Here is a 55,009-nt window from a genome sequence, read left to right on the forward strand (position 1 = left end):
CGCGCCGCACGTTCGATGTTCCAGCGGTCGAATAACCTAAGCGCATGGACGAGTTCTGGCGGTCTCGATGGATCGGGGCATGCATGCTTCCGGCGCGACCGGCATCATCGTTGATTAGTGATTGACTCTCTCCAACGCGGACGTGTATCACACGTTCTGCGGCATCCGTGTTGGAGGAAAGCTATGGCTCAGGGCGGAAACAACCTGAACGTCGAGGGCACGATCGCCAGCCTCGAGCAGACGATGGCCCAGTACGCGGCGCTCAACGACGCGAACGCGCAGTTCAGCGCCTTCATGACGACCGAGGCCACCGAGCTGCAGAGCGTGCTGTCCGCGGACACGATCCGTCGCGACGGCTCGCGCCAGACGACCAGCAGCGCCGGTCAGATGGCCAAGGACGTCAAGAACATGTCGAACGAGCTCACGCGCGGTTGATCGATCCGCGCGTACTGCGGCCGAAAGTCGCAGGCGCGCGATCGGCCTTCCGATCAGGAGAAGGCTGGATGGCAGACGGTCCCGACGGCGTGCGCATGTTCGACCCGGCCGCCCTGGGCGGCGCGGGACAGGCGCGCCCGGGGGAGCGGGCCGTCGCGGAGGCGGTGCTCGCCTTCGAGACGCTGATGGTGCAGTCGCTCGTCGCCTCGGGTTTCGCGCAGCAGAACCTGCTGCGGAACCTCCCCGGCAACGACGTCGGCAACAAGATCCAGAAGATGCGCTCCGAGGAAGAGGAGCGCATGCGCGAGATCGAGCAGGAGCTCGAGGAACAGGAACGCGAGGCCGAGCGCGGCTGAGACCGACAGGACGCCGGGCGTCCCGCGCACGGATCGTAGCGCGCACGGGCACGATCGCTCGCGCGGCCGCCCGCTTGCCCGCACACGGGACGAGAGCGCCATGGATCCGACCCAGCTCCAGCCCGCCGATCTCGGCGGGATCGCCCAGACCGCGGGTCCGCTCGCCGGGGCGATCCCGCAGGCGGGCGCCTTCCAGGCGGTCTACCGCGAGACGCTGGAGGCGCCGCCGGCCCGGCGCGGCGTCGATCTCGCCAACGACGTCCGCGCGACGGCCGAGGGCTTCATGAACCTCGAGCGCACGCTCAATACCGAGCGCGTGCGCATGTTCCAGGCGCTCGTGCCCGACCTCGCGCTCGATTCCCGACCCGGCGTCGCCGTCGACGGGCGCGGGCGCGAGATGCAGGTGGTGCGCGCCGGCGGCGCGGCGGCTTTGCCGGGAGGGGACCGCGTCGGCGGCGGGGGCGACGGCGCGGTCGCCTACGGCGGCGCGCTCGCCCGCGATTCCGATCGCGTCTCGCTGGGCGTGCGCCCGCTCTACAGCGACGCGCCGGCGAGCGTGCCCAAGGGCCTGATGTCGCCGCTCGTGCAGAACGCGCTCGGCCTGCCCGAGGGCACCGGCAACGGCGAGATCGATTTCGCCCGCCAGCTCGAGCGGCTCGACAACGCCTCGATGGGGCTCATGGAGCGCATGGCGCAGAGCCAGCGCTCGCTGCCCGCGGATGCCACGCTCTCGGACAACATGCGCCAGTTCGGCGAGCTCTCCGCGATCTCGCAGGAGTTCAGCCGCGTCACCACCTCGAAGGCCGTCGTCGCGCAGCTCTATGTCGGCGTGTACGAGGAGGTGAAGAACAAGGCGCTCACCGCGGTGAACCTCATCCAGTCCGCCTTCAACAAGCTTAACCAAGTCTTCAACCAGCTCAAGTCAGGGTCGTGATCCATGCCGAGGAACCCGCCGAGAGACCTCCCCGGCCGCACGATCCACCGATGACGCCGCCATGATCGCGATCCGCACCCTCGCCGTCCTCCTCGTCGCGCTGACGCTCGCCGCCTGCAAGACGGAGCTCTACGAGGGGCTCGATCAGCGCGAGGCGAACGCCATGGTCGCGGCGCTGTCGCGGGTGGGGATCCAGGCGTCGCGCGAGGAGATGGACCCGGGATCGTTCCGCGTGATGGTCGCGCAGGACGACCTCGCAGCCGCCGTCGAGGCGCTGGAGCGGGTCGGCCTGCCGCGGGAACGCTACCAATCGCTGGGCGAGATATTCCCCGGCGACGGGCTCATCGTCTCGCCCTACGAGCAGCGCGTCCGCACCATGTTCGCGCTCAACCAGGAAATCTCGCGCACCGTGACGATGATCGACGGCGTCGTGAACGCGCGCGTGCACGTCGTGCTGCCGGATCTCGACCTGCGCGGCCAGCCGCTGAACCGTCCCTCCGCCTCCCTCGTCGTGCAGCACGCGGCGGGGGTCTCGGCGGAGGATCTCGGCGCGCGCATCCGGCTCGTCGTCGCCAACGCCGTGCAGGGCCTGAGCTACCGGGACGTGGCGGTGGCGTTCTTCCCCGTCTCCGGTGCCGCCGACGCGGTCGTCGACACGCAGCCGGCTCCCGCCGCCGCGCCGCTTCGTCCGCTCGACGCCCCGGTCCCGGCGGATGTCTCGGCGCCCGCCGGCGGGCCGGGCGGATCTCTCCTCGTCTGGCTCGCCGCGGCGGGGCTCGTCGCGGCGGGCGTCGGGCTCTGGCTGCGCGATCGCCTGCGCGAGCGCGGCGGCGGCGGCGTGCGTCGCGCCCAGAGCGGGGGCGAGGCGTGAGCGCGGCCCCGGCCCTGCCGCTCGTCGAGGAGACCGCCGCAGAAGCGGCACGCCGCCGGGAGGAGGTGCGGGCGCTCGTGCGGACGCCGCACGCCTGCGGCGCGGCGCTCGTCGCGCGGCTCGGCGTCGAGGCCGCCGCCCGGGCGCTGGGCGCCTCGCCCTCCCTCGTCGCGCGCCTCGCCGAGGAGCCGCCCGCCCGCCGACGGCGCCTCGCCGTCCTGCTGTGCGAGCGGCTCGGCATCGACCTCGCGGGGGCGGACGTGCTCCTGGCGCAGCTGCCGGCGCGGCCCGTCGCGGTCGCCGAGGCCGCCTTCCGCTTCGCGGTGACGCTCGAGGTCGCCGGCGCCCCGCGGGTGCTCGGCCGCGACGCCTACGATCGCCTGAACGCGCGCTTCGGCGCGGACGCGGTCGCGTTCGCCATCGCGCGGCGGGGATGCCTGCGCGCGGCGCCCGACGCCGGCCGCGGCGACGCGGATGCGCAGACCCTGGTCGCCCGTGCACCCAACCTCCTGGTCGCCACCCTCGCGGCGGGCGGCCATCCGCTGGCCGGACCCGTGGCGGCGATCCTGGCGCGCCCGAGGCCGCCCGGCGGGGCGTTCGCGCCGGGCGCCTCGTGCGATTCCCGCCGGCTCGCGGTCGCCCTCGACGCCCTCGCCGCGGCGCGCGCGCACGACCAGGCCGCGCGCGCGCACGACGAGGCGACCTCGCTCCGGACACCCGACGCCGCGCCCCTCGGAGAGGACGAAGCCCTCGCCCGCGAGGCGGACCCGGCGCCCCGCGAGGCGGCGAGCGGATGAGCGCGGGCAGCGACGTCTTCACGCCGCGCCGGCGGGTGCTCGACCCCGAGGAGATGCGCGCGGTCACCGAGGCCACCGCCTATCTCGGGCGCGCCCGCGACCTGCAGGCCAAGCTCGAGGCGAAGACCGGGCAGGCGGTCACGGACGGGCGCGAGCAGGGCTTCCGCGAGGGTTACGCCGCCGGGCGCCGCGCCGCGCTCGAGGACTTCGCCGACGCCGTGAAGCGTGCGCGCGAGCGCCTCACCGCCTCCGACGAGGAGCTGGCCGCGATCGTCCTCGTCGCCGTCGAGCGCATGCTCGGTCCCCGCGACGAGCGCGAACTCGCCCGCGCCTGCGTGCGCCACGCGCTGGCCGAGGCCGCCGACGACATCTGGGCCGTGCTGCGGGTCCCCGCCGAGGACCACCAGGTCTTCGTGGAGGACCTCGCCGCCGTCTCGCTCTCCGACACCTGGCCGGAGATCCGCGGCGTCGAGGCGGACCCCCTGCTCAGGCCCGGCGAGATCGTGCTCGAGACGCCCAAGGGGCGCATCCACGTCGGCCTCAAGCAGCAGCTCTCGCGCCTGAAGGCGGGGCTGCAGAACGTCGAGGGGTGAGCGGGCATGAACGCCATCGCCGCGGATACGCGCCGGCCCGAGGAGATCCAGTGGGAGACGCGCCTCGCGCGGCTGCGCGCCAACGTCGGCGCCGTGCGCACCCGCCGCGCATCCGGCCGCCTCCTGGCGGTGACCGGCCCGCTCGTGCGCGCGGAGCTGCCGGGCGTGGGCGTCGGCGAACTCTGTGAGCTGCGCAATCCCGAGAGCGGCGAGCTGAGCTTCGCCGAGGTCGTCGGCCTCGATCACGCCACCGCCTGGCTCGCGCCCTACGGCGGCGCGGCGGGCCTGTCGATCCGCACCGAGGTGGTGGGGCTCGGGCGCCCGCCCACCGTCGTGTGCGGCGATCATCTGCTGGGGACCGTGATCGACGCGCGCGGCAACTTCCTCGACTGGGGCGCGGGTGCCGAGCCGCCGCGGCCGGGGGCGGAATCCGAGCGCCGGCCCATCGCCGCACGCGCGCCGAGCCCGATGGAGCGACGCCCCATCTCGACGCCGCTCGCCATCGGCGTGCGCGCCATCGACGCGATGCTCACGGTGGGCGAGGGCCAGCGCATGGGCATCTTCGGCACGGCGGGCGGCGGCAAGTCGACCCTGATGTCGGAGATCGTGCAGCGCTCCTCGGCCGACGTGACCGTCGTCGCCCTCGTCGGCGAGCGCGGGCGCGAGGTGAACGACTTCCTCGAGAAGGCGCTCACCCCCGAGAGCCGCGAGCGCACGGTCGTGGTCGTCGCGACCTCGGACCGGCCGAGCGTCGAGCGCATGCAGGCCTCTCTCACCGCCACCGCGGTGGCCGAGCACTTCCGCGATCGCGGGCTCAGGGTGCTGCTCTTCGTCGACACGGTGACGCGCCTCGCCCGCGCGCTGCGCGAGATCGGCCTCTCGGCGGGCGAGCCGCCGGGGCGGCGCGGTTTCCCACCCTCGGTCTACTCGACCCTGCCGCTGCTGCTCGAGCGGGCGGGCCCCGCGGCGCGGGGCTCGATCACGGCGTTCTACACTGTGCTGGTGGAGGGCGACATGGCCTCCGATCCGGTGGCGGAGGAGGTCAAGAGCCTGCTCGACGGGCACATGGTGTTGTCCGACAAGCTCGCCGCACAGAACCACTATCCCGCGATCGACATCCTCGCGAGCCGCTCGCGCCTGTTCAACGAGGTCACGACGGCCGAGCACCGGGAGGCGGCGGGGCGGCTGCGCGAGCTCTACGCGCGCTACCAGGACCTCGAGCTGCTCATCCAGGTGGGCGAGTACAAGGAGGGCGGGGACCCTGTGGCGGACGAGGCCGTCCGGAAGATCGACGCGATCCGCCGCTTCCTGCGCCAGAAGCCCGGCGAGGGCGCGCCCTTCGCCGACACCGTGCGGATCCTGCGCGCGCTCGTCGAGAGGTGAGGCCGTGCGGGACGAGATCGACCGCCTCGCGCGCCTGCGCGACCTCAGGGTGACCGAGCGGCAGAAGGACGCCGTCGCGGCCGAGGGCGCGCGCGATGCCGCCCGCGCCGAGCTGCGGCGCATCCAGGAGACGATCCGCGCCGCGCAGCGCGAGCGCACGGCACTCGCCACGCTCGCGCCCGGCGAGATGGTCGACGCCGCGCGCATCGAGCTGCGCGGGCGGCTCGACCAGGCGCTCGACGGCCAGATCCGCGCCGCGGCGCGCAAGCAGACGATCGCACGCCGCGGGCTCGCCGAGCGCGAGGACGCGCTGGCCGCGGCGAAGCAGGCGCTGCGCGCCGCCGAGCGCGCCCGCGACCAGATGGAGACGCTGGGCGTGCGCATCGCCGCGGAGGAGGCGCGCGCCGCCGAGCTCGCCGAGGAGCTCGAGGCCGACCTGCCGCGCCCGCGCCGGCCGGGACGGGGCGCGGGGCCGGGCGGGGACCGGGGGGAAAGCGGCTGGTGACCGGCGCATCCGCCCATCCGCTGCCGCTCGTCGCGGGCTCGCTGCCGCGGCTCTCGCCGGGCGAGGTGCGCGCGGCGAACCTTCGCGCGCGCCGCCGCGCCCCCGCGCTCCTGCCGAGCGCGCTCGGCGACGTCGCGGTGACGGCGGCGGGGGAGGGGCCGCTCGGCTGGGAGGGCGCCTTCGCCCATTGCGGGCTCGTCGTCGCCGGCCGCGCCGCGGAAGCCTGGCTGCCGTTCGACGTGGTGGACGCGGCGCTGCGCGGTGCGCACCCGGATCTCGACGTCTCCCGGCTCGGCCCGCGCGAGCGCGCGCTCGCGATCGAGGCGCTGGAGAGCGACCTCTTCGCGCGGCTCTCCGGGCGGATGTCCGAGGTGACGCTCGTCTCGATCGGGCGTGTCGACGAGCCGCCGGCGCCGGCGCCCGACCTCCTGCGCTTCGCCGTCGCGCTCCCCGAGGCGACGCCGCTGCCCGTCCTCCTGCGCTGTCATCCGGTCGAGCGCGAGCGCATCCGCCGTGCGCTGGAGCGCCTGCCGATCCTGCGCGAGCCGATCCCCGGCCTCGTCCTGCCGGTGGCGTTCCGCTGCGCCCACACGACGATATCCCTGGGAGATTTCGCCACGATTACGGTAGGTAGCGGATTGCTGCTTGACGATACGACGCTCGGTTTCCAGAAAATCGTAGCGGTCACCGCCGAGCGATTCGTCCAGGCCTGCACCTGGCAGACCATCAAGCCGGTTCTCGACGGCCCGCTCCTGAAGCACGCCGGCGCCAACGCGCGCGGCTACATCGCGAGTGCCGACGTGAGCGACAAGTCCGACCCCTCGGGCGGCGCCACCGCCAGCCTGGACGAGGTCCCGATCCATCTCGTGTTCGAGCTCGGGCGCACGGAGGTCTCCGTCGCCGACATCGAGAGCCTGACCGCGGGCTGGGTCTTCGACCTCAACAAGCCGCTCGGCCAGAGCGTCGACATCCTCGCCAACGGCCGGCGCATCGGCGCTGGAGAGCTGGTGCGCATCGGTGATTCCATCGGTGTGAGGGTGTCGAGGCTGGTGCGATGAGCGAGTTCATCCTCCCGTCGTACTTCTCCATCGTCCTCATCTCGGCGATCTTCGCGGTCATCCCCTTCCTGGTGGTGGCCGCGACGAGCTTCGCCAAGATCGCCATCGTGCTCTTCCTGGTGCGCAACGCGCTCGGCATCCAGCAGACGCCGCCGGCGGTGCTGCTCAACACCGTCGCGCTGGTGCTGACGCTCTACATCATGGCGCCGGTGCTGCGCGACATGTACGCCGTCGTCACCGACCCCCGGCAGGACTTCGAGACCATCGCGGGGCTCGAAGCGATGGGCCGCGAGATGATCGAGCCGCTCGTCGCCTTCCTCTCGACCCACGCGCGCCCCGAGACGATCGACTTCTTCATCGAGACGACGACGCAGCTGTGGGCGGGCGCTGCGAACCCGGTGGCGCCGGCGCAGCGCGACGACATCCTCATCCTGCTCCCCGCCTTCCTGGTCTCGGAGCTGACCCGCGCCTTCGAGATCGGCTTCCTGCTCTACCTGCCCTTCCTGGTCATCGACTTCGTGATCTCGGTGGTGATCGTCGCGATGGGCATGTCCATGCTCTCGCCCACCGTGATCTCGACGCCGCTGAAGCTGCTGCTGTTCGTCTTCGTCGACGGCTGGACGCGGCTGATGCAGGGGCTCGTGCTCTCCTACGCCCCCATGGGAGCGACATGATGGGCGATACGACGGAGCGTGCGCCGTGAGCTCGTCGGGCCTGCTCCAGGAACTCTACACGGCCTTCCTGGCCGGCATGCTGATCGCCGCGCCGCCGATGATCGCGGCGGCCGTGATCGGCGTCCTGCTCGCCATCGTCCAGGCGGCGGTGCAGATCCAGGACCAGTCGCTGCCGCAGCTCGTGAAGATCATCGTCATCCTGGTCGTGCTCGTCGCCTTCGGCGTGCCCTTGTCGACGCCGCTGTTCGAGCACACCCGCCAGCTCTTCGCCGCCTTCCACGTCATGACGCGGTGAGGGGAGGGCGGATGCTCGCCTCCGACGACGCCTTCCTCGCGCTGATCCAGGCGGTGATGCCGACGCTGCTCGCCTTCGCGTTCGGCTACGTGCGCATCGCGGCGGTGCTGGAGATGTTCCCGCTCTTCACCACGATCAACCTGCGCGGCTCGATGCGCGCCACCGTCGCGCTCGTGCTGGCGATTCCGCTCGTGCCGGTGATCGAGCCGCAGATCGCGCAGATGCCCGACGCCACCGTGCTGCGGCTGATGCTCATCGGCGTGAAGGAGCTCGCGGTGGGGGCGACGATCGGCATCCTGCTCGCGGTGCCGTTCTGGGGCGTGCAGGCGGCGGGCGACATCATCGACTTCTCCCGCGGCGCCTCGGCGGCGAACCTCGCCGACCCGGTCAACGCCAACGAGATCTCGATCATGGGCACGGTGCTGCTCTACGCGGCGCTCGCGATCTTCGTGATCTCGGGCGGGGTCACGGCGGTGATCGACCTCGTCTACGACAGCTACGCCGCCTTCCCGGTCACCGCCTTCCTGCCCGAGCCGGGGGACGCGCTCGTGCCGGCGCTCGGGCGGATGTTCGAGAACCTGCTCCTCGTCGCCGTGATCGTGTCGGGTCCGCTGATGCTGGTGATGATCATGATCGACCTGTCGCTCGTCTTCTCCTCGCGCATCGCCCGGCAGATCCAGGCGACCGAGTTCGCGATCATCCTCAAGGGGCTCGCCACGGCCGCCTTCATCCCGCTCTACGCCGTGTTCCTGGAGGAGTATCTCGTCGACGACTGGCGCGAGCTCTTGCAATTCGCGCGCGATTTCCTGACCCTGTACGGCGAAGGCGGACCGTAGCGATGGCCGGCGACAACGACGACGCCGAGGAGGCGACTTTCGACCCCACGCCGCAGCGGCTGAGGCAGCTGCGCGAGCAGGGGCAGGTGCCGCGCAGTCAGGAGGTGGTCGACGCGGTCACCCTGCTCGCCGTGCTCGCCTGGGTCGTCTTCCAGCGCGAGGCCTACATCGAGGGCTTCTCGATCGCGCTGCGGGACCTGCCGATCTTCGCGCCGATTCCCTTCGAGGAGCGCGTCGCCCAATCGATCGGCGTGCTGGCGGAGCTGACGCTGCGCCTCGTCGTGCCGCCGATGCTGATCGCGATCGTCGCGGCGGTGGGCGCGACGATCCTCGACGTCGGCGGCTTCGTCTTCTCGCTCCGGAGCCTGACGCCGAACTTCTCGCGCTTCAACCCGATGGAGGGTCTCAAGACCGTCTTCAGCCTGCGCAGCCTGATCGAACTGATCAAGTCGACGATCAAGGCCGGCATCTTCTTCGCCAGCGTGATCCTGGTGCTGGGCGGCTACGTCAACGACATGGTCTGGGCGCCGACCTGCGGGCTCGGCTGCCTCATCGACGTGTCGGCGACGACGATCCTGTGGATCCTCGTGATCGGCTGCTTCCTGCTGATCCTGTTCGCGGCGATCGACTACGCCGTCCAGCGCTGGCTCTTCACCCGCGACAACCGCATGACCCTCACGGAGGTCAAGCGCGAGATGCGGGAGAACTACGGCGATCCGCACGTGCGCGGCGAGCGCAACGCCGAGCGCAAGCGCATCGCCCAGACGGCGGGACTCACCGGGCCCAACGCCGCCAACCTCTGGATCACGGGTCCCGACGGTGCCATCGGCATCGCCTACAAGCCCGAGCGGTCGGGCGTGCCGATCGTGGCCGCGAAGGCGGCGGGCGAGACCGCCCGCACCGTCCTCGCCCGCGCGCGAGAGGCGGGGATCGCCGTCACCGAGGCCTCCGACGTCTTCGGGACGCTGGTCGCGCAGGGAAGGGTCGGCCAGGCGATCCCGCGCGACACGTTCCAGCGCGTGGCGCAACTCCTGGTGCGGGCCGGCTTTTCGGGCTGAGACCGCGCGCGCCGTTGCGCGAGGTCAATGCGCCCCGCGGCGGGGCGTCGCAGGATCGCCGCATCGCCGCCCGTCCCGCGGGTCCCCTCCGCCGGGCGGCGCATCGGAGGGAGCTTCCATGATCAAGGACATCCTCGTCGTCCCGACCCCGCGCGCCGCCGCCATCGGCCCCTTCGCCACCTCGGTGGCCCACGCCTTCGGCGCGGGGGTACGGATCGCGTGTCCCGCCTTCGACATGGTCGCCCCGACCTTCGTCGTGCCGGAGATGCCCGTCGAGATCCTCGACAACGCCCGCGAGGCCGCCCGCGGGGAGGCCCGTGCGCGGGTCGAGGAGATCGCCGGGTTCCTCCGTGAGAAGGGGATCGATCCCCGCACCGAGGTGATCTCGGGCACGTTCGACGCCTGCACGCACGAACTCCAGCGCCGCGCGCGCTACAGCGACCTCGTCGTCGTCGAGCAGCCTCCGTCGGAGGGTCGCGAGGGCGAGGGGGCGCTGGCCGAGGCGCTGCTCTTCGGCTCCGGCCGGCCGATCCTGTTCGTGCCCTTCGTGCAGAAGGCGGGGCTCGGCGCCGACCACGCCCTCGTCGCCTGGGACGAGAGCCCCACCGCGGCGCGCGCCATCGGCGCGGCGATGCCGTTCCTCGCGCGCACCCGCGCGGTGGAGGTGGTCTCGATCGAGGACCCGCGCCGCCCGCGCAGTGCCGATCCGGAGGCCTTCGCGCGCCACCTCGAAGCGCACGGCGTACGCGCCCGGGGGCGGCGCCTCGTCGACGTGGGGGACGTGGCGGACACGCTCCTCTCGCATGCCGCCGACACCGGGGCGGACTACCTGGTGATGGGCGGCTACGGCCACTCCCGCCTGCGCGAGTTCATCCTCGGCGGGGCGACGCGCCACATCCTGCAGGCGATGACGGTCCCCGTCGTGATGATGCACTGAGCCCGCTGCGCGTGGCTCAGCGCGCGAGCACGGCCGCGAGCGCCATCCCGACCGCGGCCTGGACGGGGTCGATCACCGGCACGCCGAGCTCCGCCTCGAGCGGGGCGCGGTGACGGGCCATGCCGGCGCAGCCGAGCACCAGCGCCTCCGCCCCGTCGACGTCGCGCAGCGTGCGCCCGACCTCGACGAGGCGGGCGAAGGCGCCCGTGTCCGAGGCCGCCTGCGCCACCGTGATCTCGAGCGCGCGGTCGCCGGCGAGGCGCTCGCCGACGCCGATCTCGCGCACGGCGCGCAGATGGCGGCGGATCGAGCGGGTCTGCACCGCGATGATGCCGAACCGGTCCGCCCGCGCCAGCGCGGCGAGGATGCCGGCCTCGCGCATGCCGAAGACCGGCGCGCGCGTCGCCTCGCGGCAGACCTGGACGCCGGGGTCGGAGAAGCAGGCGATCACCGTCGCCGTCGGCTTCTCGCGCGCGACGAGGCGCGCGAGCGGCAGCACGACGCTCTCGATGTCCGCCTGCGTCTCGATGTTGAAGGGCCCCTCCGCGAGCGTCATGCAGTCGATCCGCGGGCCGCCCGCCAGCGCGTAGCCGGCGAGCGCCTCGGCGAGGCCGGCGGTGACGGCCTCGTTGCTGTTGGGGTTGACGACGAGGATGCGGGCGTCGGTGCTCATCGGGCGTGTCCTTTCGCGGCCATCTCAGCGCGCGCCCGCGGCGCTTGTCCACGCCCGCCGATGCCGAGGCGCGGCTCGGCAGATGCGCGCGGCGGACACGGGCGTCACAGCCGCTTGAGGAAGCCCGCGAAGCGCATCAGGCCCTCCGGCCAGGGGCCGTGGCCGGACTCGCAGTTGATGTGGCCGGACTCGCCCGCGTCCGTCAGCTCCGCGCCCCAGGCGGCGGCGATCGCCTCGGCGCGGGGGAAGCTGCAATAGGGGTCCGTGCGGCTCGCGATCAGCACGCTCGCGAAGGGAAGGGGGTGCGCGGGGACGGACATCGCGCGCAGGCCCTCGGGCATGCGGCTCTCGTCGTCCAGGTCCGGCGGCGCGACGAGGTAGGCGCCGGCGACGCGCTCGGCGACGTCGGCCGCGGCGGCGGCGACGACGTGGGTGCCGAAGGAATGCGCGACGAGAACGACCGGGCGCGAGGTCCGCGCGACCGCCTCGGCGAGGCGCGCCGGCCAGCGCGCGAGGTCGGGCGCGGACCAGTCGTCCTGCACGACGATCCGAGCCGTCCTGAGCTTCGCGGCCCAGCGCGCCTGCCAATGGTCCGGCCCGGAGCCGTCGAGGCCGGGGACGATGAGGATGTCGCAATCTTCGGTACGCATGTGCTATCCTGTGGTGCGAGCCGCGGGGACGCGACGACGCGTCCGACCCAGGGCGGGCGCGCGATCGTGACCTCGGCGGATCGTTGGCCTAGATGTAGGACGAACGGGCCGCGCGGCCAATCGGCGTGAAGATCAACCGGAACGAGAGCATGAGCGAGACCATCGAGACGGACGTCGTGATCGTGGGAGCGGGGCCGGTGGGCCTCTTCGCGGTCTTCGAGCTGGGGCTGCTCGACATCCAGGCCCACCTCGTCGACATCCTGCCCAAGATCGGCGGCCAGTGCGCCGAGCTCTATCCCGAGAAGCCGATCTACGACATCCCGGGCTTCCCGACCGTGACCGGCCAGGGCCTCATCGACAACCTGATGAAGCAGATCGAGCCCTTCGGACCGACCTTCCACCTCGGCGAGATGGTGGCCGGCGTGGAGACGCTCGGCACGCCCGAGGCGCCGCGCTTCCGGCTGACCACAGACGCCGACACGGTGTTCGACTGCAAGGCGATCGTGATCGCGGCGGGCGGCGGCTCGTTCCTGCCCAAGAAGCCGCCGGTGGAGAACATCGAGGCCTACGAGGGTACCGGCGTGTTCTACGCCGTGCGCAGGATCGAGGCCTTCCGCGGCAAGCGCATCCTCGTCGTCGGCGGCGGCGATTCGGCGCTCGACTGGACCGTGAACCTCCAGCCGGTGGCCGAGCGGCTCACCCTGATGCACCGCCGCGACGCCTTCCGCGCCGCGCCCGACACCGTCAACAAGATGCGTGCGCTGGTGGCGGCGGGCGAGATGGACATGCATCTGGGCCAGATCGCCGGGCTGAAGGGCACGCCGCCGAGGCTCGAGGCGGTCGTCGCCAGGCGCGACGACGGCTCGACCTTCGACATCCCCTGCGACGTGCTGCTGCCCTTCTTCGGGCTCACGATGAAGCTCGGCCCGATCGCCGAGTGGGGGCTGAACCTCGAGGAGCAGCTCGTCCCCGTCGACACCGAGAAGTTCGAGACCTCGACGCCGGGCATCTTCGCCATCGGCGACATCAACACCTATCCGGGCAAGCTCAAGCTCATCCTCTCGGGCTTCCACGAGGGTGCGCTCGCGGCCCAGCGCATCCACCGCTACGTCCATCCGGACAAGCGGCTGACCTTCCAGTACACGACCTCCTCGTCGAGCCTGCAGAAGAAGCTCGGCGTCGCCGCCTGAGGCGGCGCGCGCGCTCAGCCCGCGCGGCGCAGCGTCGCGCGGTAGGGGCGCTTGGGCTCGGGCGGCGGTGGTGGCGGGTCGTCGCGCCGCGCCTTCGTCCCCGGCGCTCCGCCGCCCTGCGACCCTCCACCCTGGAGACCGCCGCGGGGCTGCGGGCCCGCGGCGGGATCGCCGCCCGGCGGCGCCCGGCGCGGGGCCGGCTCGCCACCGCCGCCGCGGCCCGGAGGCGGGCCGCCGATCAGGTCCGCGCGCACGGCGCGGGGCGCGCCGAAGACCGAGCCTTGCGCGAGCGGCACGTCGAGGTCGATCAGGTCCGGCACGTCCTCCTCGCGCTCGACCGCCTCGGCGACGAGCTCGATGCCGGCCCGTGCCATGACCGCGGAGAGGTCGCTCACCGCGACGTCGAGCCCGAACGTATCGGGTCGCGCGCGCCCGTCGATGCCGCCGTCGGCGTGGGCGAGGAGCCGCGCCGCCGGCAGCTTGACGAAGCGCACGCCCCGGTCGGCGAGGCCGAAGGCGTCGATGCGCAGGTCGCTCGCCCGGTCGAGCACGAACAGCGCGCCCTTCGCCCGCAGCGCCTCGAGCGCGCCGGCGACCTCCGCGTCGAGCATGCGCCAGGAGCGCTGGGCGATCTCGAAGGCGAGGCGTCCCGCCACGTCTGGATAGGCCTCCAGGATGCGCCCGAGCGCGCGCAGGAAGCCGGGCGCAAGGAGCGAGTCGTGGGCGAGATCGAGGGCCACGAAGGCGTCCGAGCCCCGGTTGACGAGGTGGCGCGCGATCGCCGCCGCGCGTGCGGCGACCTTGCCGTCGAGCTCGGCCGTGAGCCCCGCCGCCGCGATCGCCGGCAGGAACTCGCCCGGCAGCACGAGCGCGTCGTCGTCGAGGCGCAGCCGCGCCAGCGCCTCGTAGAACCGCGTCTTGCGCTGGGGCAGCGTGACGATCGGCTGGAGATGGATCTCCATCCGATCCTCGCGCAGCGCCCGCAGGATCGCCTGCGCACGCGGATCCGGGGCGGGCGGCGGCGCGTCGTCCTCGAACAGTGGCTCCGGAGTGGGCGGAGGAGCGCGCTGCGCCGGAGGTTGCGCGAAGGGCTGCGGCACGAACGGCGGGGCCTGGGGCACCGGCGGGGTCGGCTCCCGCCACGCCGCCGGCTCGGGCTCCGGCTCGACGACCGGGGCGAAGCGTGGCCGCGGCGGCGCCGCCTCGTTCCAGGCGGGCGCCGTCGGTCGATCCTCGTGCATCGGGTCCCGCGCCTCGGCCATCTCGGCCATCTCGGCGAGCGTGCGGTCGTGGGCGGCGACGGTACCGGCGAGGTCGCGCAGCAGGCCGCTGATCAGCGCCATCTCCCCGGAGACCTCGGCGACGGCGCCGCGCAGTTCCTCGTCGGCCCCGCTCTCGCCGCTTCTCTCGCTGGCCCGGCGCCGCTCGGCCTCCGCGAGCCGGGACTCGACGCGCAGCAGCCGCCGCGCCAGGAAGTCGAGATCCGAGGAGGCCTTCTCGGCCGCGGCCCGCGCCCGGCGCGCCAGCACGAGCGCCCCGCCGGCGAGCGCGAGGCCGCCGGCGGCGAGCGTCAGCGCGGCGGTCATCGCGAGGTTCGCGCCCAGCGCGATGGCGGCGGCGAGCGCGAGCAGCGCCGCGCCCAGCGCGGCGATGCCGGCCGCGAGCGCCGCACCGGGCGCTCGGCGTCGCTCGTTGGCACGTGCCCGTCGCCGTTCCACTCTCGCCTCGTCCCCCCGCCCGTGCGCGCACGGGCTCGTCCCGCTCGATGTTCCTATCTCGCCTCGCGCGGCGCCGGCCGCAAGCGGGGGGCGTGCACCGTCCACGAGAAAACCGGAGACGCGGGGCGTATTCGAACGCTTTCGCGCGGCGGCAGCCGGGCCGTGTGCGGCGTCGAACGGCCGGCGGGGCCCGGGCGTCGAGGCGGCGGACCCGATTCGACGAGGAACGGCGGTGATGATGGACGAGCGGCACGACCTCCTGATGGCGGTCGACGGCATGACCTGCGACGGCTGCGTGAACGCGGTGCGACGCATCGTCCACCGCCTCGACCCGCAGGCGGAGGTCGCCGTCGACCTCGAGCACGGCCGCGCGCGCATCGTGACCCGCGCGGACACCCTGGAGGTGGCGGACGCGCTGGGCAAGGGCGGCTATCCGGCGCGTGCGATGACGATGTGAGTGGGGCGAGGCCGGCTCGGACCGGATCGCCGAGCGGGCGTCGCATCGATTGCTCCAGCGTCCAGACGCTGTAACCTCCCCCGAGAACGCCCGGCCACAGGGCGCGCGAGGGAGAACGCCGATGCACGGCCTCATGCAGGACTGGCCCCTGCTCATCCACGAGATCATCGACCACGCGGCGATCCAGCACGGCGGGCGGGAGGTCGTCTCGCGCTCCGTCGAGGGGCCGATCGTGCGCACGACCTACGCCGAGATCCGCACGCGGGCGCTGCGCCTCGCCAAGCGGCTGGCGCGCGATGGCGTCCGGGCGGGGGACCGGGTCGGGACGCTCGCCTGGAACACGGCGCGCCATCTCGAGACCTGGTACGGCATCACCGGGATCGGCGCGATCTACCACACGCTCAACCCGCGCCTGTTCGAGGACCAGATCGTCTACATCGCGAGCCACGCCGAGGACCGGCTGCTGTTCCTCGACCTGACCTTCGTGCCGCTGATGGAGCGCCTTCAGGAGCGGCTGCCGGCGATCGCGCGCTTCGTCGTGCTCACCGACGCCGCGCACATGCCGGAAACCCGCCTGCGCAACGCGGTGGCCTACGAGGACTATCTCGCCGAGGCGGACGACGACTTCGCCTGGGCGGCGCTCGACGAGACCGCCGCGGCGGGGCTGTGCTACACGTCGGGCACGACCGGCGAGCCCAAGGGCGTGCTCTACTCGCACCGCTCGAACGTGCTCCACGCCATGACGGCGAACCAGCGTGACGCGCTCGGCCTCTCGGCGCGGGACGTGGCGATGCCCGTCGTGCCGCTCTTCCACGCCAACGGCTGGTCCTTCGGCTTCTCGGCGCCGATGGCGGGCGCGACCCTCGTCATGCCCGGCCCGAAGCTCGACGGCGCCGCGCTCGCCGAGCTGCTCGTGACCGAGAAGGTGACGGTGAGCGCCGCGGTGCCGACCGTCTGGTTCTCCCTCCTCCAGCATCTCGACGCCACCGGCACGGCGCTGCCGCACCTCGATCGCGTCGTGATCGGCGGCTCCGCCTGCCCGCGGGCGGTGACGCAGGCGTTCCGGGACCGCTTCGGCGTCGAGGTGATGCACGCCTGGGGCATGACCGAGATGAGCCCGCTCGGCTCCGTCTGCTCGCTCAAGCCCGACTACGGCGACCTCGACCCGGAGGCCTGGCTCGACGTGAAGGAGCGCGCCGGCCACGCCTTCTTCGGCATCGAGATGAAGATCGAGGACGACGAGGGCCGCGCGCTTCCGTGGGACGGGCGGGCCTTCGGGCGGCTGAAGGTCCGCGGGCCGGCGGTGGCCAAGGCCTATTTCCACCGCGAGGAGCCGATCCTCGACCGCGACGGCTTCTTCGACACCGGCGACGTCGCGACCATCGACCCGTTCGGCAACATGCAGGTCGTCGACCGCTCGAAGGACGTGATCAAGTCCGGCGGCGAGTGGATCTCCTCGATCGAGCTCGAGAACCTGGCGGTGGGCCATCCCCACGTCGCGGAAGCCGCCGCCATCGGCGTGCCCGACGAGAAGTGGGGCGAGCGCCCGCTCCTCGTGGTCGTGCCCAAGGCCGGCGTCGAGCCCGACGCGGCGGGCATCCTCGCCCATCTCGCGACGCGGCTCGCCAAGTGGCAATTGCCGGATCGCGTCGTCTTCGTGGACGAGATCCCGCACACGGCCACGGGCAAGATCCAGAAGACGGCGCTGCGCCGGAGCTTCGCCGGGGGCGGCCGAGGGGGTGATTTACGTGGCGCGGCTGCCATATAGAGGCGGCACATCGTAACGGAACGTCACCGCCACATGCCCGACGCCAACGCCCCCGCCGCCCGCGGCGGGGAGGACGCCAGCCTGATCGGAACCTTCTCGCGCCTGTGGCCGCACCTGTGGCCGCACGGGCGCGTCGATCTCCAGCGGCGCATCTTCGTCGCCTTCTGCCTGCTGCTGCTCGCCAAGGTCGTGACCATGCTCACGCCCTTCACCTTCAAGTGGGCGACGGACGCGCTCGTGGCGGTGACCGGCGCGTCCGAGGCGACCGACGTCCCCGCCGGCGAGGCCTGGGCCTGGCTGTTCGCCTCGCCGGTGCTGCTGACCGTGCTCTACGGCCTCTCGCGCATCCTGATGGCGGGGCTGACCCAGCTGCGCGACGGCATCTTCGCCAAGGTGGCGATGCACGCCGTGCGCAAGCTCGCCTCGCAGCTCTTCTCGCACCTGCACTCGCTGTCGCTGCGCTTCCATCTGGAGCGCAAGACCGGCGGCCTCACGCGGGTGCTCGAGCGCGGTCGCTCGGGGATCGAGGATCTCACGCGGCTGATGATCCTCACGCTGATCCCGACGATCGTCGAGCTCGTTCTCGTGCTCGGCATCCTCGCCTGGCAGTTCGACCTCGCCTATTCCGCCGTCGTGCTCGTGATGGTGATCGCCTACCTGGCGTTCACCTACTACGCCACGCAGTGGCGCATCTCGATCCGCAGGCGGATGAACGAGAGCGACACCGACGCCAACACCAAGGCGATCGACGCGCTGCTCAACTTCGAGACGGTGAAGTACTTCGGCGCCGAGAAACGCGAGATGGAGCGCTACGACCATTCGATGGAGCGCTACGAGCGCGCCTCGGTGCAGACCTACACCTCGCTGGCGATCCTCAACGCCGGGCAGGCGGCGATCTTCACCATCGGCATGGCCACCGTGATGATCTTCGCCGCCCGCGACATCATGGGCGGCAACGCGACGATCGGCGATTTCGTGCTCGTCAACGCGCTGCTGGTGCAGCTGTTCATCCCGCTCAACTTCATGGGCATGGTCTACCGCGAGATCAAGCAGGCGCTGATCGACATCTCGGACATGTTCGGCATCCTCGACCGCAATCCCGAGATCGAAGACCGCCCCGGCGCCACGCCGCTCGGCGTGCGCGAGGGCACGGTCGCCTTCGAGAACGTGCGCTTCGCCTACAACCCGGACCGCCCCATCCTGAAGGGCATCTCCTTCGAGGTCCCGGCGGGCAGGACGATCGCCATCGTCGGGCCTTCCGGGGCGGGCAAGTCGACGATCTCGCGGCTCCTGTTCCGCTTCTACGAGCCCCAGGGCGGGCGCGTCCTGATCGACGGGCAGGACATCGCCGATGTCACGCAGGAAAGCCTGCGGGCGGCGATCGGCATGGTCCCGCAGGACACCGTTCTCTTCAACGACACGATCGGCTACAACATCCGCTACGGGCGCTGGGACGCGCGCGAGGAGGAGGTGTGCGAGGCCGCGCGCCTCGCGCAGATCGACCGCTTCATCGCGAGCCTGCCGGAGGGCTACGACACGCCGGTGGGCGAGCGGGGCCTGAAGCTCTCGGGCGGCGAGAAGCAGCGCGTCGCCATCGCGCGCACGATCCTCAAGAGCCCGCCGATCCTGCTCCTCGACGAGGCCACCTCGGCGCTCGACTCGTTCACCGAGAAGGAGATCCAGGACGCGCTCGACCGCGTCAGCCGCGGGCGCACGACGCTCGTGATCGCCCACCGGCTCTCCACGGTGGTGGGCGCGGACGAGATCATCGTGCTCGACCAGGGCGAGATCGTCGAGCGCGGCCGGCACGCGGCGCTGCTCGAGGCGCAGGGCGTCTACGCCGCCATGTGGAACCGCCAGCGCCAGGCGGACGAGGCGCGTGAGTTCCTGAAGAAGGCGGAGGAGGAGCGCGCCGCGTCCCTCAGGCTCTCGATCGCGGAGTAGCCGGAGCGGGCGGGGCGTCGTCGGCGGGAGGGTTCCGACGGCGGCCGTCGGCGCGGCAGCGGTCCGAGCAGTAGCGCACGTTCTCCCAGTCGCGCTCCCACTTCTTGCGCCAGGCGAAGGGCCGGCCGCAGGCGGCGCAGGTCTTCGTCGGCAGGTCGGCCTTGCGGCGCATGCGGGGCATCGGCGGCTCTCGCGTCTCTCGCAGAGAAGATGTCGCGCCAAGCGCGTGCGTCATCCCCACGCCCGCCCGTCCGACGATACGGCGCGTGAGCTTCCCCGAAGTCGCCCGGTCGACACGAAAAAACCCCGCGCGGGGCGGGGTTTCCCTCGAGGCCTGAGCAGACTTGTTATCGCCCTCGCCCAGGCCTGCCACCCGAAGGTGGTCTCTCAAGCCCGCTTTCGCGGAGACATCAGGTAGATACGTCGTCACCATGCCTGCGTCAAGGCGTGCATGCCCGTAGCGTGGAGCACGCACCAACTTGATGCGCAGATCACGTGCACCGAGATCCCGGCGAGCCCTCCCTACCGTCCGAAGTTCCGCACCGCGTCGAGCGAGACCGGGCTCCAGCGCGTGATCACCAGGAAGCCGTCCGCGGCGGCGACCGTGAGCGTGCGGCGGTATTGGTGGACGAGGCGGCCCGGCTCGTGGGCGTGCGCGGCGGCGATGGCGTGGGCCTGGGCCACGTGGATCGTCCCCTGGCCGATCCGCGCCAGCGTCTCGATCGGCCCGAAGGCGCGCACGCGCCGCATCAGGGTCGCGACCGGGAGCCGGAAGTCGAGCGTGCGGTCGGCGTCGCTCGCACGGGCGAAGTAGCTCCCGCCCGCCTGCGGCTCGGCGCGGGCGACGGCGCCGGGAAGGTCCTCGGCCAGCGCGCGGGCGATGCGCCGGGTGGCGAGCTGGCAGCGCACGAGCAGCGTCTCGTGGGTCTCGCCCGGCGAGAGCGGGAAGGTCTCGCGGGCGAGCACCGGCCCCGTGTCGAAGTCGGGGTCGAGCACGTGCGCGCTCATCCCCCAGGCCTCGCGCGCCTCCAGGATGGCCTGGTAGAGCGGGTAGGGTCCGCGCCCTTCCGGCAGAGGCGAGGGGTGGAAGTTCAGCGCGTAGCGCACCGTGCCCTCCCAGGCCGGGATGCGCCAGGGATAGCCCGCGACGACGAGCGCGTCGCAGCCGATCTCGGCGAGCGTCGCGAGGTCGTGCGGCACGATGCGCGAGAGCGAGATCGGCAGGCGCCGGCGGTGGGCCTCGGCCACCACCCGCACGTTGGTGTCGTGGACGTCGTCGCAGGGGCGCGTGAACAGCGCCACCGGTTCCCAGCCGCCCGCGACGAAGCCGTCGAAGGCGTCCGCCAGGAAGTCGATCCCCGCGAAGGCGAAGCGCATCGTCCTTGTCCCCCGTGTCGTCGCCGTGCGCGGGCCGCCGGGCGCGCTCCCACGCGCGCGATGTCGCATCGGCCCTTTCCCCCGCGGCTCGACGCCATAGCTAGCGCATCGTGGCGCCGTTTGCAGCCGCGGCGTAACCGTAGAGCGAGAGCGGGATTGCGATGAGCGCGAGGGTTCTGATCTGGGGCGGCAGCGGCGGCGTGGGGGCGGCGACGGCGCGGGCGCTCGCCGAAGCGGGCTGGCGGGTCCATCTCGCCGCGCGCGACGAGTCGCGGCTCGCGGACGCCGCGCGCGCCATCGATGCCGCCGGCTACACGGTGGCGGACGCGCTCGACCCGGAATCCGTCGCCCGGGCGACGGAGGAGGCGAGCGCGGGGGAGGGGCTCGGCGGACTCGTCTACGCGGTGGGCTCGATCAATCTCAAGCCGCTGGCCAAGCTCACGGATGAGGACTTCCTCGCCGATTACCGCCTCAACGCGCTCGGCGCGGCGCGGGCGATCCAGGCGGCGCTCAAGCCCTTCCGGCAGGCGAACGGGGCGAGCGTGGTGCTGTTCTCGACGGTGGCGGCGAACCAGGGATTCTCGGCGCACGCGTCCGTCGCCATGGCGAAGGGGGCGGTGCAGGGGCTGACGCTGGCGCTCGCCGCCGAGCTCGCCCCGAAGGTGCGGGTCAACTGCATCGCGCCCTCGCTCCTCGACACCGATCTCGCCCGCCCGCTCACCTCCAACGCCACGATGGCGCAGGCGATCGCGGGCATGCACCCGATCCCGCGGCTCGGCACGGGCGAGGACGTGGGCTCGCTCGCCGCCTTCCTGGTCTCTCCGCAGGCGAGCTGGATCACCGGCCAGACGATCGGCGTGGACGGCGGGCGCTCGACCCTGCGCGTCAAGAGCTGAGCGTCCCGTGAAGACGCTTCGCCTCATCCTCGGCGACCAGCTCACGCGGGGGATCTCCTCGCTGACGGATCTCGATCCCGCGCGCGACGTGGTGCTGATGGTCGAGGTCGCCGAGGAGGCGACCCATGTCCGCCACCACAAGCAGAAGATCGCCTTCCTGTTCTCGGCCATGCGCCACTTCGCGGACACGTTGGCGCAGGAGGGGATCGCGGTCGACTACGTGCGCCTCGACGACCCCGAGAACGCCGGCTCCTTCTCCGGCGAGCTCGCCCGCGCGGTCGCGCGCCACGCGCCCGATCGCGTGGTGGTGACCGAGCCCGGCGAGTGGCGCGTGCTCGAGATGATGCGCGATTGGCGCGAGGAGCTGGGGGTCCCGGTCGAGATCCGCGAGGACAACCGCTTCCTCGCCATGAAGGCGGAGTTCGCCGCCTGGGCCGGCGAGAAGAAGCAGCTGCGCATGGAGTTCTTCTACCGCGAGATGCGCCGCAAGACGGGGCTGCTGATGGAGGGCGGCGAGCCCGCGGGTGGGCAGTGGAACTTCGATGCGGACAACCGCAAGGCGCTGCCCAAGGGCCTGCGCGTCCCGCGACGCCGGCGCTTCGAGCCGGATGCGATCACACGCGAGGTGCTCGACCTCGTCGCCCGGCGCTTCGGCGACCATTTCGGAGACCTCGAGCCCTTCGGCTGGGCGGTGACGCGGGCGGACGCGCTCGACGCGCTGCGCAGCTTCCTCGCCGAGGCGCTGCCGACCTTCGGCGACTTCCAGGACGCGATGAAGACCGGCGAGCCCTTCCTCTTCCACGCGGTGCTCTCGCCCTACCTCAATGCCGGCCTCCTCACGGCCGACGAGGTCTGCCGGGCGGCCGAGCGGGAGTGGCGCGAGGGGCGCGCGCCCTTGAACGCCGTCGAGGGCTTCGTGCGCCAGATCATCGGCTGGCGGGAATACGTGCGCGGCCTCTACTGGCTGAAGATGCCGGGCTACGCGCAGACCAACGCGCTCGAGGCCGGGCGCCCGCTGCCGGACCTGTACTGGACCGGCGAGACGCAGATGAACTGTCTCGCGCAATGCGTCGGCGACACGCGCCGCCACGCCTACGCGCACCACATCCAGCGGCTGATGGTGCTCGGCAATTTCGCGCTGCTCGCCGGCCTCGCCCCCGCCGAGGTCGAGGAGTGGTACCTCGTCGTCTACGCCGACGCCTACGAGTGGGTGGAATTGCCGAACGTCCACGGCATGATCCTCTACGCCGACGGCGGGATCATGGCGTCGAAGCCCTACGCGGCCTCGGGCGCCTACATCGACCGGATGAGCGACTATTGCCGCGCCTGCACCTACGACCCGAAGGTGAAGGAGGGCGCGCGCGCCTGTCCGTTCAACTATCTCTACTGGAATTTCCTCGTCGAGAACGAGACGCGGCTCTCGCGCAACCCGCGCGTCGCGATGCCCTATCGCACCCTCGCCAAGATGAGCGCCGAGCGCCGCGCCGCGATACGCGCGGACGCGGCGCGATTCCTCGGCTCGCTCCGATCGACCTACGGGTCGTGAGCCAGGCGCCGGTCAGGCCGTGCCGACCACCGGCACACCGATCAGGATCGGATGGAGCCAGAACGCGAAGGCGACGTAGGCCGCGAGGCCCACGCCCACCGCGATCGCGTCGTTGCGCCAGCCCGCGGGCGTCGCGGCGAGCGCCTGGGCGGGCGCGAGCGGCGAGACGGGGCGACGCTTGAGCGAGATCCGCGCGGCGACCGCCCAGGCCAGGAACGACACGAACAGGATCAGCGAGGCGAGGTCGCCGTTGGCCAGGAGATGCGCGAAGGCCCAGATCTTGATCGAGGCGAGCATCGGATGCTTCGCGCGCGCCTTGATGTGCCCGGGCAGGTAGGTCGCCACGAACAGGATGAAGGCGAAGACCATCAGCAGCAGGGAGACGTGCGAGAGCCACGTCGGCGGGAACCAGATCTGCACGTTGGCGGGATCGTAGCGGAACTCGCCGTAGCCGATGCTGACGAGCACGATGCCGACGAGCGAGGAGACCGAGTAGGCGATCTTGTACCCGTTCTCCCCGAGCCGCGCGACGAGCCGAGCGCGCGGGCCCCGCGCCATGGTGAAGGCGTGGGTGCCGAGGAAGAGGACGAGGCCGAGAATCAGGATGAGCATGGTCGGTCTCCGGGAGGGCTTGGCGTAGGGCCGGCGCCCTTCTCCTAGCGCAGCCGTGGCCGGAACGCACGCCCGCGCTCACGCGCTCATGTGCCTCAGCCACATCACGAGGTAGACCGCCAGCGTGAAGGCGGTGAGCACCGCGATGCCGATCGACAGGACGAGGTCGAGCGGCCCGAGCCCGAAGGCGAAGGCGTTCGCCGCGAGCACGGTGACGGCGTAGGTGATCAGCAGCGCGGTGTTCACCTTGGAGGCGAAGATCGGCTTCACCGAGATCGGCCGGTCCATGATCCAGGAGACGACATAGGCGATGACGATCATCACGTCGCGCGAGACGACGAGCACGACGAGCCACTCCGCCATGGCGCCGACGACGGCGAGCGTGACGTAGATCGAGACGAGCAGCGCCTTGTCGGCGAGCGGGTCGATCACGGCGCCGAGCTCCGAGCGCATGTCGAAGCGCCGCGCGATCCAGCCGTCGATGCCGTCCGACACGCCCGCGACGAGAAACAGCACGAAAGCCGCGAGCCAGTTCCCCTGCAGGATCGCCACGATGACGACCGGCACGAGGAGGAGACGAAACACGCTGATGAGGTTGGGGATCGTCACGGCGCGGCTCCCTGCCACCCGAGCGTGGGTGGCCGGACTCGGGTACGAAGGCCCGAGCCGGCGGTCAAGCGCTCTCGCCGCTCGGCTCTCGCGCTTGCGCCGCTGCTCCCGGGGCTGTAACCCGCGGGAGCCGGATGGAGCGGGCGCGGGGCGGGAGACGGGCGGCATGGCCGAGCACCGGGAACAGGGAATGACCTATGCGCAGGCCGGCGTCGACATCGACGCGGGCAACGCCATGGTCGAGGCGATCAAGCCGCTCGTGCGCGCGACCCGACGGCCGGGCGCGGACGCCGAGATCGGCGGCTTCGGCGGCCTGTTCGACCTCAAGGCCGCGGGCTTCGTCGACCCGATCCTGGTCGCGGCGAACGACGGCGTCGGCACCAAGGTCAAGATCGCCGTCGAGACCGGGGTGCACGACACGATCGGCATCGACCTCGTCGCCATGTGCGTCAACGATCTCGTGGTGCAGGGCGCCGAGCCCTTGTTCTTCCTCGACTACCTCGCCACCGCCAAGCTCGACGCGGCGACCGGCACGGCCCTCGTCGCGGGCATCGCCGAGGGCTGCCGGCGCGCGGGCTGCGCGCTCATCGGCGGCGAGACGGCGGAGATGCCCGGCGTCTACCAGGGCGCGGACTACGACCTCGCCGGCTTCGCCGTCGGGGCCGCCGAGCGCGGGATGCTGCTGCCGCGCGGCGTCGCGGCGGGCGACGTGCTCGTCGGCATCGCCTCCTCGGGCGTCCACTCGAACGGGTTCTCGCTGGTGCGCCGGATCGCGGCCGCGAGCGGTCTCGGCTGGGGCGAGGAGGCCCCCTTCGCGCCGGGCGAGACGCTCGGGCGCGCCCTGCTCGAGCCCACGCGCATCTACGTGCGCCCGCTGCTCGCGCTCCTGCGCGAGGGGCTCCCCGTCAAGGCGCTCGCCCACGTCACCGGCGGCGGGCTGCCGGACAACCTGCCGCGCGTCCTGCCGGACGACCTCGGCGCCCGCATCGATCTCGCGACGATCGCCCCGCCGCCGGTCTTCGGCTGGCTCGCGCGCACCGGCGGCGTCGCCGAGGGAGAGATGCTGCGCACCTTCAATTGCGGCGTCGGCATGGTCTGCGTCGTCGCGCCGGACGCCGCCGAGGCCGTCTGCGCACGCCTCGCGGAGCTCGGCGAGCGCGCGACCCCGATCGGCCGGCTCGAGCCCCGCGGGGAGGGGACGCCCGTGCGCTTCGACGGCGAGCTCGCGTCGTGAGCGACGAGGTGCGGGTGCCGACCGCGATCCTGATCTCGGGACGCGGTTCGAACATGGCGGCGCTGCTCGCGGCCGCGCAGGACCCGGGCTACCCCGCTCGGATCGTCCTCGTCCTCTCCAACCGCCCCGGCGCCGCCGGCCTCGCTCGGGCGCGCGAGACCGGAATCCCGACGGCCGTGGTCGATCACGCGGCCCATCCCGACCGCGAGAGCTTCGACGCCGCGCTCGATGCGCGGCTGCGCGCGGCGGGCGTCGAGCTCGTGGCGCTGGCGGGCTTCATGCGCATCCTCACGGAGGGCTTCGTGCGCGCCTGGGAGGGGCGGATGATCAACATCCATCCCTCGCTCCTCCCGGCCTTCCGCGGCACGCGGACCCACGAGCGCGCGCTGGCGGCGGGCGTGGCCGAGCACGGCTGCACCGTCCACCACGTCGTGCCCGAGCTCGACGCCGGGCCGACGATCGCCCAGGCGCGGGTGCCGGTTCTGCAGGGCGACACGCCGGAGATCCTCGCGGAACGCGTGCTCGCGCAGGAGCACGCGCTCTACCCCCGCGCCCTCGCGGACGTCGCCCGCACGCTGCGCGATGCCACGCGTCACTGACAAATGTAAAGTCGCAGCTACAACCATTTCTGAACGAATGACCGGGATCATGCGCCGTCGAAACCCGGGACGGCCATGCACGCACCGACCTTCCAGCCCTCGCCGGCGACCCGCGTCTTCCTCCCGCGCCTGCTCTGGCCGCTGGTGGCGCTGCTGATCGTCATCGTGGCGGTGGCGACGGGCGCGCTGCTCTGGGTGAGCCGGGACGCGGACCGCGCGGCGGCGCTCGCCGCGCGCGAGCGCATGCAGGCCGTCATCGGCATGCAGCTGGAGGCCTACGGGCAGACGCTGGACGCGAGCCTGAAGGCCGCCGCCGGCAACGAGCCGCTCGGGCCGGCCCAGACCGGGGCGTTCCTGGCCCTCGCGCGCCCGCACTTCGACGCGACGGGGGTGTTCACCCTCGACGCCGAGGGCCGCATCGTCGGCGCCGAGGTCGCCCGCGGCGCTGGGGTTCGGCCGGTGCTCTCCCTCGACACGGCGATCGTGGCCGATCTGCTCGGCCGCGCGCTCCTCGACGCGCAGGACGGGCGGGCGACGAGCGCCCGGCGGACGGCGCCGCCGAAGCTCGCGGCGATCGACGGGCGGATCGTCGCCGTCCTCGCGATCTCGGAGCTACACGCCGCCGGCGGTGCGCTCGCGGTGGGCCTGCGGGCGATGAACCGCGAAGAACTCGCCGCGCTCGCGATCGACCAGGCGATCGGCAACTTCATGGTCGGCGAAGGCCCGATCGACGACCCCGCCCGCGGCTTCGACATCGCCGCCGTCGACGGGCAGGCGGTCTACCACGTCGCCTGGACGCCCGAGCGCCCGGGCACGAGCTGGCGCGGCAAGGTCACGGGCCTCGTGATCGGCCCGGCCGTGCTGGCGCTCCTCCTCCTCGCGCTCGCGATCCTGCACGCGCGGCGCGTCTCGGCCGAGCTCGCCCAGACCCAGGAGCACGTGCAGGCGCTCGCCGTCTCCGATCCGCTCTCGGGCCTGCCCAACCGCCTCCTCTTCGCCCAGCGCCTCGAGCAGGAACTCGCCCGCGTGGCGCGTACCGGCGAGGGGCTCGCGGTGATGTTCCTCGACCTCGACCGCTTCAAGGAGGTCAACGATTCCTTCGGGCACCAGGCCGGCGACGAGCTGATCAAGGCGGTCGCCCGGCGGCTGATGTCGCACCTGCGCGGCACGGACGTCCTCGCGCGCTTCGGCGGCGACGAGTTCGCGATCATCCAGCCCGGCCTCAAGAGCGCCGACGGCGCGGAGGTGCTGGCGCGGCGGATCCTGGAGGCGATCGCCGAGCCCTTCGAGATCGAGCACAACGCCGTGACCATCGGCGTCTCCATCGGTATCGCGCTGGCACCGGAGGACGCGCACGACCGCGAGACGCTGATGCGGCTCGCCGACACGGCGCTCTACCAGGCCAAGAACGACGGCCGCAACCGACACTCGTTCTTCGAGCGGCGCATGGACGAGGCGATCCGCATGCGCAAGCTCGTCGCCGACGACCTGCGCGAGGCCATCTCCGGCGACCTGCTCGACCTGTACTACCAGCCGATCTTCGCCGCCGAGCGCGACGAGGTGGTGGCGCTCGAGGCGCTCCTGCGCTGGCGCCACCCGGAGAAGGGCATGATCCCGCCCGACCGCTTCGTGGCCATGGCAGAGCAGAGCGGCCTCATCCTGCCGCTCGGCGACTGGGTTCTGCGCCGTGCCTGCCTCGACGGGCGCCGCTGGCCCGGCCTTCGAATCGCCGTCAACGTCTCGCCGATCCAGTTCCGCCAGCGCGACTACGTGGACACGGTCGGACGCATCATCGACGAGACCGGCTTCGACCCGACGCGCCTCGAGCTCGAACTCACCGAGGGCGTCGTCGTCGAGGACGCCGACGCCGCCGAGGCTGCCATGATGCAGCTGCGCGCGAAAGGCGTGAACCTCGCCCTCGACGACTTCGGCACCGGCTATTCCTCGCTGATCTACCTGCGCCGCTTCGCCTTCGACAAGATCAAGATCGACCGCTCCTTCCTGGAGAGCATGGAGGCGACCGGCGAGAGCGCCATCCTCGTCCACTCGATCGTGCATCTGGGCCGCGCGCTCGGCCTCACAGTCACCGCGGAGGGCGTCGAGACCAAGGAGCAGCAGCGCTTCCTCCAGGCGCTCGGCTGCCACCAGCTCCAGGGCTACCTCCTCGCGCGGCCGATGCCGGCGGCCGAGATCGACACGCTGCTCGGCGCACGACGCCGTGCCGGCGCCGCCTGATCGATCGTTCGGAACCGCCGCCGCGGCTGCCCGGTTGTCCCGCCGGACCGGCCGCTGCGCCGGGGGGGAGGGACCGATGCCGACCAACGCCGCGCGCACGGACGACTCGCCCGCGCCTCACGGCATCCTGCGCCCGGGCGACACCTGCTGGCGCATCGCGCACGCCGACAGGGCGGGGCTCGTCGTCGACGCCCAGGACTATTTCCGTGCCGTGAAGGAGGCGATGCTCGCCGCGCGCCACACGATCATGCTGATCGGCTGGGACTTCGACCTGCGCATCAAGCTCGAGCCCGACGGCGCCACGCTCGAGGGTCCCAACACGCTCGGCGCGTTCCTGCGCTGGATCGCCAAGACCCGCCCGCAGCTGCGGATCTTCGTGCTCAAGTGGGACCTCGGCATGATCCAGGCGCTCGGCCGCGGCTCGACGCCGCTGATGTTCCTGAACTGGACGACGAGCGACAACATCCGCTTCCATCTCGACGGCGCGCACCCGCCCGCCGCGGCGCACCACCAGAAGATCGTCGCCATCGACGACGTCTTCGCCTTCTGCGGCGGCATCGACATGACCGCCGACCGCTGGGACACGCGCGGGCACGTGGACGCCGACCCGCGCCGCCGCCGCCCGAGCGGCCGCCTCTACGGCCCCTGGCACGACGCGACGATGGCGCTCGACGGCGAGGCCGCGAAGGCGCTCGCCGAACACGCCCGCGAGCGCTGGAAGCTCGCCACCGGCGAGGAACTCGCGCCGCCGCCGCCACGCGAGCCGATCTGGCCCGGCACCGTGCCGCCGACCTTCGCGGACGTCGACGTCGGCATCGCCAGAACCGCGCCGCTCTACGGTGACCATCCGCGCGTGTTCGAGGTCGAGAGCCTGCTCCTCGCCTGCATCCGCGAGGCGCGCGAGACGATCTACTGCGAGAGCCAGTACTTCGCCTCGCGCACCGTCGCCGAGGCGATCGCCGCGCGGCTGCGCGAGCCGGACGGACCGGAAATCGTGATCGTCAATCCCGTCTCGGCTGACGGCTATCTCGAGGCGGCGACGATGGACACCGCGCGCGCCCGGCTCCTGAAGGTGGTGCGCGCGGCGGACCGGCACGATCGCTTCCGGATCTACACGCCGGTGACGCACGCCGGCGAGGACATCTACGTGCACGCCAAGATCCTCGTCGTCGATGACCGGCTCATCCGCATCGGCTCGTCGAACCTCAACAATCGGTCGATGGGCTTCGACACGGAGTGCGACGTCGCGATCGAGGCGGTGGCGGGTAAGCCGGACGAGGAGCGGATCCGGGAACGCATCCGCGCCGTGCGCGCGGATCTCCTCGCCGAGCACCTCGCCTGCGCGCCGCAGGACGTCCACGGGGCGATCGCGGCGCACGGCCTGATGCGCGGCATCGAGCACCTGCGCGTGCGGGGGCGCCGCCTCGTTCCCTACGAGCCCGACCCGATCGGCCCGATGGAGGAGATCCTGGCCGAGAACGACCTCCTCGACCCCGAACGGCCGCCCAAGTGGCTGCGCAGGGCGAAGGAGGCCTTGATGGCGCCGCTCAGGTGAGGCTTGCGCGTCGCGCCCCATGACGGCCTCCCATGACCGGTTCCGCACCCGTGCGTTCCCGACTACACTCCGGCCGCATCGGCGATGGGAGAGCGGCGTGAGCGTGCTGTTCGGTTTCGGCTTCGGGTACAGCGCGGTGGAGACCGCGCGGCGCGGCGGATTCTCCGACGTCGTCGGGACGGTGCGCGGCGCGGAGAAGGCGGCGGCGCTCGAGGCCGAGGGCGTCTCGGCGCGCCTGTTCGGGCCCGCGGGCGCCGATCCACGCATCACCGCGGACCTCGCGCGGGCGACGCATCTCCTCCTCTCGATTCCGCCGCGCGAGGGCGCCGACCCGGCGCTCGACGCCTACGGCGAGGCGATCGCGGCGGCGCCGCGGCTCGAGAGCATCGTCTATCTCTCCACCATCGGGGTCTACGGGGACGCCCGGGGCGGCTGGGTCGACGAGGAGACGCCCACCGCGCCCAAGCACGGGCGCGCGGAGGATCGGCTGGCGGCGGAGGAGGCCTGGTGCGCACTCGGCGCGCGGGCGGGCAAGCGTGTGTGCGTGCTGCGGCTCGGCGGCATCTACGGCCCCGGGCGAAATCCGGTCACGCAGCTGCGTGCGGGCACCGCGCGGCGCATCGTCAAGCCGGGACAGGTCTTCAACCGCATCCACGTGGCGGACATCGCGCAGGCCGTGCTCGCGGCCTTCGTCCGGGGCCGGTCGGGGCGCGTCTACAACGTCGTCGACGACCTGCCGACGCCGCCGCAGGACGTCGTCCTCCACGCCGCCGAGATCGCGGGGATCGAGCCCCCGCCGGAGGTGCCCTTCGAGGAGGCGGAGCTGTCGCCGATGGGGCGCAGCTTCTGGTCCACCTCGAAGCGCGTCTCGAACCGGCGCCTGCGGGAGGAACTGGGCGTGGAGCTGCTGTATCCGACCTATCGGGAGGGGATCGCGGCGCTGCCGGAATCCCCCTGAGCGCCGCGCCCGCCTCCGCTCACGCGGCGTGGCGCCCCGCGTCCGCGCCGAAATGGGCGACGTAGCGCGGGTTGATGGACGAGACCGGCAGCACCACGAGCACGTCCGTCGTGCCGAACTGGACATCGACCACCGCGCCGTCGCCGAAACGGGCGCCCAGCCGCAGGTAGCCCTTGATCAGCGGCGGCAGGGCGTGGAGCGCGACCTTGGCGTCGATCGCCGAGGCGGGCAGGCGGTCCATCGGCACGTAGCGCCCGGGAACCGCGCGGGCGCGCCAGCCCTCGTCGGCGGCGGCGTGGTGGTGCAGGAAGGACAGAGGCAGCGCGAGCGCCTCGGGGTTCGTGCCCTCGAGGCTCGCGCAGCCGAGCATCACGTCGATGCGGTGGTGCAGGACGTAGGCCCAGATGCCGTGCCAGAGCAACTCGACCGTGCGCTTGGTCCGATAGCTCTCCAGCACGCAGGAGCGGCCGAGCTCGAGGAAGCGCTTGCCCGGGTGCGCGGCGATGATCGGCGCGATGTCGTACTCGGCCTGCGTGTAGAAGCCGAAATGCCGCTCGGCCACGTCCTGGCGCAGGAGGCGGTAGGTGCCGACGACCGCGGGGTGCGCGGTGCGCGCCGGAATGCCGCGCAGCTTGCGCGCCGGCTCGCCGAGGTTCGAGGGCGCCGCGTGATCGAGCACGAGCAGGTGATCGCAGATGGCGTCGTACTCGTCGAAGTCGCGCCGGGCGAGCGCGGAGGCGGTGTGCGGCAGCGCCCCCCCGGCCTCGTAGAACACCTTGTAGCGCAGGCGCTGGGCCGCGCGGATCTCCCGTGGCGTGGTGGCGAGGCGCACCTCGAGCGAGCCGATGCGGCCCAGCGTCGGATCGAGCCGGCGCCGCACCGGCGCGCGGTCGACGTTCGCGCCGCGCAGGAAGGCGATCGCGGCCGAGCCCTTCTTGCGGAAGGGGCGCACGAAGCTCGTGATCTGGGGAGAGGTCAACAAGAAGCCGAAGCGGCTCGGAAGCCGGCTCGACGTCGTTTCGACTGCGGGAAACGGCGCCATCACATCCTCGTCGGGCGGTATCCTCCGCGTCGCGATTCTCTCGCCGCGTCCGCCGTTCGGCTCTTGAACCATAGCGTTTCAACACAATTGTGACAGATTGGTTGCGCCTGTCACCTTAGCCGGCACAACAGAATGCGCAACGGCGGCGAGGATCCCGCGCCCCACCGCCCGCTCCACCGCCCGCTCCACCGCCCGCTCAGCCCGCGCGCGCGAGCCCCGTGTCGCCCAGGAGCCGCTCCAGCATGCGCGGCTCGAAGGGCTTGGGCAGGAAGCCGTCGAGCCCGGCCTCGCGGGCCGCCTCCTCGTCCTCCTTGAGGACGTTGGCGGTGAGCGCCACGATCCGGCGCGGCTGGCGGCGGCCGAGCGCGCGCTCGAGGGTGCGGATGCGCCGCGTCGCCTCGAGACCGTCGAGGCCCGGCATGCGGATGTCCATGAACACGACGTCGTAGTCCGGCCGCAGCCCGGCGAAGGAAGCCTCCGCCAGGGCCACGGCCTCGTGGCCGTCCTTGGCCCAGTCGACGACGGCGCCGCGCTTCTCCAGCGCCTTGAGCGCGAGGAGCGCGTTGATCTCGTTGTCCTCCGCGAGCAGCACGCGGGGCGCGCCCGGCCGCGGCGCGTTCCCGCGCTCGCCGGGAAGCCGCCGCCGTGCCGGCTGCGCGGCCGGCGAGGGCCCCGGCCGCACGGCCTCGGCGTGGGGCGCCAGCGGCTCGACGAGCCGCTCGACGAGGGAGCGCGCCCGCACCGGCTTGACGAGATAGCCGTCGTAGCCGGCCGCGGCCGGCGAGCCGAGGTCGCGCCGCTCGAAGGGCGAGAGCAGCACGATCGCCCGGGACACCCCCGCCTCGCGTGCGGCCGCGGCCACCTCGCGGGCGAGGTCGTCGCCGAGGGCGCAATCGACGATGAGCGAATCGAAGGTCGCGCCCGGCCCGGCCATGGCGATCTTCGCCAGCGTCTCGCCCTCGGTGGCGACGACGTGGACCCGCGCGCCTTCCTGCTCCAGCCGGCGCGCGATGAAGGGCGCCTCGAAGGGCGAGCGGGCGAGGACGAGCACGCGCCGGCCGGCGAGGGAGGCGGCGGGCGGCGCCTCTGCCGGAAGCGAAGACGTCCTCGCCGCCGGCAGCGGCAGGGTCACCGTGAAGCGTGCGCCCGCGCCGGGCGCGCTCTCGACGGCGATCGTCCCGCCCATGCCCGCGACGAGGCGCTGGGTGATGGCGAGCCCGAGCCCCGTGCCGGGATGGCGGCGCGCCGCCGAGCCGTCGCCCTGCTCGAACTCCTCGAACAGGGCCGGGATGCGTTCGGGCGCGATGCCGGGGCCGGTGTCGGAGACGCGCAGCACGATCCCGCCCCCCGCCTCCGGCACCGCCTCGACTCCGACGCCGCCGGTATCGGTGAACTTCACCGCGTTGCCGGCGAGGTTGACCAGGATCTGGCGGATGCGTGCCTCGTCGCCGACGAGACGCGCGGGGAGATCGGCCGCGCAGTAGCCCGCGATCTCGATGCCCTTGCCCTGCGCCCGCGGTGCGAGGAGCTCGACCACGCCCTCGACGCAGCCCGCGAGGTCGAACGGGGCGGGGGCGAGGGTGAGCTTGCCCGCCTCGATGCGGGAGAAGTCGAGGATCTCGTCGATGAGCGACAGGAGCGCCGCGCCCGACGTCTTGATCGCCTGGGCGTAGGTGGTCTGCTCGGGGTCGCAGCGGGTGTCGAGGATGAGGTCGGCCATGCCGAGGATGCCGCCGAGCGGCGTGCGGAACTCGTGGCTCACGGTGGCGAGGAAGCGCGACTTCGCCTCGCTCGCCGCTTCGGCGCGGGCGCGCGCCTCGGCGAGCGCGGCCTCGGAGGAGACGCGCTCGGTGATCTCGCGCCCGGCCCTCAGGGTCTCGGGCGCGCCGCCGCGGCCGGGCGCGGTGGTCTCGATCCAGCCGACCCAGCGCACGCCGTCGGGCGTCTCGATCGCCTCGTCGACGAGCCGCGCGCCGTCGCCGCGCAGCCGCGGCGGCCGGCTCTCCAGCACCCGCGGGGCGTGCGCGCGGCCCAGCACCTCCTCGCGCGGCAGCCCGACGAGGACGGCGAAGCCGTCGTTGGCCCAGGTGACGCGTCCCTGTGCGTCGCGCTGGACGATGGCGTCGACCTGCGACTCGGCGAGCGCGCGGAAGAAGTGCTCGCTCTCCTCGGCGCGCCACAGCCTGTCCTGGAGCGCCTCCGCGTCGGTCTCGAGCCCACGCGTGCGCGCCTCGAGCCGCATGTGGTCGCGCAGGATCAGGACGGCGGCGAGGGTCGCCGCGAAAGCGAGCGCGCCGGCGAGCGCCAGCGCCGCGGCCGTGGGAGTGATGATGAAGAGACCGTCCATTGCGCCGCCCCGTTCTCAGCCCGCGCACCCTGCCGCATGCGGGCTGAAGGTCGGCTTGAGAAAGACGGTGAACGGTCCTTTGCGGGAATGGCGCGGATTCGCGCGGTCGGCGATCCTCGGCCCGCATCGCGGGCCGAGAGGTCCTCACGAGAGCGAGGCGCGGCGGTGCTCGAGCACGGCCTCGAGCAGGCGCAGGGCGAGCTTGCGCTCGGCCTCCGTCAGCATGACGGCGGTGTCGACGATCTGGTCGACGTAGGGTTCGCGCACGAAGTAGAGCGAGCGGACGTCGCGCGGCGAGAGCTCGAGCGGCCCCTCTCCCGTCGGGGTGCGCTTCGAGGACTTGAACTCGATGGTGACCTTGGACATCGCAGAGCCTCTGTTTCTTCGTCGTTCACGCGGCGTCGGAACGCGCCATGCGGTAGCCGACCTCGAGCACGGGGCCGGTGATGCCGCTCGCCTTGCGCAGAGCGGATTCCATCTCGTCGCCTATCTCGAACAGGGCGGCGAAGGCGATCGTCTTGCCGATGCGGATCGGGCTGGAGATCGGCTCGCCGCGGCAGTCGGCGCGGCGCAGGATGCGGGCGATGAACGCGTCGTACACCGTGACGATGTGCGACAGGCCCAGCTCGCGGCCCAGCTCGTTCATGCCCAGGATGAGCTCCGCCGTGGGGCGGCTGAGACGATTGCGGGTCAGCTCGACGTCCGCGTCGGGATCGATCGAGAACCGGCTCGACTCCCAGATCAGCGGGCTCTCGACGCGCGTCCCGTCCGGCAGAAGCTCGGGGAACACGTCGTTCAGCATGTTGTATCCGATGGTTGGCAGCAAACGGATGCTACCCAGGACACGCTCCTCGTCGTCGACGCAGATCAGGTACACGCAGTCGAGCGCATCGAAACCGTCGACTTCCCAGTCGCGAATGATCGACACATCCCAGCCGAGGCGGTCGTGGAAGACCTTCTTGCGGATGCGATGCATCGCATCGATCTCTCGGGGAAACTGCCCTCGCTGGTGGCTCTGGATGACGCGGATCATTATGTTTCTCCCGTTGATTGTGGGACACAGCCAACGGAAAGAAATTCGCATGAAGAACGAAGAAAAGAACCTGTCGGAAACGACAGGTAATCTAGCTACGGTAGCGGGATAACGCCATAAGAAATTGCTTTCGACACAGCATGCGTCGTGGAGAGAGCGTTGAGCTTCGACCTTGCATTCTCGAGATGAAACCTTACGGTTCGTTCGCTCAACCCTAGGATGGCCGATGTATCCCATATCGTCTTGCCGGCGGCCGACCAGCGAAGGCATTCCTTCTCGCGCTCCGACAGCTTCCCGGCGAAATCGTTCTGCTCGATCTGCTCCACCTGCAAGGCCCACGAGTGGAAATAGTAGGAAATGACCATGAACTCCTTGACGAGCATCTTCTTGAGCGATGGCCAGTTTCTCGCGGGCACGTCGGCGTTGATCGAAAACAGCGCGAACTCGCCGTAGCGGCCCCGGATCGGGAACGAGAGCCCCTGCATGCCGACGTCGAACTCCTGCGCCTCGCCGAAGACCTTGCGTATGGTGGGGCGGGTGCGGTCGATCTCTGTCCAGTCGATCGGTAGGATGCCGCCCAGTCCGGCACTGACGACGGGATCGATGTTGACGTAGTCGCTCTGCTCGTAATGGCGCTGCCATTCCGGAGAGTACGTAACCGCGACGAGCGGCTTCCGCCGACGCTCCGAGGGAATGTTCAGACCGAGATACGCCACGTGCTTGAGGTCGAAGCGATGCATGTTCTCGCGCAGGACTGCATGGCCCTCCTCCAGCTTGGCAGCTGCGCTGATCCGGTCGATGATCTCGAAGGACAGGGTGTTCTCGGGGGAGGGATTTCTCATCGAAGCGATCTCGCGGCACCTCCAGGCTCCGGAACCGGATGCTCGCGCTTCGGCGCGCCCGGACCCGAGCCTCCGCAATATGTACGAAACCTCCCGGAGAGGCAACAGTCCGAGTTCTTTTCGACCCCCGAGGATCGTGTCCCATTCCCGTATTTTCAAAGCGTTCGAAGACTTCAGATGGACTTCTTGTTACTCAGAATCGTTACGATGAGATCGAATGCAAGCTTCCGCTCTTTTTCCTCCATCATGACCGCCAGCTCGAATATGTCCTCTACGAGTGGCTCTTCCAGCAATCTCAGGTATCTCGCGTCTTGTTCATCCATCGTCATGCGATGCGGAGGCGTATTGCCGCCGGCCGGATGTGGATCGCTATCAGTGTCGTTCTCGTTACGCATCCCGACCCCGTTGGCCTGCTCGAGCGTTCTTCCGCCCTGGGTACCCGGAGGAACGGCCTCACTCCCGCCAATATGAGCCAAGTCAGTGCGCCGCAAAATCGTCAGAAATCGCGATGTGCCGGATCGAGCAGGTCACGTCTGATTGCGGAGGCGACGGCCGCCGTCTTGTTCGACGCGTCGAGCTTCCGGCACGCGCTCGCTATGTGGGTCGTCACCGTTCTTTCCGAGATGCCGAGTGCAGCGGCCGTCCCTGCCGCGGAAAGGCCGCTTGCGGCGAGGCTCAGCACGTCGCGCTCACGCCGCGTGAGGCGCGAAGGAGGATGCGGACTCACGCGTGAAGCCATCTCGCGGCAGCGGCCGAATACCCCGCGCGCGACGACCTCCATCACGGGGCGAATCCGCGGGGTGACGTCCAGCCATGATCCGCTCACGGACACGCATCCTTCGAGCCCCCGTCGGCCGTGGATCGGTACGCACAAGCCCTCCGCCATTCCCTGGTCGCGGGCGGCGGCCATGACCGCCTCGGATCGAGCGTTCGGCGGGAGTTCCCGTCCGGCTTCGGTCCAGGCGAAGGAACGGCTCGTCCGCGCGCACAGCCGCAGGACCGGATCGTGGCGCCCGTATTCGCGCTCGACGTAGGTTCGCAGCCAACCCTTTGGAAGCTTGTGGAGAAGCATCGCATCGGCACCGAGGGAGCCGGCGCGCTCGAACGTGGCGACCACGATGTTCTCCACGCCGAACCGGCCGAGTGCCACTCCCAGCTCGAACAGCATGGCTCCCGGCTCGTCCACCTTCGACACCGCTGCCAGCATCGCGCGGGTATCGCCCGCGAAGTCGCTGGTGTGGAGATGCGCGCTCATCGCCATTCCGGTCCCGTCGATCCGAGTGTCGGGAGTTCCGCAACCATAGCCTACCCGGTTGTCCGACACAAACCGTAGGCGCCACCGAGTTCGCCGGTACCTACGCAGCAACCCTACGGCGATCCAGATGCGATCTGTACGAGAGCGCTTCGGCCACGTGCACCCGGCCGACCCGGCTCGTGCCGTCGAGATCGGCCAGCGTGCGGGCGACGCGCAGGACGCGGTGGTAGCCGCGCGCGGAGAGCTTCATCGCCTCGGACGCGTCGCGCACCAGCGCGAGACCCTGCGCGTCGGGTGTCGCGACGTCCTCGAGCACGGCGGCGGGGCAGGCGGCGTTCGTCGTGCTGGCGGGCAGGCCGAGCGCGGCGTAACGCGCGCCCTGGACCGATCGCGCCGCGGCGACGCGTCGCGCGACCTCGGCCGAGCCCTCCGCCGGGGGCGGCAGGATCAGGTCCGCCGCGCGCACCGCCGGCACCTCGATCGTCAGGTCGATGCGGTCGAGCAGCGGGCCGGAGAGGCGCGCCTGGTACTGCGCCATGCAGCGCTCGTTGGGCCCGCGCCGGCAGGCCCAGCCGGGCTCCGTCGCCTGGCCGCAGCGGCACGGGTTCATCGCCGCGACGAGCTGGAAGCGGGCGGGGTAGGTGCATCGGGCGTTGGCGCGCGCGATCATCACCTCGCCGGTCTCCATCGGCTGGCGCAGGCTGTCGAGCGTCTGCGGCTGGAACTCGGGCAATTCGTCCAGGAACAGCACGCCCCGGTGGGCGAGCGAGATCTCGCCCGGGCGCGCCGTGACGCCGCCGCCCACCAGCGCCGCCGTCGACGCCGAGTGGTGCGGGGCGCGGAACGGCCGCCGGTCGGAGAGCTGGCCCTCCTCGATCAGCCCCGCGACGGAGTGCACCATCGAAACCTCGAGCAGTTCGCGCGGCGAGAGGGCGGGCAGGATCGAGGGCAGGCGCTGGGCGAGCATCGACTTGCCGGCGCCGGGCGGGCCGGACATGAGCAGGTTGTGCCCGCCGGCCGCCGCGATCTCGAGCACGCGCTTGGCGTTCTCCTGGCCCTTGATCTCCTTCAGATCGGGCAGCGTGCCGCCGCGCACGGCGACCGCGGGCTCGGGCCGCGAGAGGACCTGCGTGCCCTTGAAGTGGTTGGCGAGCTGGATGAGGTTCTCCGGCGCGATCACCGCCATCTCCTCCGACGCCCACGCCGCCTCCGGCCCGCAGGCGCGGGGGCAGATCAGCCCCTGGCCGCGCCCGTGCGCGGCGATCGCGGCCGGCAGCACGCCCGCCACCGGCGTGATCGAGCCGTCGAGCGCGAGCTCGCCGAGCACGGTGAAGCCCTCGAGCGCGTCCGACGGAATGGCGCCGAGCGCCGCCATCAGCCCCAGCGCGATCGGCAGGTCGTAGTGGCTGCCCTCCTTGGGCGTGTCCGCCGGCGCGAGATTGACGGTGATGCGCTTCGTCGGCAGCGACAGGCCCGACGAGATCATCGCGGAGCGCACCCGCTCGCGGCTCTCGCCCACCGCCTTGTCCGGCAGGCCGACGACGTTGAATCGCGGCTCCCCCGGCGCGACCTGGACCTGCACGTCCACCGCCCGCGCCTCGACGCCCTCGAACGAGACGGTTGAGACGCGCGTGACCATGGGGAACCTCGACGGCTCGTGAACGAAGCGCGATCAAGGTTGCATATGCGATCGTCGATGACAAGCGCAGAGGTTCGCCTCACCCCGGCTTCGCAACGTCCGCGGCCGGCGCCTCGGGCCGCCCGCGCGACCGCGTCGTCGTCGGTGACGGCGCCGACGAAGTCGGCTACCGCCCGTGAGGGCTCTTCGGCGCGCCAGAGAACTCAGCCGATGGTCTTCTCCCCCTCCGCGCCCACCAGCACCCGCAGCCGGGCCAGCGTCGCCTCGGCTGCCCGGTCGGGCGGGAAGACGGGGTAGTGGACGTCGCGGATCGTGCCGCCCGCGCAGATCAGCGTCACGCGGCGCAGCACGCGGCTGCCGGCGACCGGCACGTCGTGCAGCGGCAGGGCGAGGGCGCGCTGGAAGGCGAGGGTCGCGTCGGAGAGGAGCGGGAAGGGCAGGTGCAGCCGGGCGACCTCGCCCGCGAGGTAGGCCGGCGGCTGCGTCGCGAGGCCGAAGACGCGGGCGCCGAGCGCCGCGAGTTCGGCGGCGTGGTCGCGGAAGGAGCAACTCTGCGGCGAGCAGCCGCGGGCGCCGGGGATCAGGTCCCAGCCGTCGGGGAGGATCGAGTCGTCCTCCCCCGAGATCGGGTAGCAATAGACCACGCTCCAGCCGGGCAGGCGGGCGAGCACGACGTCCTCCCCGTGCGAGCCGGGAAGCGCGATGTCCGGCAGGGCGCGGCCGGGAAGATGCGCGCAGGTGCCGTCGTCGACGGGCTCGGGCAGGCCGTGCGGGAGGACGGGGCGCGGGGGCGCGGCGTCGGAGAGGGCGGCTGGGTGGCTGGTCATGGCGGCCGAAGGCTCCAGGGTGGAGATCGATTCGGCTGCATTATAGTTCGATGGACGACGGTTGTGCGATGTCTTGGTTGAGCGCTACCGCTGGTGTCACCGCGCTGTGCGTGGGCGGCGCACGTCGCCCGCCGCCTGTGGCGCGGGCGCGACAGCCGTGCCGTTCGCGCGGTGCTACGGGAGATCATCACCGCGCCCGTTCGCCGTCCCTTCCGGAGCCGCCCCGTGCCGACGATCCGCCCCGCCCGTGCCGAGGACCTGCCCCGCATCGCCGAGATCCGCCTCGGCGTGTCCGAGAACCGCCTCGCGGACCCCACCGCGATCAGCGACCAGGAGGTGTTCTGGTATCTCAACGAGGGGATCTTCCTCGCCAGCGCCGACGATGCCGGTACCCTCCAGGGCTTCGCCTGCGCCAACCCGCTCAACGGCTACGTCTGGGCCATGTTCGTGATCGATCCGGCCCAGGGGCGGGGCCACGGCACCGCGCTGCACGAGGCGTTGACGGCGGCCCTGAAGCAGGCCGGCCACGCCCAGGCCTGGCTCGCCACCGGCCAGGGCACGAAGGCGATCGATTTCTACGCGCGCCGCGGCTGGCGGATGACGGGGGTGGGGCTCGACCGGCAGGCGGTGCTGGTACGGGGATTGTGAGCGACGGCGCGCCTCACCCGATCACCTTCTCCATCCAGACCTTCCGCATCGGCGGCTCCCCCGTCTCGTGCGTCTCGCGGTAGCCGTGGCGCGCGTAGAGCGCGATGTTCTGCGTCATCAGGGCGTTCGTGTAGAGTCGCAGCCGAAGGAGCCCCCGCCGTCGGGCCTCGTCCTCCGCGAAGGCGAGGAGAATACGGCCGAGCCCGGTGCCGCGCAGGTCCGGGCGCACGGCGATCGTCTCGACGAGGAGCGCGTCGGGCTGAGGCACGAGGCGCGCCACCGCGGCGAGGGCGCCCGCTTCGTCGTCGAGGGCGCTCACCTCGCAGGCGGCGACGCAGGCCGGCCAGTCGTGGCCCATCGGTCCTGGCTCGCGCCCGAGCGTCGGGATGTGCACGGCGAAGGCGGCGCGCACGAGCGCGCGCACGGCCTCGCCCTCGTGCGGGAGGGCGGGGCGCATCGCCGTCACGATCCGCTCCCTCCTTCCCGCGCCGCCGCCTTCAGCGCATAGAGCGCCTCCAGCGCCGCCTTCGGCGTCATCTCGTCCGGGTCCAGCGCGGCCAGCGCCGCGCGCAGCGGGTCGGGCTTCGCCTCGGCCTTCGGAGCTGGTGGCTGCGGCGCGGTGCGCACCGGGGCGGCGAAGAGCGGCAGGTCGTCGAGGCGCGCCGCGCGGGGGTGCTCGCGCTCGGTGCGCTCGAGCTCGCGCAGGATCTCGCCCGCCCGCGCCACGACCGGCGGCGGGAGCCCCGCGAGCTTGGCGACCTGGAGCCCGTAGGAGCGGTCGGCGGCGCCCCTCACCACCTCGTGGAGGAAGATCGGCTGGCCCGCGTGCTCGGCCACGCGCAGCGTCAGCGTCTCGATGCGTGCGAAGCGCTCGGTCAGCCGGGTGAGCTCGTGGAAATGGGTCGCGAACAACGCCCGGCAGCGGTTCTCCTCGTGCAGGTGCTCCACCGCCGCCCAGGCGATGGAGAGCCCGTCGAAGGTGGCGGTGCCGCGCCCGATCTCGTCGAGGATGACGAGCGAGCGGCGGGTCGCCTGGTTGAGGATGGCGGCGGTCTCGACCATCTCGACCATGAAGGTCGAGCGCCCGCGGGCGAGGTCGTCGGCGGCGCCGACGCGGGAGAACAGCCGGTCGCATACGCCGACATGCGCCCGCGCCGCGGGGACGAAGGCGCCCATCTGGGCGAGCACGACGACGAGCGCGTTCTGGCGCAGGAACGTCGACTTGCCGCCCATGTTGGGGCCGGTGACGACGGCGATCGCGCCGGCTCCGTCCCCGGAGAGGTCGCAGGAATTGGCGATGAAGGGCTTGCCCTCGCGCGCCAGCGCCGCCTCGACCACCGGGTGGCGTGCGTCCTCCACGGCGAAGGCGAGGCTTTCGTCGACGAGCGGGCGCGTCCAGGCGCGCTCGGCGGCGAGGTCGGCGAGGGCGGCCGCGACGTCGATGGCCGAGAGCGCGTCCCCGGCGGCGAGGATCGCCGGGCGGGCGCCGGCGAGCATGGCGGCGAGGTCGGCGAAGATCGCGTGCTCGATCGCCACCGCCCGCTCGGAGGCCGAGGCGATGCGCCGCTCGAGCTCGCCGAGCTCGAGCGTGGTGAAGCGCATCGCGTCCGACATCGTCTGGCGGTGGATGTAGCTCCCCTTGAGGGGCCCGCGCAGCAGCTCCTCGCCGAATGCCGCGGGCACCTCGAGATAATAGCCGAGCATCGAATTGTGCTTGATGCGCAGCGTCCGGCAGCCGGTCTCCTCGGCATAGCGGGCCTGCAATCCGGCGATGAAGCGGCGCGAGTCGGTGCCGAGCGCGCGCGCCTCGTCGAGGGCGGGGTCGACGCCGGCTGCGACGAAGCCGCCGTCGCGCTTCGACAACGGCAGGTCCTCGGCGAGCGTGTCGGCGAGACGCGCCTCGAGCGCCGGGGCGAGATCGGCGAGCGCGGCGCGGGCGGCCTCGATCTCGGCGGGGAGATCGCCGGCCTCGGCCAGGAGCCGGGCGACCGCGCCCGCCGCGGCGAGGCCGTCGCGCACGGCGGCGAGGTCGCGCGGCCCGCCGCGATCCAGCGCGAGCCGGCCGAGCGCTCGGGACATGTCGGGCGCGCTCGAAAGCCGCTCGCGCAGCCGCTCGCGCAGGATCGCGTCCTCGACGAGGCGCGCCACGGCGTCCTGCCGCGCGCGGATCGCCGCGACGTCGGTGAGCGGGCCCGACAGCCGCTCGGCGAGGAGCCGCCCGCCGCCGGGCGTCAGCGTGCGGTCGATGGCGGCGAGCAGCGAGCCCGTGCGCTCTCCCGAGAGCGTGCGCACGAGCTCGAGGTTCGCCCGCGTCGCCGGGTCGATCGCGAGCACGCCGCCGCCGTCCTCCCGCGCCGGCGGGCGCAGCGCCGGGCGCGCGCCGATCTGCGTGCGCGCCACGTAGTGCAGCACGGTCCCCGCCGCCGCGATCTCGGCGCGGCCGAAGCTGCCGAAGGCGTCGAGCGTCGCGACGCCGAAGGCCTCCTCCAGGCGGGCCTGCGCGGAGGCGGCGTCGAGCCCGTCGCGCGCGAGCGGGTAGAGCGGCGCGCCGATCTCGCGCCAGACGCCGGCGAGGTCCGGGTCGTCGTGGAGCGTGTCGGGCAGCACGATCTCGCGCGGGTCGAGGCGCGCCAGGGTGGGGCCGAGGCCGCCGCGGGTCGTCTCCGTCACGGTGAAGGCGCCCGTCGAGATGTCCACCGCGGCGACGCCGTAGGCGTAGGCGTCCTCGCTCGCCTTGCGCCGGGCGATCGCGACGAGGAGCGAGGCGCGGGCGGGCTCGAGCAGACGCTCCTCGGTGATGGTGCCGGGCGTCACGAGCCGGACCACGTCGCGGCGCACGACGGCCTTGGCGCCCCGCTTCCTCGCCTCGGCGGGGTCCTCCATCTGCTCGCAGACCGCGACGCGGTGGCCGAGCGCGATCAGGCGCTGGAGGTAGTCGTCCGCGCGCTCGATCGGCACGCCGCACATCGGGATGTCCTGGCCGAGGTGCTTGCCGCGCTTGGTGAGCACGATGCCGAGCGCCCGGGAGGCGATCTCCGCGTCCTCGAAGAACAGCTCGTAGAAGTCCCCCATGCGGTAGAACAGCAGGCTGTCGGGATTGGCGCCCTTGATCTCGACGTACTGCGCCATCATCGGCGTGACGCGATCCTCGCCGGCCTTCGGCGCGGCGGCGGCCCCGCGGGGAGCGGGCAGGCGCGCGGCGGAGGAGGGCGCAGGGGCCTCGAGCACGGGGTCTGTGGTCATGCCCTCCGGTTTACCAGCGCGTGACGGGGGAGGGGAGGGGCGCCCGCCCGGCGTCCACAGGCGGGGCCTCGACGCCCACAGGACCCGGCGCCTCAGCGCCGGCCACGATAGCGGTAGAGCCGGAAGCCCTCGGCATCGAGGCCGCGCTCCTCGAGCCGCAGGTCCGCCGGCTCGCGGCCCCGCGCGCCGGGGCCGGTGGCGTAGAGCACCTCGACGCCCTCGGGGAGATCGGCGAGCCGCCAGGAGAGCCTGTCCTCCAGCCCGAGGGGGCCGCTCTGGACGGCGCGGTCGCGCACGTGCTCGTGAAGCGCCTCGCGCACCAGCGTCGTCGCGGTGAAGACGGTCTCGAGCCGCCCGCCGCAGAAGCGCCCGCCGCCGCCGGCGCGGTAGGTGTTCGTCGCCAGCAGGAAGACGTCGTCCTCGCGCACCGGGCGCCCGTCGAAGGAGAGGTCGCGGACGCGCCGTGCGCCCGGGTCGACCACGTCGCCCTCCCGGTCGAAGCGCGCGGGCACCGTCGGGTCGATCGTGTAGGAGAGGCCCTGGATCATGTCGAAATGGTAGGAGGGGAAACGCGCGTCGAGGAGCGGCTGCGGCCCGCGCGCGTCCGGGTCGATCGTGGCGAACAGGCCGGCCGCCCGCTCGAGCCACAGCACGATCTCGGCGCCGGTCACGCGCACGGCGCAGACCGCGTTGGGGTAGGGATAGAGCGCGGCGAGGTCGCGCATGGCGAGCGGGCCCGCCGGGATGTCCGTGTAGCCGCGCGGCCCGTTGCGCCCGCCCGCGAGGAACGGCGCGGCAGCCGCCAGCAGCGGCAGCTCCGCGAGCGCCGTCCCCGCGATCGCGCGGCGCACGAAGGCGGCCTGCGCCGCGCAGAGCAGGGCGAGATCGCCGTCGTCGCCGAGCGCGGTGAAGTAGGTGTCGATCGGCGTCCTCGTCTCGCCGACCGGCCGGCGCACGTGGGCGAGCGTGCGGGCGTGGACGTCCGCCGTGAGCCGCAGGATCGCCGCTGCCGCGGGGGGCGGCGGATCGGGGAGCGGCGGGACCGGGCGGGCTTCGCAGGACGCCGTGGCGACCCGCACCCCGCCGTCGGGCTCGTCCGCCACGAGCTCGAGGTCGACGATGCCGAGATGCGAGCCGTAGAAGCCCGGCATCACCGCCGGCACGCCGGCGAGCCGGCCGCGCTCGGCGTCGACGCCCGGGATGTGGGCGAAGTCGCGCCCGCCGGGAAAGACCCGGTGCAGGTGACCGCAGACGATCGCGTCGATGCCCGGCACGTCCTGCGCGACGAACAGCGCCGCGTTCTCCTCGCCGCCTGCGCGGGGCCCCTCGGCGATGCCGGAATGGCAGAGCACGACGGCGAGGTCGGCGCCCGCCGCGCGCATATCGGGTACCGTGCGGGCGAGGGCGTCGACCATGTCCTCCACCACGAGCGCGTCGCCGAGGAGCGCCTTGTCCCACATCAGGATCTGCGGCGGCAGCACGCCGGTGACGCCGATGCGAAGCCGCCGCGGGAGGCCGGGCACGGTGCGCTCGAGGAGGACGAAGGACGGGAAGAGGGGCGAGCCGTCCCGGCGCGCGACGTTCGCGCACACGACCGGGAAGGGCGCGCCGCCGTAGGACGCCTCCATGAAGGGCAGGCCGTAGTTGAACTCGTGATTGCCCGGCGTCGCCGCGTCGCAGCCGAGCGCCGCGAGGCCCGCGATCATCGGATGCGTCTCGTCGGGCGCGAGCCCCGCGGCGCCGACGAGATCGCCCAGCGCCGCGCCCTGCAGCAGGTCGCCGTTGTCGACGAGGAGCACCGCCGCGCCCGCCGCCTCGGCCTCCGCCCGGGCCGCGGCGATGGCCGCGCCGGCGGCGACGAGCCCGTGGCGCGGGTCGGGGCGGTCGGCGAGGTAGTCCCAGGGCCGGGCGTGGGCGTGCAGGTCCGAGGTGGCGATCAGCCGCAGTCGAGGCATCGCCGCGCTCACCCGAGCTTCAGGTCCGGCGTGTCGCCGATCAGCCTCCGGTGGACGCCGAGCGCATAGCCGTCGGTCATGCCGGCGATGTAGTCGGCGACGCGCCGCGCGATCCGGCCGGCGTCGGCGCCGGCGAGACCCGTGCGCCATTCCTCGGGCATGGCGTCCGGCTCGGCGGTGAAGCGGGCGAAGAGGTCGCGCACGATCCGGTCGGCGTCGGTGCGTACGGCCTTCACCTTCGGATGGCGGTACATGTTGGGGTAGAGGTAGCCCTTGATCGCCCGGTCCGCCTCCGCCATCGCCGGCGAGAAGCCCACCAGCGTGCGCCCGGCGCGGCGGACGTCCTCGGCGGACGCCGGCGCGGCCTCGGCGAGGCGGGCCTCGCTCTCGCGGATGACGTCCTCGACGAGCCGGGTGATCACCCGGCGCACGAGCTCGTGGATGCGCCGGGGCGTCTCGAGGCCGGGATAGCGGGCGTCGACCTCGGCGAGGAGGTCGGCGAGGAGCGGCACGGCGCGCAGGTCCTCGAGCCGAAACAGCCCGGCGCGCAGGCCGTCGTCGATGTCGTGGGCGTCGTAGGCGATGTCGTCGGCGATCGCCGCCGCCTGCGCCTCGCCGGACGCGTGGGTCGCGAGATCGAGGCCGAACTCGGCGTCGAACTCGAGGATCGCGCCGGGCACGCCGTGGGCGGCGTAGCGCTCCTGCGGTCGGCCGTCGGCGTCGACGAGCGGGCCGTTGTGCTTGACGAGCCCCTCCAGCGTCTCCCACGTCAGGTCGAGGCCGTCGTGCTCGGCGTAGCGGCGCTCCAGGCGCGTGACGATGCGCAGCGCCTGCGCGTTGTGGTCGAAGCCGCCGTGCGCCGCCATCAGGTCGTCGAGCGCGTCCTCGCCGGTGTGGCCGAAGGGCGTGTGGCCGAGGTCGTGCGAGAGCGCCAGCGCCTCGGCCAGGTCCTCGTCGAGCCCCAGCGAGCGGGCGATGGCGCGGGCGATCTGCGAGACCTCGATCGTGTGGGTCAGCCGTGTGCGGAAGTGGTCGCCCTCGTGGAAGACGAAGACCTGCGTCTTGTGCTTCAGCCGCCGGAAGGCGGAGGAATGGATGATGCGGTCGCGGTCGCGCTGGAACTCGGAGCGCGTCGGGGACGCGCTCGCGCCGTGCTGCCGGCCGCGGCTCGCACCCGGATCGCAGGCATGGGGAGCACGCCATCTCTCGCCGCCCGAGCGCATGACCTCTCCCCGTTGCGGTCCGACCGAGCGAGGCTTACATTCGGGGGAACCGATTTGGCAAGGTCGAGGACGAGGAACCCATGCCCGGCATCGAGCTGACGCAACGTGCGGCCGAGCGTATCGCCGAGATCATGAAGGGCGAGCCGGACGGCTCGATGCTGCGCATCTCCGTGCAGGGCGGCGGCTGCTCCGGCTTCCAGTACGCCTTCGACGTCGACGCCGCGCGCCAGGAGGACGACGTCCTCGTCGAGCGCGACGGGGCGGGCGTGCTCATCGACGAGATGTCGCTGCAGTATATGGACGGGTCGGTGATCGACTTCGTCGACGACCTGATCGGCCAATCCTTCAAGATCGAGAACCCCCAGGCCCAGGCCAGCTGCGGCTGCGGCGTGAGCTTCACCATCTAGCTGCTCCCCCATCGGGGGAGGTGGTTCGGCGGCGCAGCCGACGAGACGGAGGGGGCGCGTCGCGAGGCGCCTTCCTCGCGAGCCGATATCCCCGGCGCGCGCAACACGGGACCCCGCCCCTGGCCCGCTCCGCGGGCCGTCCCCGCCCCGACGGGGCGGGAGGAGCTACCCCTCCCGGACCGGCCCCGGCTGCTGCCGGACCTCGAGCCCGTACGGCTTCACCTCGGCATTCGCCATCTCCATCTCGCGCTTGACCACCGCCTGGAAGCGCTGGTTGGGGCCGAAGCCGCCGAGCGGGCCGTCCTCCAGCTTGGCCAGCGCGTGGCCGCATTCGTGGACGAGGAGGTCGAGGAGGTCGCCCTGGTCCAGGTCGACGTAGACCTTCTCGTCGTGCGCATCGAGCGTCGCCCAGGAATAGCCGCCCCGGCCGATCCGGATCCAGACCGTCTCGTCGCGCGCGAGCGCCGCGTCGAGCACGCCGCGGAAGGTGGGCGAGACCCTGTGCAGCCGCTGGATCTGCTCCAGCGCCTCCGCCGCCCGCTCGCCGGAGACGATCACCCGCTCCTCGAAGCCCACCACCGCGTCTCGGGTGCGGCGGCGCGCGACGTGCTCGTCGATGTATTCGCGCCGCAGCGCCTGCTGGAAGGCGCGCGCCGCCTCGCGCTCGTCGACGTCCCGCCGGTCGCCGGTGCGCGCGCGCTCGGCGGGTGTGGGGCCGTTGATCGTGGGCAGGCGCCGGACGTCCTTCATCGGTCTCGCTCCGCGGCGGAACGCGGGGAGCTTAGCACGGCTCGCGGCTTGTCAAGAGAGGGCGCGCGCGCCACACCCGCACCATGCGCGCCTTCGACACGCCCCTGCCCATCGACGCCGTCCTCCCCGACCTCGCCGCCGCACTGGCCGCGGGGACGCGCGCGGTCCTCGTCGCGCCGCCGGGAGCGGGCAAGACGACCCGCGTGCCGCTCGCGCTCCTCGACGAGGCGTGGGCGCGCGGCGGCAAGCTCGTCGTGCTCGAACCCCGCCGCCTCGCCGCCCGCGCCGCCGCCGAGCGGATGGCGCGCACGCTCGGGGAGCGCGTCGGCGAGACGGTCGGCCTGCGGGTGCGGCTCGGCACGCAGGTCTCGGCGAAGACCCGCGTCGAGGTCGTCACCGAAGGGGTGTTCGGGCGCATGATCCTCGACGACCCGACGCTGGACGGCGTCGCGGCGGTGCTCTTCGACGAGTACCACGAGCGCTCGCTCGACGCCGACCTCGGCCTCGCTCTGGCGCTCGACGCTCAGGGCGGCCTGCGCGAGGACCTGCGGATCCTCGTCATGTCCGCGACGCTCGACGGCGCGCGGGTCGCCGCGCTGCTCGATGGCGCGCCGGTCGTCTCGTCGGAGGGGCGGGCCTTCCCCGTCGAGACGCGGCACGTCGGGCGCGATCCGCGCGCGCGGATCGAGGAGGCGGTGACCGCCGTCGCGCTGCGTGCGCTCGCCGAGGAGACCGGCTCGCTCCTCGTCTTCCTGCCGGGGCAGGCGGAGATCCGCCGCACCGCGCAGATGCTCCGGGAGCGGGTGCGCGACCCCGCGGTCGAGATCGCTCCCCTCTACGGCGCCCTCGACCGGGGCGAGCAGGACCGCGCCGTCTCGCCCGCCGCGCCCGGGCGGCGCAAGGTCGTGCTGGCGACGAGCATCGCCGAGACCTCGCTCACCATCGAGGGCGTGCGGGTCGTGATCGACTCCGGCCTCGCCCGCGTGCCCGTCTACGAGCCGGCGGTGGGGCTCACCCGTCTCGCGACGGTGCGGGTCTCGCGCGCCTCCGCCGACCAGCGCCGCGGCCGCGCGGGGCGCACCGAGCCCGGCGTCTGCTGGCGCCTCTGGGAGGAGGCCGCGACGGGGGCGCTCCAGCCGTTCGCGACGCCCGAGATCCTCGCCGCCGATCTCGCGTCCCTCGTCCTCGACTGCGCCGCCTGGGGCGTGACCGACCCGACGACGCTGCCCTTCCTCGACGCCCCTCCGCGCCCGGCGCTCGCCGAGGCGCGGGCACTCCTCGCAGAGATCGGCGCCCTCGACGCGGACGGCCGCATCACGCCGCTCGGATCGCGCCTGCGCGCCCTGCCGCTGCCGCCACGCCTCGCCGCGATGCTGCTGCGCGCCGCCGAGCGCGGGGAGGCGGCACGGGCGGCGGAGGTCGCGGCGCTCCTCGTCGAGCGCGGGCTCGGCGGCGAGGACGTCGACCTCGCTCATCGGCTCGATCGCTTCGACCGCGAGCGCGGCGGGCGCGCGCAGGACATGCGCCGCCTCGCCCGCGGCTGGGCCGCGCAGGCGGCCGAGGGGCTCGCGCCCGGCCCGGCGGAGGGGCTTTCCGTCGGCGCCCTCGTCGCCCTCGCCTACCCGGACCGCATCGCCCGCGCCCGCGGCAAGCCCGGCGAGGTCGTCCTCGCCAACGGCCGCGGCGCGGCGCTGGAGCCGCACCTGGCGCTCGCCCGCGAGCCGTTCCTCGCCGTCGCCGAGATCGCCGGGGCCGCCGGCGCCGCGCGGGTGCTGGCCGCGGCGGCGCTCGCGGCGGACGAGATCGAGACGCTCTTCGCCGATCGCGTCGTCGCGCGCGACGAGATCGCCTTCGACGCCAGGACCAAGGCCGTGCGCGGGCGGGCCGTGCGGCGGATCGGGTCGGTGATCCTCGCCGAGCGCCCCATCCCCCTCGCGGACGACCCGCAGACGCCGGCCGTCCTCGCGCGCGGGATCGCGAAGCTCGGCCTCGACGCCCTGCCGTGGTCGAAGGGCGCGATCCAGCTGCGCCGACGCATCGCCTTCCTGCGCGCCGCCGAAGGTGCGCCCTGGCCGGACGTGTCGGATGCGGCGCTGGCCGAGACCATCGCGGACTGGCTCGCCCCGATGCTCGCGGGGCGCACGGCGCTCGCGCAGGTCGAGGCCGGCGACGTGCTCGAGGGCCTGCGGGCGCTGCTCCCCTGGGACCTGCAGCGGCGCCTCGACGCGGAGGCGCCGACGCATTGGCGCGCGCCGACCGGTACCTCGGTCGCGGTGGACTACGACGGCATGGAGCCCGCGATCGCCATCCGCGTGCAGGAGCTCTACGGGGTCGGCACGCATCCGGCGCTCGCCGGCGGGCGCCTGCCGCTCGTGCTGGAGCTGCTCTCGCCGGCGCACCGCCCGATCCAGGTGACGAAGGACCTCCCCGGCTTCTGGCGCGGCTCCTGGGCCGAGGTGCGCGCCGAGATGCGCGGGCGCTACCCCCGGCACGTCTGGCCGGAGGACCCCGCGGGCGCCGCGCCGACGACCCGCGCGAAGCCGCGCGGCGGGTGAGGGGAGGAGCCTGTTCGGCGCCGCCGGGTCGTGGCAGAACGGCGGAGCGCAGCCGGGATCGCCTCATGCCGGATCGCCTCGTGCCGGATCGAAACACGTCGGACCGAATCATGCCGCCGCCGCCGCCCACCCACCTCGAGGACTTCCGACCCGGCGACACGATGGCCTACGCGCCGATCGTGCTCGACGAGGCCGCGATCGTCGCCTTCGCCCGCGACTGGGACCCGCAGCCCTTCCACGTCGACGCCGCGGCGGCGCGCGAGAGCTTCGCGGGGCGCCTGATCGCGTCGGGCTGGCACGGCTGCGCGCTGCTGATGCGGTCGATCGCCGACGCCTTCCTGCTCGAGGCCGCCTCCCTCGGCGCACCCGGGATCGAGGCGGTGCGCTGGCGCGCGCCGATCCCGCCGGGAATGCGCATCGCGGGCGGGCACGAGGTGCTCGAGGTCCGCGCCTCGCGGTCGAAGCCCGAGATGGGTCTCGTGCGCTTCCGCTTCCACCTCGCCGACGAGGGCGGTACGCCGTTGCTCGAGCAGACGAACTGGATCCTGTTCGGCCGCCGCGGCGCGGCCCCGCCCGCGCCGATGGCGCGCGTCGCCGCGCCCGAGGTCGCCGCGCCGGAGCCGGACGCGGCCGTCCCGCTGCCGCCCTTCGAGGACCTCGTTCCCGGCACGCGGGAGGTGGTCGGCACCCGCCGTTTCCCGGCGCACGAGATCGAGACCTTCGCCCGCGCCTTCGATCCGCAGGCCTTCCACGTCGACGCCGCGGCCGCGGCCGCGAGCCGCTTCGGAGGCCTGTGCGCGTCGGGATGGCACACGACGGCGGCCTTCATGCGCGCCCTGGTCGACCATCGAACGCGCCAGGCGGAGGCGGCGCGGCGCGCGGGGCTGGCACCGGTCGCGCTCGGCGCCTCGCCGGGCTTTCGCGATCTCTCCTGGACGCGGCCGGTCTATGCGGGGGATACGATCACGTTCGCGACGACCATCGTGGACGCGCGTGCCTCGGCCTCGCGGCCGGGCTGGGGGATCGTCCGACAGCGCAACGAGGGCGTGAACCAGCACGGCGAGCCGGTCCTCTCCTTCGAGGGCTCGGTGTTCTGGCGGGGACGCGGCTGACGCTCGGGCTCGGCTGCGGGCTCGGCCGCCGGGCACGATCGCCGGGCGCCCGCGGAGATGCCCCCGGCGGCGGCGGCGTCAGCCGCTCCGGCGCAGGCGGCCGAGCAGCCGACGGGTCTGCGCCGCGAGGCGTCGCTCGGCGATGCGCCCCCGCCGACGCTCTCGGAACAGGCGGACGACGAGCGCCAGCGCGATCCAGCCGAGCGTCACCGACAGCGTGAAGCCGACGATGCCCGGCCACAGCGCGATGGCGACCGCGCCCGTCGCCGCCATGGCCGCGAGGGTCGCCGCGGAGGCGGACTCGAGCCGCGAGAGCGGCGCGCGCTGCGCGATCGCGGAGACGAGCACGCGCCCGACCGAGGCGGCGCTCTCGCGCCAGCGGCCGTGGGCGAAGCGCCCGGCGAAGCCGACGGGCGGCGGCGCGACGGCGACGGGGCGCGGCAGCGGCGGCGCGCCGCGCTTGTCGGCGAGCACGATCTCGGTCGCGCCGGCGAGATCCTCGGCGAACATCGCCTCCATGGCGGCGCCGAAGCCCATGTCGTCGACGACGACGTCGATCTCGAAGTTGCCGAACCAGCTCGCCGGGTTGAGGTTCGTCGAGCCGACCCGGGAGACGCGCCCGTCGAACACCGCGGTCTTGGCGTGCAGCATCGGGCCGGACCACTCGTAGACGCGCACGCCCGCCTCGATGAGCTCGCGATAGGCGGTGCGCACGAAGGCGGGGAGGGTGGGCACGTCGTTTGCGCCCGGCACGAGCAGGCGCACGTCGACGCCCCCGCGGGCGGCGTCGAGCAGCGCCTCGCGATAGGCGCGGGTGGGCAGGAAGTAGCTGTCTGTGATGAATGCGCGCGTGCGGGCGGTCGCCAGCGCCAGGAGGTCGAGCCGGTAGAGGCGCCGGTCGCCGGGGCGCCCGGGCACGACCCGCACCCGGATGGGCTCGCCCGCCGCCGTCGGCGCGGGGACGGCGGATGCGCCGTGCGCGGGCGGGACCGGGCTCGCCGGGATGGGCCGCTCGTCCGGCGACCCGCGCCGGGGCGTCGCCGCCTCCCAGGTCTCGGCGAAGGCGACCTGCAGCGCCGCTACGGCGGCGGGGCCGGCCAGCGCGACGCCGGTGTCCCGCCAGGGCGCGATCCCGTCGCGGCCGGTCCAGTGGTCGGAGACGCACAGGCCCGAAACGAAGCCGGTCTCCCCGTCGACGACGAGGAGCTTGCGATGGTCGCGCACGAACCAATCCGGCCGCGACAGGCGCAGCGGCCCGTAGACCCGCACCGCGACGCCGGCCTCCATCAGCGTGCGCCAGTAGTCGCGCGAGGCCCGCGCAGCCGAGCCGAGCCAGTCGTGGAGGACCCGCACCCGCACGCCGGCCCGCGCCCGCTCGATCAGCGCCTCTGCGAAGGTGCGGCCGGTCTCGTCGTCGGCGACGATGAAGTTCTCGAAGTCGATCCGCTCCCGCGCCCCCCGGATGGCCGCGAGCCAGGCGGGATAGTTCTCCGTGCCGTCGCGCAGGAGCCGCAGACGCCGCGCGGGCACGCCCGGATCCGCGAGGACGCGGGTGAGCGCCCGCGAGAGGGTGTCCTCGCCCGCCTCGGCGGCGGTGGCCTGGGCGAAATGGGGCATGACGGGTCTCTGGTTCATCGCGAGCCGGGCTCCTGCGCGCATCGGAAACGCCCGAGCGGCGGATTCGGATCGCGCGCGGCATGCGGCCGCGTCGCGGGAAATCTCGCGGGGGCCGTCTGGCGGCCCCGTTCGCGCCGTGCTTTGTGTTCCGCGCCATGCCGATGCGCCGATTCGCCACCTCCGGCTCACGCCACGCGGCCGCGGCCCTCGCCGTCGTCGCGGCCCTCGTGCTCGCCGGCTGCGTCGTCGGCCCTCGGCTCGTGGCGGGGCTGCCGGACGAGACCGGCTGGCTCGTCCTGCCGCTCGACCGCTGGTCCGCGCTCGATCGCGGCGAGCCCGAGGGCATCGCCGCCTGCATCGACGCGGCGTGTCCCGACCGGCTGATGGTCTCCGTCCTGCGCCTGCGGGGGGAGGCCGCGCGGGAGGCGCGCGCCGTGCTCGCGGACCCGCGGCGGCTCGCGGACTTCCTCGCGGCGCGCGACCGCGCCGACGAGAGCGAGGCGCGTCGCGCCGTCACCACGCGGGTCGAGACCCGCCCGCTCGCGATCGACGGCCTGCGCGGCTTCTCGATCTCGCTCGTCGCCTCGGGGACCGGCCGCACGGCCCACGGCGCGACGCTCGCCCGCGACGAGGGCGGCGAGCTGCGCCTCGCGCTCGTCGTCGGCGACGACGCGGCGGCGGTGGACGCGGCCCTGCGGCAGGTGGCGGCGGAGGCGTTCTGACCCGCGTGCGTGCTTGCCCCCAGAGCGCGCGCCCTTTATGCGAGTGGCCACACGCTCCCGCACGACAGCCAGGACCGCGCAATGATCAAGGCCCGCGTCACCGTCACCCTCAAGAGCGGCGTGCTCGATCCGCAGGGCAAGGCCATCGAGGGGGCGCTCGGCTCGCTCGGGATCGAGGGCGTCGCGTCCGTGCGGCAGGGCAAGGTGTTCGACGTCGAGATCGCCGCGGCGGACGAAGCGGCGGCGCGCGCCGAGCTGGAGCGCGCCTGCGAGAAGCTCCTCGCCAACACCGTGATCGAGAACTACAGGGTCGAGCTCGTCTGATGCGCGCCGCGATCGTCGTCTTCCCCGGCTCCAACCGCGACGGCGACGTCGCGCGCGCCCTGGTGCGCGCCGGCGCCAGCGTCGAGCGGGTCTGGCACGCCGAGCCGGAGCTGCCCGCCGGCGTCGACCTCGCCGTCCTGCCGGGCGGCTTCTCCTACGGCGACTACCTGCGCTGCGGCGCGATCGCCGGGCGTGCGCCGGCGATGGACGCCGTGCGCCGCCACGCCGCCCGCGGCGGGCTCGTGCTCGGCATCTGCAACGGCTTCCAGATCCTGTGCGAATCGGGCCTCCTGCCGGGCGTCCTGATGCGAAACGCGAACCTGCGCTTCCTCTGTCACCGGCAGTTCCTGCGCGTCGAGCGCACGGACACGCCCTTCACCTCGGCCTACCGTCCGGGGCAGGCGATCGACGTCTGCATCGCCCACGGCGAGGGCGCCTACTTCGCCGATCCGGACACGCTCGCGCGGCTCGAGGGCGAGGAGCGCGTCGCCTTCCGCTACTGCGACGCCGCGGGCGCGCTCGCGGCGGACGCGAACGTCAACGGCTCGATCGAGGCGATCGCCGGCGTGCTGTCGGAGAACGCTCGGGTGCTCGGCATGATGCCCCACCCCGAGAACCTGGTGGACGGCCTCGTCGGAGGCACCGACGGGCTCGGCCTGTTCGAGAGCCTCGCCCGCGCCGCCTGACGGCGCGGCTCACCAGGTCTCGCGCGCCC

The 55,009-nt window shown here is 72.9% G+C and carries 55 protein-coding genes (1 of these 55 cut by a window edge); 32 read left to right on the forward strand and 23 right to left on the reverse strand.

The annotated features are described in order from the left end of the window. Window positions 1-183: 183 nt before the first annotated feature. The 14 genes from AB9M23_RS00270 (at window position 184) to AB9M23_RS00335 (ending at window position 10,732) form a co-directional block, all read left to right on the forward strand. Window positions 184-435: a hypothetical protein gene (locus tag AB9M23_RS00270; protein ID WP_372421504.1), complete on the forward strand. Its 252-nt coding sequence runs from the start codon at window positions 184-186 to the stop codon at window positions 433-435. A gap of 68 nt (window positions 436-503) precedes the next feature. Next, window positions 504-791, forward strand: coding sequence for a hypothetical protein (locus AB9M23_RS00275; protein ID WP_372421506.1), 288 nt, complete (start codon window positions 504-506; stop codon window positions 789-791). 100 nt (window positions 792-891) lie between these two features. Continuing rightward, window positions 892-1,725: a hypothetical protein gene (locus tag AB9M23_RS00280; protein WP_372421508.1), complete on the forward strand. Its 834-nt coding sequence runs from the start codon at window positions 892-894 to the stop codon at window positions 1,723-1,725. A gap of 61 nt (window positions 1,726-1,786) precedes the next feature. Next, on the forward strand, window positions 1,787-2,596 hold the full coding sequence (sctJ, locus tag AB9M23_RS00285) for a type III secretion system inner membrane ring lipoprotein SctJ (protein ID WP_372421510.1): 810 nt from the start codon (window positions 1,787-1,789) through the stop codon (window positions 2,594-2,596). After that, entirely contained in the window at window positions 2,593-3,393 is an 801-nt protein-coding gene (locus tag AB9M23_RS00290; protein ID WP_372421512.1) for a hypothetical protein, read from the forward strand. Before sctJ ends, AB9M23_RS00290 begins: the two co-directional genes overlap by 4 nt. After that, window positions 3,390-3,986: a FliH/SctL family protein gene (locus AB9M23_RS00295; RefSeq protein WP_372421514.1), complete on the forward strand. Its 597-nt coding sequence runs from the start codon at window positions 3,390-3,392 to the stop codon at window positions 3,984-3,986. The genes AB9M23_RS00290 and AB9M23_RS00295 overlap by 4 nt, the downstream gene beginning before the upstream one ends. A gap of 6 nt (window positions 3,987-3,992) precedes the next feature. Beyond that, window positions 3,993-5,369, forward strand: a complete 1,377-nt coding sequence (locus tag AB9M23_RS00300; protein WP_372421515.1) for a FliI/YscN family ATPase — start codon at window positions 3,993-3,995, stop codon at window positions 5,367-5,369. Between the two features lie 4 nt (window positions 5,370-5,373). Further along, window positions 5,374-5,874, forward strand: a complete 501-nt coding sequence (locus tag AB9M23_RS00305) for a hypothetical protein (protein ID WP_372421517.1) — start codon at window positions 5,374-5,376, stop codon at window positions 5,872-5,874. Beyond that, window positions 5,871-6,932, forward strand: a complete 1,062-nt coding sequence (sctQ, locus tag AB9M23_RS00310; protein WP_372421518.1) for a type III secretion system cytoplasmic ring protein SctQ — start codon at window positions 5,871-5,873, stop codon at window positions 6,930-6,932. Before AB9M23_RS00305 ends, sctQ begins: the two co-directional genes overlap by 4 nt. Beyond that, on the forward strand, window positions 6,929-7,606 hold the full coding sequence (gene sctR / locus AB9M23_RS00315) for a type III secretion system export apparatus subunit SctR (RefSeq protein ID WP_372421520.1): 678 nt from the start codon (window positions 6,929-6,931) through the stop codon (window positions 7,604-7,606). The genes sctQ and sctR overlap by 4 nt, the downstream gene beginning before the upstream one ends. A 25-nt stretch (window positions 7,607-7,631) precedes the next feature. Further along, a complete protein-coding gene (locus AB9M23_RS00320; RefSeq protein ID WP_372421522.1) occupies window positions 7,632-7,901 on the forward strand; it encodes a flagellar biosynthetic protein FliQ in 270 nt (89 codons plus the stop codon). 11 nt (window positions 7,902-7,912) lie between these two features. Then, a complete protein-coding gene (sctT, locus tag AB9M23_RS00325; protein ID WP_372421523.1) occupies window positions 7,913-8,737 on the forward strand; it encodes a type III secretion system export apparatus subunit SctT in 825 nt (274 codons plus the stop codon). Window positions 8,738-8,739: 2 nt separating this feature from the next. Beyond that, window positions 8,740-9,795: an EscU/YscU/HrcU family type III secretion system export apparatus switch protein gene (locus tag AB9M23_RS00330; protein WP_372421525.1), complete on the forward strand. Its 1,056-nt coding sequence runs from the start codon at window positions 8,740-8,742 to the stop codon at window positions 9,793-9,795. A 118-nt stretch (window positions 9,796-9,913) separates the two neighbouring features. Further along, window positions 9,914-10,732 carry a universal stress protein gene (locus AB9M23_RS00335; protein WP_372421527.1) on the forward strand — a complete coding sequence of 273 codons (819 nt, stop codon included), beginning with the start codon at window positions 9,914-9,916 and terminating at the stop codon, window positions 10,730-10,732. 16 nt (window positions 10,733-10,748) lie between these two features. Here AB9M23_RS00335 and AB9M23_RS00340 read toward each other — a convergent pair whose 3' ends face one another. Next, the gene (locus AB9M23_RS00340; protein ID WP_372421529.1) at window positions 10,749-11,405 is read right to left on the reverse strand and encodes an aspartate/glutamate racemase family protein; all 657 of its coding nucleotides are present in this window, start codon (window positions 11,403-11,405) and stop codon (window positions 10,749-10,751) included. Between the two features lie 104 nt (window positions 11,406-11,509). Next, complete coding sequence (locus tag AB9M23_RS00345) at window positions 11,510-12,055, reverse strand: RBBP9/YdeN family alpha/beta hydrolase (protein ID WP_372421531.1); 546 nt, start codon at window positions 12,053-12,055, stop codon at window positions 11,510-11,512. Between the two features lie 149 nt (window positions 12,056-12,204). Between AB9M23_RS00345 and AB9M23_RS00350 the strand changes: the two genes are divergently transcribed. Beyond that, window positions 12,205-13,245 carry an NAD(P)/FAD-dependent oxidoreductase gene (locus tag AB9M23_RS00350; RefSeq protein ID WP_372421532.1) on the forward strand — a complete coding sequence of 347 codons (1,041 nt, stop codon included), beginning with the start codon at window positions 12,205-12,207 and terminating at the stop codon, window positions 13,243-13,245. A gap of 14 nt (window positions 13,246-13,259) precedes the next feature. On the opposite strand, the gene AB9M23_RS00355 is transcribed toward AB9M23_RS00350, so the two are convergent. After that, window positions 13,260-14,963, reverse strand: coding sequence for an EAL domain-containing protein (locus AB9M23_RS00355; RefSeq protein ID WP_372421534.1), 1,704 nt, complete (start codon window positions 14,961-14,963; stop codon window positions 13,260-13,262). Between the two features lie 238 nt (window positions 14,964-15,201). On the opposite strand from AB9M23_RS00355, the gene AB9M23_RS00360 reads away from it, so the two are divergent. From AB9M23_RS00360 to AB9M23_RS00370, 3 genes are all read left to right on the forward strand, one after another. Next, entirely contained in the window at window positions 15,202-15,420 is a 219-nt protein-coding gene (locus AB9M23_RS00360; RefSeq protein ID WP_372422581.1) for a heavy-metal-associated domain-containing protein, read from the forward strand. A 121-nt stretch (window positions 15,421-15,541) separates the two neighbouring features. Then, the gene (locus AB9M23_RS00365; protein ID WP_372421535.1) at window positions 15,542-17,188 is read left to right on the forward strand and encodes a long-chain-fatty-acid--CoA ligase; all 1,647 of its coding nucleotides are present in this window, start codon (window positions 15,542-15,544) and stop codon (window positions 17,186-17,188) included. Between the two features lie 33 nt (window positions 17,189-17,221). Next, the gene (locus AB9M23_RS00370; protein WP_372421536.1) at window positions 17,222-19,132 is read left to right on the forward strand and encodes an ABCB family ABC transporter ATP-binding protein/permease; all 1,911 of its coding nucleotides are present in this window, start codon (window positions 17,222-17,224) and stop codon (window positions 19,130-19,132) included. On the opposite strand, the gene AB9M23_RS00375 is transcribed toward AB9M23_RS00370, so the two are convergent. Both AB9M23_RS00375 and AB9M23_RS00380 read right to left on the reverse strand, forming a co-directional pair. After that, window positions 19,110-19,313: a DUF2256 domain-containing protein gene (locus AB9M23_RS00375; RefSeq protein WP_372421538.1), complete on the reverse strand. Its 204-nt coding sequence runs from the start codon at window positions 19,311-19,313 to the stop codon at window positions 19,110-19,112. The genes AB9M23_RS00370 and AB9M23_RS00375 overlap by 23 nt on opposite strands. Window positions 19,314-19,654: 341 nt before the next feature. Next, window positions 19,655-20,509 (reverse strand): methionyl-tRNA formyltransferase, encoded by an 855-nt coding sequence (locus tag AB9M23_RS00380; RefSeq protein WP_372421540.1) that lies wholly within the window; start codon window positions 20,507-20,509, stop codon window positions 19,655-19,657. A 161-nt stretch (window positions 20,510-20,670) separates the two neighbouring features. On the opposite strand from AB9M23_RS00380, the gene AB9M23_RS00385 reads away from it, so the two are divergent. Both AB9M23_RS00385 and AB9M23_RS00390 read left to right on the forward strand, forming a co-directional pair. Further along, window positions 20,671-21,405 carry an SDR family NAD(P)-dependent oxidoreductase gene (locus tag AB9M23_RS00385; protein WP_372421542.1) on the forward strand — a complete coding sequence of 245 codons (735 nt, stop codon included), beginning with the start codon at window positions 20,671-20,673 and terminating at the stop codon, window positions 21,403-21,405. A 7-nt stretch (window positions 21,406-21,412) separates the two neighbouring features. Next, complete coding sequence (locus AB9M23_RS00390; protein ID WP_372421544.1) at window positions 21,413-22,951, forward strand: cryptochrome/photolyase family protein; 1,539 nt, start codon at window positions 21,413-21,415, stop codon at window positions 22,949-22,951. A 12-nt stretch (window positions 22,952-22,963) separates the two neighbouring features. Here the strand turns inward: AB9M23_RS00390 and AB9M23_RS00395 are convergent, their stop codons facing one another. Then, the gene (locus AB9M23_RS00395; protein WP_372421546.1) at window positions 22,964-23,563 is read right to left on the reverse strand and encodes an NnrU family protein; all 600 of its coding nucleotides are present in this window, start codon (window positions 23,561-23,563) and stop codon (window positions 22,964-22,966) included. 78 nt (window positions 23,564-23,641) lie between these two features. Continuing rightward, complete coding sequence (locus tag AB9M23_RS00400) at window positions 23,642-24,172, reverse strand: CDP-alcohol phosphatidyltransferase family protein (protein ID WP_372421547.1); 531 nt, start codon at window positions 24,170-24,172, stop codon at window positions 23,642-23,644. A gap of 166 nt (window positions 24,173-24,338) precedes the next feature. On the opposite strand from AB9M23_RS00400, the gene purM reads away from it, so the two are divergent. The 5 genes from purM to AB9M23_RS00425 all read left to right on the forward strand — a co-directional run bounded on the left by purM (window position 24,339) and on the right by AB9M23_RS00425 (window position 30,753). Further along, on the forward strand, window positions 24,339-25,406 hold the full coding sequence (purM, locus tag AB9M23_RS00405; protein ID WP_372421549.1) for a phosphoribosylformylglycinamidine cyclo-ligase: 1,068 nt from the start codon (window positions 24,339-24,341) through the stop codon (window positions 25,404-25,406). Then, window positions 25,403-26,005 (forward strand): phosphoribosylglycinamide formyltransferase, encoded by a 603-nt coding sequence (gene purN, locus AB9M23_RS00410; protein ID WP_372421551.1) that lies wholly within the window; start codon window positions 25,403-25,405, stop codon window positions 26,003-26,005. The genes purM and purN overlap by 4 nt, the downstream gene beginning before the upstream one ends. A 75-nt stretch (window positions 26,006-26,080) precedes the next feature. Next, the gene (locus AB9M23_RS00415; RefSeq protein ID WP_372421553.1) at window positions 26,081-28,240 is read left to right on the forward strand and encodes a putative bifunctional diguanylate cyclase/phosphodiesterase; all 2,160 of its coding nucleotides are present in this window, start codon (window positions 26,081-26,083) and stop codon (window positions 28,238-28,240) included. A gap of 76 nt (window positions 28,241-28,316) precedes the next feature. Continuing rightward, window positions 28,317-29,795: a phospholipase D-like domain-containing protein gene (locus AB9M23_RS00420; protein WP_372421555.1), complete on the forward strand. Its 1,479-nt coding sequence runs from the start codon at window positions 28,317-28,319 to the stop codon at window positions 29,793-29,795. A gap of 97 nt (window positions 29,796-29,892) precedes the next feature. Continuing rightward, window positions 29,893-30,753: an SDR family oxidoreductase gene (locus AB9M23_RS00425; RefSeq protein ID WP_372421557.1), complete on the forward strand. Its 861-nt coding sequence runs from the start codon at window positions 29,893-29,895 to the stop codon at window positions 30,751-30,753. Between the two features lie 19 nt (window positions 30,754-30,772). Here the strand turns inward: AB9M23_RS00425 and olsB are convergent, their stop codons facing one another. The 9 genes from olsB to AB9M23_RS00470 all read right to left on the reverse strand — a co-directional run bounded on the left by olsB (window position 30,773) and on the right by AB9M23_RS00470 (window position 39,738). Continuing rightward, the gene (olsB, locus tag AB9M23_RS00430; RefSeq protein ID WP_372421559.1) at window positions 30,773-31,795 is read right to left on the reverse strand and encodes a l-ornithine N(alpha)-acyltransferase; all 1,023 of its coding nucleotides are present in this window, start codon (window positions 31,793-31,795) and stop codon (window positions 30,773-30,775) included. 196 nt (window positions 31,796-31,991) lie between these two features. After that, window positions 31,992-34,142, reverse strand: a complete 2,151-nt coding sequence (locus AB9M23_RS00435; protein ID WP_372421561.1) for an ATP-binding protein — start codon at window positions 34,140-34,142, stop codon at window positions 31,992-31,994. Window positions 34,143-34,286: 144 nt separating this feature from the next. Further along, a complete protein-coding gene (locus AB9M23_RS00440) occupies window positions 34,287-34,508 on the reverse strand; it encodes a hypothetical protein (protein ID WP_372421563.1) in 222 nt (73 codons plus the stop codon). 25 nt (window positions 34,509-34,533) lie between these two features. Next, window positions 34,534-35,175: an acyl-homoserine-lactone synthase gene (locus AB9M23_RS00445; RefSeq protein WP_372421565.1), complete on the reverse strand. Its 642-nt coding sequence runs from the start codon at window positions 35,173-35,175 to the stop codon at window positions 34,534-34,536. 95 nt (window positions 35,176-35,270) lie between these two features. Then, on the reverse strand, window positions 35,271-36,017 hold the full coding sequence (locus AB9M23_RS00450; RefSeq protein ID WP_372421567.1) for a helix-turn-helix transcriptional regulator: 747 nt from the start codon (window positions 36,015-36,017) through the stop codon (window positions 35,271-35,273). Window positions 36,018-36,190: 173 nt separating this feature from the next. Next, a complete protein-coding gene (locus tag AB9M23_RS00455) occupies window positions 36,191-36,412 on the reverse strand; it encodes a hypothetical protein (protein ID WP_372421568.1) in 222 nt (73 codons plus the stop codon). 101 nt (window positions 36,413-36,513) lie between these two features. After that, a complete protein-coding gene (locus AB9M23_RS00460) occupies window positions 36,514-37,272 on the reverse strand; it encodes an autoinducer binding domain-containing protein (protein ID WP_372421570.1) in 759 nt (252 codons plus the stop codon). Window positions 37,273-37,372: 100 nt separating this feature from the next. Further along, a complete protein-coding gene (locus AB9M23_RS00465; RefSeq protein ID WP_372421572.1) occupies window positions 37,373-38,911 on the reverse strand; it encodes a YifB family Mg chelatase-like AAA ATPase in 1,539 nt (512 codons plus the stop codon). 203 nt (window positions 38,912-39,114) lie between these two features. Continuing rightward, window positions 39,115-39,738: a peroxiredoxin gene (locus tag AB9M23_RS00470; RefSeq protein ID WP_372421574.1), complete on the reverse strand. Its 624-nt coding sequence runs from the start codon at window positions 39,736-39,738 to the stop codon at window positions 39,115-39,117. 225 nt (window positions 39,739-39,963) lie between these two features. On the opposite strand from AB9M23_RS00470, the gene AB9M23_RS00475 reads away from it, so the two are divergent. Further along, window positions 39,964-40,386 (forward strand): GNAT family N-acetyltransferase, encoded by a 423-nt coding sequence (locus AB9M23_RS00475; RefSeq protein WP_372421576.1) that lies wholly within the window; start codon window positions 39,964-39,966, stop codon window positions 40,384-40,386. A gap of 13 nt (window positions 40,387-40,399) precedes the next feature. On the opposite strand, the gene AB9M23_RS00480 is transcribed toward AB9M23_RS00475, so the two are convergent. The 4 genes from AB9M23_RS00480 to AB9M23_RS00495 all read right to left on the reverse strand — a co-directional run bounded on the left by AB9M23_RS00480 (window position 40,400) and on the right by AB9M23_RS00495 (window position 46,807). Continuing rightward, window positions 40,400-40,843 carry a GNAT family N-acetyltransferase gene (locus AB9M23_RS00480; protein ID WP_372422583.1) on the reverse strand — a complete coding sequence of 148 codons (444 nt, stop codon included), beginning with the start codon at window positions 40,841-40,843 and terminating at the stop codon, window positions 40,400-40,402. A gap of 5 nt (window positions 40,844-40,848) precedes the next feature. Continuing rightward, on the reverse strand, window positions 40,849-43,629 hold the full coding sequence (mutS, locus tag AB9M23_RS00485) for a DNA mismatch repair protein MutS (protein WP_372421578.1): 2,781 nt from the start codon (window positions 43,627-43,629) through the stop codon (window positions 40,849-40,851). Between the two features lie 92 nt (window positions 43,630-43,721). Then, window positions 43,722-45,584: a bifunctional 2',3'-cyclic-nucleotide 2'-phosphodiesterase/3'-nucleotidase gene (locus AB9M23_RS00490; protein ID WP_372421580.1), complete on the reverse strand. Its 1,863-nt coding sequence runs from the start codon at window positions 45,582-45,584 to the stop codon at window positions 43,722-43,724. 8 nt (window positions 45,585-45,592) lie between these two features. Beyond that, window positions 45,593-46,807, reverse strand: coding sequence for a deoxyguanosinetriphosphate triphosphohydrolase (locus tag AB9M23_RS00495; RefSeq protein ID WP_372421582.1), 1,215 nt, complete (start codon window positions 46,805-46,807; stop codon window positions 45,593-45,595). 80 nt (window positions 46,808-46,887) lie between these two features. On the opposite strand from AB9M23_RS00495, the gene erpA reads away from it, so the two are divergent. Continuing rightward, window positions 46,888-47,214: an iron-sulfur cluster insertion protein ErpA gene (erpA, locus tag AB9M23_RS00500; protein ID WP_372421584.1), complete on the forward strand. Its 327-nt coding sequence runs from the start codon at window positions 46,888-46,890 to the stop codon at window positions 47,212-47,214. Between the two features lie 165 nt (window positions 47,215-47,379). On the opposite strand, the gene AB9M23_RS00505 is transcribed toward erpA, so the two are convergent. Next, entirely contained in the window at window positions 47,380-47,964 is a 585-nt protein-coding gene (locus AB9M23_RS00505; RefSeq protein ID WP_372421586.1) for a hypothetical protein, read from the reverse strand. Window positions 47,965-48,047: 83 nt separating this feature from the next. On the opposite strand from AB9M23_RS00505, the gene hrpB reads away from it, so the two are divergent. Both hrpB and AB9M23_RS00515 read left to right on the forward strand, forming a co-directional pair. After that, a complete protein-coding gene (gene hrpB / locus AB9M23_RS00510) occupies window positions 48,048-50,519 on the forward strand; it encodes an ATP-dependent helicase HrpB (protein WP_372421588.1) in 2,472 nt (823 codons plus the stop codon). Between the two features lie 65 nt (window positions 50,520-50,584). Next, a complete protein-coding gene (locus tag AB9M23_RS00515; RefSeq protein WP_372421590.1) occupies window positions 50,585-51,631 on the forward strand; it encodes a MaoC/PaaZ C-terminal domain-containing protein in 1,047 nt (348 codons plus the stop codon). 78 nt (window positions 51,632-51,709) lie between these two features. Here AB9M23_RS00515 and AB9M23_RS00520 read toward each other — a convergent pair whose 3' ends face one another. Next, on the reverse strand, window positions 51,710-53,266 hold the full coding sequence (locus tag AB9M23_RS00520; protein WP_372421592.1) for a phospholipase D-like domain-containing protein: 1,557 nt from the start codon (window positions 53,264-53,266) through the stop codon (window positions 51,710-51,712). 143 nt (window positions 53,267-53,409) lie between these two features. Here AB9M23_RS00520 and AB9M23_RS00525 point away from each other — a divergent pair, with 143 nt between their 5' ends. The 3 genes from AB9M23_RS00525 to purQ all read left to right on the forward strand — a co-directional run bounded on the left by AB9M23_RS00525 (window position 53,410) and on the right by purQ (window position 54,980). After that, window positions 53,410-53,970, forward strand: coding sequence for a hypothetical protein (locus AB9M23_RS00525; protein ID WP_372421594.1), 561 nt, complete (start codon window positions 53,410-53,412; stop codon window positions 53,968-53,970). An 84-nt stretch (window positions 53,971-54,054) separates the two neighbouring features. Further along, the gene (gene purS / locus AB9M23_RS00530; RefSeq protein WP_372422584.1) at window positions 54,055-54,294 is read left to right on the forward strand and encodes a phosphoribosylformylglycinamidine synthase subunit PurS; all 240 of its coding nucleotides are present in this window, start codon (window positions 54,055-54,057) and stop codon (window positions 54,292-54,294) included. Beyond that, on the forward strand, window positions 54,294-54,980 hold the full coding sequence (gene purQ, locus AB9M23_RS00535; protein ID WP_372421596.1) for a phosphoribosylformylglycinamidine synthase subunit PurQ: 687 nt from the start codon (window positions 54,294-54,296) through the stop codon (window positions 54,978-54,980). The genes purS and purQ overlap by 1 nt, the downstream gene beginning before the upstream one ends. Before the next feature lie 9 nt (window positions 54,981-54,989). On the opposite strand, the gene AB9M23_RS00540 is transcribed toward purQ, so the two are convergent. Beyond that, a protein-coding gene (locus AB9M23_RS00540) for a PfkB family carbohydrate kinase (protein WP_372421598.1) crosses the window boundary here: on the reverse strand, window positions 54,990-55,009 show its final stretch. It continues 799 nt past the right edge of the window; 20 of the gene's 819 nt are visible here — the last part of the coding sequence; its start codon lies off the right edge, out of view; its stop codon occupies window positions 54,990-54,992.

Source organism: Salinarimonas chemoclinalis (genome assembly GCF_041514305.1).
GTDB classification, from domain to species: Bacteria; Pseudomonadota; Alphaproteobacteria; order Rhizobiales; family Beijerinckiaceae; genus Salinarimonas; species Salinarimonas chemoclinalis.

Coding starts and splice junctions, on each gene's coding strand:
- AB9M23_RS00270 (WP_372421504.1), top strand. CDS start 184: ATGGCTCAGGGCGGAAACAACCTGAACGTCGAGGGCACGATCGCCAGC.
- AB9M23_RS00275 (WP_372421506.1), top strand. CDS start 504: ATGGCAGACGGTCCCGACGGCGTGCGCATGTTCGACCCGGCCGCCCTG.
- AB9M23_RS00280 (WP_372421508.1), top strand. CDS start 892: ATGGATCCGACCCAGCTCCAGCCCGCCGATCTCGGCGGGATCGCCCAG.
- sctJ (WP_372421510.1), top strand. CDS start 1,787: ATGATCGCGATCCGCACCCTCGCCGTCCTCCTCGTCGCGCTGACGCTC.
- AB9M23_RS00295 (WP_372421514.1), top strand. CDS start 3,390: ATGAGCGCGGGCAGCGACGTCTTCACGCCGCGCCGGCGGGTGCTCGAC.
- AB9M23_RS00300 (WP_372421515.1), top strand. CDS start 3,993: ATGAACGCCATCGCCGCGGATACGCGCCGGCCCGAGGAGATCCAGTGG.
- sctR (WP_372421520.1), top strand. CDS start 6,929: ATGAGCGAGTTCATCCTCCCGTCGTACTTCTCCATCGTCCTCATCTCG.
- sctT (WP_372421523.1), top strand. CDS start 7,913: ATGCTCGCCTCCGACGACGCCTTCCTCGCGCTGATCCAGGCGGTGATG.
- AB9M23_RS00330 (WP_372421525.1), top strand. CDS start 8,740: ATGGCCGGCGACAACGACGACGCCGAGGAGGCGACTTTCGACCCCACG.
- AB9M23_RS00335 (WP_372421527.1), top strand. CDS start 9,914: ATGATCAAGGACATCCTCGTCGTCCCGACCCCGCGCGCCGCCGCCATC.
- AB9M23_RS00340 (WP_372421529.1), bottom strand. CDS start 11,405: ATGAGCACCGACGCCCGCATCCTCGTCGTCAACCCCAACAGCAACGAG.
- AB9M23_RS00345 (WP_372421531.1), bottom strand. CDS start 12,055: ATGCGTACCGAAGATTGCGACATCCTCATCGTCCCCGGCCTCGACGGC.
- AB9M23_RS00350 (WP_372421532.1), top strand. CDS start 12,205: ATGAGCGAGACCATCGAGACGGACGTCGTGATCGTGGGAGCGGGGCCG.
- AB9M23_RS00360 (WP_372422581.1), top strand. CDS start 15,202: ATGGACGAGCGGCACGACCTCCTGATGGCGGTCGACGGCATGACCTGC.
- AB9M23_RS00365 (WP_372421535.1), top strand. CDS start 15,542: ATGCACGGCCTCATGCAGGACTGGCCCCTGCTCATCCACGAGATCATC.
- AB9M23_RS00370 (WP_372421536.1), top strand. CDS start 17,222: ATGCCCGACGCCAACGCCCCCGCCGCCCGCGGCGGGGAGGACGCCAGC.
- AB9M23_RS00375 (WP_372421538.1), bottom strand. CDS start 19,313: ATGCCCCGCATGCGCCGCAAGGCCGACCTGCCGACGAAGACCTGCGCC.
- AB9M23_RS00380 (WP_372421540.1), bottom strand. CDS start 20,509: ATGCGCTTCGCCTTCGCGGGGATCGACTTCCTGGCGGACGCCTTCGAC.
- AB9M23_RS00385 (WP_372421542.1), top strand. CDS start 20,671: ATGAGCGCGAGGGTTCTGATCTGGGGCGGCAGCGGCGGCGTGGGGGCG.
- AB9M23_RS00395 (WP_372421546.1), bottom strand. CDS start 23,563: ATGCTCATCCTGATTCTCGGCCTCGTCCTCTTCCTCGGCACCCACGCC.
- purM (WP_372421549.1), top strand. CDS start 24,339: ATGGCCGAGCACCGGGAACAGGGAATGACCTATGCGCAGGCCGGCGTC.
- AB9M23_RS00415 (WP_372421553.1), top strand. CDS start 26,081: ATGCACGCACCGACCTTCCAGCCCTCGCCGGCGACCCGCGTCTTCCTC.
- AB9M23_RS00420 (WP_372421555.1), top strand. CDS start 28,317: ATGCCGACCAACGCCGCGCGCACGGACGACTCGCCCGCGCCTCACGGC.
- olsB (WP_372421559.1), bottom strand. CDS start 31,795: ATGGCGCCGTTTCCCGCAGTCGAAACGACGTCGAGCCGGCTTCCGAGC.
- AB9M23_RS00435 (WP_372421561.1), bottom strand. CDS start 34,142: ATGGACGGTCTCTTCATCATCACTCCCACGGCCGCGGCGCTGGCGCTC.
- AB9M23_RS00440 (WP_372421563.1), bottom strand. CDS start 34,508: ATGTCCAAGGTCACCATCGAGTTCAAGTCCTCGAAGCGCACCCCGACG.
- AB9M23_RS00445 (WP_372421565.1), bottom strand. CDS start 35,175: ATGATCCGCGTCATCCAGAGCCACCAGCGAGGGCAGTTTCCCCGAGAG.
- AB9M23_RS00450 (WP_372421567.1), bottom strand. CDS start 36,017: ATGAGAAATCCCTCCCCCGAGAACACCCTGTCCTTCGAGATCATCGAC.
- AB9M23_RS00455 (WP_372421568.1), bottom strand. CDS start 36,412: ATGCGTAACGAGAACGACACTGATAGCGATCCACATCCGGCCGGCGGC.
- AB9M23_RS00460 (WP_372421570.1), bottom strand. CDS start 37,272: ATGAGCGCGCATCTCCACACCAGCGACTTCGCGGGCGATACCCGCGCG.
- AB9M23_RS00465 (WP_372421572.1), bottom strand. CDS start 38,911: ATGGTCACGCGCGTCTCAACCGTCTCGTTCGAGGGCGTCGAGGCGCGG.
- AB9M23_RS00470 (WP_372421574.1), bottom strand. CDS start 39,738: ATGACCAGCCACCCAGCCGCCCTCTCCGACGCCGCGCCCCCGCGCCCC.
- AB9M23_RS00480 (WP_372422583.1), bottom strand. CDS start 40,843: ATGCGCCCCGCCCTCCCGCACGAGGGCGAGGCCGTGCGCGCGCTCGTG.
- mutS (WP_372421578.1), bottom strand. CDS start 43,629: ATGACCACAGACCCCGTGCTCGAGGCCCCTGCGCCCTCCTCCGCCGCG.
- AB9M23_RS00490 (WP_372421580.1), bottom strand. CDS start 45,584: ATGCCTCGACTGCGGCTGATCGCCACCTCGGACCTGCACGCCCACGCC.
- AB9M23_RS00495 (WP_372421582.1), bottom strand. CDS start 46,807: ATGCGCTCGGGCGGCGAGAGATGGCGTGCTCCCCATGCCTGCGATCCG.
- erpA (WP_372421584.1), top strand. CDS start 46,888: ATGCCCGGCATCGAGCTGACGCAACGTGCGGCCGAGCGTATCGCCGAG.
- AB9M23_RS00505 (WP_372421586.1), bottom strand. CDS start 47,964: ATGAAGGACGTCCGGCGCCTGCCCACGATCAACGGCCCCACACCCGCC.
- hrpB (WP_372421588.1), top strand. CDS start 48,048: ATGCGCGCCTTCGACACGCCCCTGCCCATCGACGCCGTCCTCCCCGAC.
- AB9M23_RS00515 (WP_372421590.1), top strand. CDS start 50,585: ATGCCGGATCGCCTCGTGCCGGATCGAAACACGTCGGACCGAATCATG.
- AB9M23_RS00520 (WP_372421592.1), bottom strand. CDS start 53,266: ATGAACCAGAGACCCGTCATGCCCCATTTCGCCCAGGCCACCGCCGCC.
- AB9M23_RS00525 (WP_372421594.1), top strand. CDS start 53,410: ATGCGCCGATTCGCCACCTCCGGCTCACGCCACGCGGCCGCGGCCCTC.
- purQ (WP_372421596.1), top strand. CDS start 54,294: ATGCGCGCCGCGATCGTCGTCTTCCCCGGCTCCAACCGCGACGGCGAC.